The sequence below is a fragment of the Collinsella sp. Sow4_E3 genome (genome assembly GCF_052116285.1).
In the GTDB taxonomy this organism is placed as follows: domain Bacteria; phylum Actinomycetota; class Coriobacteriia; order Coriobacteriales; family Coriobacteriaceae; genus Collinsella.
In genome coordinates this window covers 1-52,811 of record NZ_JBQKLJ010000013.1, presented here as the reverse complement: position 1 = coordinate 52,811, position 52,811 = coordinate 1, and the positions used below count along the sequence as shown (strand labels likewise).

The window sequence follows — 52,811 nt, the reverse complement described above, 5'->3', positions numbered from 1 at the left end:
AGCTTCTTCGTAGCCTGTTTCGTCGAGTAGTGATACAAGCTTTATAAAGTTTCCGGAATCTCCACTACCAGAGTCTCCCCAAGTCCCTGCAAACTCATTGTTAAAGTTTACAAAGAAGCTTGGCGAATAGTCCGGTCGAAAAGGACTGGAGCAGACTAGTCGCTCGTCAGTCCACTTAGCATTTTCCCAAACATCATAACGGCTTAGGTACTCTGGTATATCAATCATCACAAGGATGTCTTTAGTTAAATGAATCTTGTCCAAAGCCATTCAGAAGCCCTCCATTATCTTGCGTTTAATTCCATTTTAACTAATTGTCGCTCTTTGTCAATAGCTGTGACAATATAATTTAATGGAGCGTATCCATCAACTCTTGTATAAACATCTCCCACAGCTACTCGAGGAGGGTCTCCAATGAATGAACCATGGAGTCCGTATTTACTGTAAGTCTCTGTATTAGAGTTCTTCCAAAACCATGTCCACATTTACTTGTCCTCCTTATAACTATCTGAATAAAGCACACGTGGAATAAGTTCCTCAAGGGCTAACAGCTTGTCTATGTGCTCAGTCCCTTCAACCTCTCCTCTAGCAATTTTTGAGATAGCCTCTAAATCAATTTCCAAAGTGTCTTTCTCAATAGGGCACCAGAATTCTGGCGCAATATACTCTTCGGTAGACTCTTCGATAGCTCCTAAAATATACCCATCAACATACCATCCATGAATATATCCGTCAGCATCTATAGGGAAATTCCACTCTCCATAATGGTAGGAATAGGCTGTCGATTCCAGTGCAGAAGCTTTTGGTTTAGCTTTAAATAGCATTTACTCGTCCTCCCAATCTTCTTCATCATAGTCCCAATCACAGTCGCATCCACAGCACATGCAACAGCCACATGGATAGGTGTCCTCATAAGGCTCTTCATAAGGGTCTTCCCAACCCCAGTCGAGATGTGCCATAGCAGCCTGTTTGACAGCTTCGTCAATCTGCTCTTCTGTAGCATCTTCTGGAACAGTTACCTTCATCTCTACATCAGCGCCTCCATTAAAGCATACCCAAGCTTCTACTTTATAGCTCATCGATCATCCTCCTTCATACTATTAATTAAGTCCTGTAACTCTCCTTCGGCTTCGTTCACTTCATCTGATAAAAGTGAGATATACTCTGCAACAGTTTCTGAGAGTAAGTTGCGAGGTATTTTTAATACTCTATCATCAGAGTAATCTCCTGACAGGGTTAGTGAAGCTTCTGGAAAGTTACCTACACTACTTACATAAAGCTCTGAGTACCTTCTAGCATCTGAAAGCTTTTCATCAGCTGTGGAAAGCTTATCGTAAGCTGCACAATAGGCTGCATGGAACTCTCTTAACTTGGCATCCATTAAAATTCCTCCCCTAAGCCGATTGACTCTTCGAAAGCTTTTGTAATGTCGTCGATAGCCTTCTTATAGTCTTGGATAGTTTTGATGGAATGTCCGTTATTAGATAGTACCCAGTCTCTTTGGATACCTACCAGAGCCTTCGACAAGTTTTGGTAATAGCCCACAAGAGACCGTGACTCAAATTTTTCGCCAGTCTTCTTATCAGTTAGCACGGAAATCTCTCCAGAGTCTGTTCGACGAGCCTTTTCCACGATTACTTGGTTGCCATCTGAGCTAATTCGATAATCTTCTACACGCATATCTAACATCTATTCTTCCTCCTGTTCACGAACTACTCCAACTATTACAGTATCACATTCATGGAACGTCTTAGCATGCTCTAAAGCTTCTTCATAGCTTGGGAAAACGTGGTCTAAGATATCCAGAGGGTCTCCTCCAATAACATAAACGCCATACTCTTTTTCAACATTTTCTAACATCTATTATTCCTCCTTCAATGTAATATATAAGAAGCTGGCATCGTAGTCGTGTTCTGTTTCAATCTCTTCAACGAGCCGTTCCCCATAATACTCCACAAGATACTCGATGGAGTACAGCTTCATAAAGGTAGACCCAGCTACATTAGAAACACCGTCAATGTACAGTGAAGTATTTGGGTAGATAACTTCTGCAAGCTCTTTGACTTTCATCACTCTTCCTCCTCATCTGGTAAAGCCATTAAAGACTCTCCAAAAAGCATGCGATAAGCATATTCATCATGCTCTGCCCACTGCTCTGGGAATTGGTCAGCAAACGTGTTAGCCCAGTTTCTAACAGCTTCTCCTAACGTGAAGTCAATCTTTCGGTTAGCTTCTTCAACGGATTCCCAAGTAAGCATTGGCTCGTATTCGTAGTAATTAGGAAGCACTGCCTGAGCCTCTACACATTCATGTTTCAAGTTTTCCAAAAGTTTCATATTAATTCTCCTCCTTAATAATTTCAACAATCTCTTCGACACCTTGTATAGTGGAGGCTATCCAAGCAGCTTCTTCTTGGCTGTTTGCACAGAGCCAGAAAACGTCATGGGCGCCTTTCCAAGTGATATAGTATACTTTATACATAGCTAACCTCCATAACTTTGATAAACCTATCATACCACGTAGTCAGCCTCTTGTCAAGCTTTTATATAAACAAAAAGACAGCCTCTGGCAAGACTGTCCTTCTCTTCTTGGATTTGTTTTCGTAAGGAGTTGGTTAAATTAAATGGGAAAGGTATTTCTGTGAGTCCAAAGGCCTTGGATAGGGGAGTATCCTCAGCCTCTAGAAACACGGACTGTGACAAGACAGTCAACAAACTATTCACGGCTAGTGACAGGTTTCGAAGGACTTCGGCAGGGTTTCCTAGTCCGTTCTTTTTCGACTCATTCACTCTTCGGAAAGCTACTCTCTAAGTCTAAGCCAATATTCTGGAAGATTTCTCCGAAGCGTATCTCCCATAAACCCTTGCAGAAGCTTGTTCCTCAGCCTTCCAAAATAACTGAGGCAAGCCGCCCTACCAACAGCTTCTACTTACATGCTACTGTATGGTTCGTGCACTTGATCCATCTCGTAGACTCGTCCATCCCAAAGCCCAAAAAGATGACTGGAGCAGCCGTTCAACCTCTGTGAGCTGTTGGGCTTGCTCTTTTTGAAGAACCTCGTCAGGAGCTTCCAGTGGGCTAATTGCTAGTTACTCTTCTTCCACCCCATAGTCTTCCAACATACGGTCAACTAGGTTTCTTGCCAAAGGCTCTACCATATCGGGGTCGTCTTTGAAGTTGTCGCCAACTGTCCACTTAGCTAATGGAGTAGCTTCTCCATCAAGCTTTGCTTGGGCTACGTACATGTCGCCTTTGAAGTCAGGCTTCTCAACTCCATGTTCAACAGTTACTTGCAAGTCTGTAACCTCTTTGCCAGTATCCGCAAGAAGCTCAGCGATACGTTTTTCAACAGTTTCTAACATGTTTATTTCCCTCCTTTGTAAAGGCGTATCCAACTAATTTAGACTTGTGGAAGGTTGCTGCCCGAGTCTCATTAGTAGATACTCCATCATAAGTGAAATTGATTACTTCTTTGTCGTCGGAAAAGTCTCTGACATTCTCAAACTTTAATGTGCCAACGTCATCTACCCAAATGATTAATGATCGCTTCATTCAGATTCCTCCAATCTTAGGCGAATACATCCAGTACACCATCTTTAGCAGGTAGTACAACAACTGAGTCAGATACTTCTACTTTAATAGTTCTACCATCCTCTTCCTCAACAACTCGAATGATAATAGCATTGCCATCTCCATAAGGCTGTACGATAACGTACTCGTCCTCTTTAAGATCAATTTCTAGCTCTTCTAGAATAGGTTTAGCAGCATCGGCTGTTTCATTGATCTCTTTGTTAGTATCGTACTTCATTAGCTTCCTCCAATCTTTGCAAACAGATAGCCCATCTGAATGAGCTTATCGTTTCCTGAATCATCTATAATGATACCATGCTTTGGCTTAGTTGTCAAGCGGACTACTTCGTAAGTCTTTCCCTTAGTCACTGTGTTAGCACAGGTAGTTCCTTGGTACAAAACTTTGTCGCCCACGTACAGTCTGCTATAATCCATTGATAATCATCTCCGGAAGCTGTGCAATAACTGTTCCAAACTTCATCACAGCCCAGTTAGCAAGGTCGTTCTCAACTGTTTCGCTCATGTCTTCGAAGTCAATGAAGTCGTGTAAGTTATACTCTTTATGGAACTCTACGCAGAGCCCTTGATATACTATGTGTGCATACACTACAATGTCTTTGTGGAAGTTGTCAGCAGCCTCTGCCACAACATCGTAAGCAGCTTCTCTGGCAGCCTCCGTAAGAGCTGCGGTAAACAACTCTTTTGTAGGGAGGCCTCCAATATACTTTGTCGATTCTATGTGCACGTCATCTAAGTAGAACTCGGACAACGTCTGGTAAACATTATTTCCATGGAGGTAGCCGGCTATATAACTAAACTTGCTCATAGTCTTCATCCTCTCCATGATTGTAGGTTACGTCCATGACTAACTCTACTGAGTCAAGGTCATTGCCAAATTTTGCTCGATAATATTTTTCAATAGCATCCTCAAATAAATCTAGCACCTTTTGGAAAGGCTCATCGTCAGCTTCGTCAATAGTAACGGAAGCCAAATGGACGATTGTCCATAGCACCCACAGAGCCCCTGCCAAAGCTGCCAGAAAGGCTACTAAGATGATTAGTAAGATCACTCCAACAACTGCCATCTAGTTTCCTCCGTTCAGACCAATTTTACCTACAGCTACTTGAGCTTCTTCTTCTGAAAGTCCATTCTCTACAAGACGTTCAATAGCTTTTTCACGGAACTTATCGGTAGACTCTTCGATAGCTGCTAGGTCAGCTTCTGGTAAGAAGTGTTTCCAGCGTGTTACCAAGACATCTGAAAGGTTTAGCAAATGCTTGCGAACGTCTTTGAACTCTACCGAGTCTTCGGCATGTTCCAATACAGACTCAATCACACGCATGTTGTCGTGGATTCGGATAGCCGTCGCAGTGTCGTCATAGTTAACGAAGTCTCCCTGTGCTAGTTGCCCTAGTAGATTGTAGATAGCCATGAAATCAACTAATGCTAGTTGCTCTTCTGTAGTCATTTTAATAGTATCCATAGTTCCTCCTAATAAGACTAGGAGAGGCTTGCGCCCCTCTTAGAATGGAATATCCTCGTCAGAAATGTCGATTGTGCCAGTTTCTTGCTGACCGTTTTCGAAGCCTTTCAAACGAGTAGTGTCAAAGCCGATTAAACGTAAGTCGTTCAATTGTTTTTCAGTATTGCTTTCGAATAGAGAGCCGTCGAATACTTCATCTGGAATAGATACTCCAGCAGTTTCTTCGAATACTTTCTTCTCGTTAGGCTCTAACTCATCCTCATCCAAAGCTGCAAAAGAGTATTGGTTAGAAGCGATGCAAGTAATTTCAAAAGCACGACTACCAAATTTCTTAGCGTTCGTAGGCTTTGTCAAAGCTGCTGTTAAGGCATCAATGTTAGCATTATTCTTACCTAAGTTAGTCTCCAACAACAACGGTTGTCCGGCTTCGTAAAGGTTCTCTTTCTTGCCTTGTACAAAGTCCGCTAATGGAATTACTCCAAATAGGATAGTTGGTTTAGGTTGTAGAATCATGGAGTTTCGATAAGCTTCTTTGTCGTCAGCCGCTACAGTTCCGTTAGCTTTAGCTGCTGCAAAGTCTTCTCGCATGATCTCGAACGCTTCATTGTAAAGGTCACGTTCTGAACGTCCCTCTGCTGCGTAAGAAAGCGTTGGTAAGATTTTTTGGAACACACTAACAACTTTATAGACGTGCAGGTTGTCTACAATGTCCTCTGGAATACGCACACGGATGCTCTGTCCTTTTTTCAAATAAGTCAATCGACTTGGTTCACGATCTACTTTTGTTTCCTGTTCAACAACTCGCTGAATAGCATCTAATCCTTTTGACATAATTTATTCCTCCTAATCTTTATTACATTTATAAGTATACCATAATATATGAAGTAAGTCAAGCGATTGGAGTTATTTTTGTTAGTTTATTAAGAATTGTTTAAGATTAATAGATTTACTCCATTTATAGCTTGACAGATTTATTGTAAATTTGTATAATGGTTTTAAGGGGTTTGACCTTAGTGAAGTGAAACGGAACGTTAAGAAGTTAGTGAACGAAGTGAACAGGGCTTCGACAGAAGTCCTTGGATTTAAGGACGAGTCTGTTCAAAGCTCTTTAAAGCTAAAACATCAGCTTCGGGAAACCCTCAGCTAGGCTTCGCCTAACCTATTGACAGACTCCATTATGTATGATAAGATTATTCCATTAGATGAATGGAGGTATATTAAATGGCTTGGGCAAGAACATTAGACGACAAGTTATATAAGGATTCAGAAGGTAACAAAGTTAGGACAGACGACTATGAGTCTCTTCCAATAGAGCTGTGGAATACAACTACTTTCATGACTTATCTCGAATACCTTAATATGATTCATTTCAAGCAGAATCCATCAACTCTTAATGTGAAACTCACTAGAATTCGCATAAAGTCTGATATGGAGGCTTACGGAAACGAGGTTCTTAAGAAGTGGATGGAGTTAGCTATTAAAGATTGGGGAGGCTCTGCAAGGTTTCCGACAGCTTCTTATATGCAGCTTCGGCAATTCAAGTGGAATAGGTTTATTGAGAAGGCTGTTTCAGAGGTTGGTCGAAAAGACTTCCATGACCCTAATGAGCTCTCTGCCGAAGAGTTGGAAGATCTATTCGCTTGACATTTTAGTGATTGTATGATATACTATTGATATAACTTTATGGAGGATGATTAAATGACTTTACCAGAACTTTTAACAGCTAAGATTCCAAACGCTCATATTACAATCTTGGCACGAATCTTTTACAACATGCCTAACCTAACTCGTCAAGAGAGCCGTAAGCGTACACGCTTTATAAAATGGCTTAACAAGCAGCAGGAAGCTTATGCAGAAGAGCAGATGGAGCTTATCGAAGAGTTTGGAGAACGAGATGATGAGGGCAATCTAATTAAGAATGTCAACGAGTCTGGTGGAACTTCTTGGAACATTCCAAAAGCTGTGCAAGACGAGTATACCGAAGCCTTGAAAGAGCTCCAGAAAGAAGAGATAACCTTCGGAGAGCTATCTACCCAAGACTTGGTAAACGCCATTGCAAACATCTCCTATAACTATCAAGAACCTCTTTCCGGAGCTGAGGCAGAAGTCTTTGACACGTTCCTTGAAAACTTCGACGAGCTGTTTGATAGCTTTGACGAAGCTTTTGAAAAGATGAATACCGCTGCTTCCGAAGAGTAACAAAAAGGCCTCCCACAGTTTTGTGAGAGGTCTTTTACTATGCTATTTAACGTCTTGTTCAAGAACCCATGACTGGATTCCATCTAACAGGTAAGCACGTTTTGACTTAGACTGTTTGACGGATTTAACCTGCTTGATCTTATACTTCTTACCCTTTACAAAGCTGGCAATAGGTTCTCCTGTTTGATAGCGAGAGGCAAAGCTTTGGACAGTAACTGTGTCCCCGACTTTCTTAGCAGCATATCCAGTGGATCCCCCAGAGACTTTCTGCAAGTCTTGTGCCAAGAACCAGCTGTTAACTCCATCCAATAGGAAGGCGTATTTGGAGACTGATTGGTTAACTACTTTAGAGTCTTTAACGGTGTAAGTCTGACCTTTGACAAAGCTTGGGATAGACTGACCAGTCTGATATTTAGTAGCCTTTGCCAAGACTTTTACTTTGTCTCCATTATTAAACTTAGTAGTATTTGTAATCTTGTTACCTCCACTGTTTCCACCAGTATTTGGCTTGCTTCCGGAGTTGCTGTTGTTGTTTCCTCCGCCCATGTAGTGTTTGATACGAGCTACGAAGTAGTCTACCAACTTGTTGCGGTTAGCTGTTGTATCAGCTGCTCCTCTACCTACATGCAACGCCCATGAACGGTGTGGGCAATCAGTCGGTACAAAGGCTCTGTGAAGCTTAACAGTTGTTCGAGATGGAGTTAATCCCCAGTCTTTCATGTCTTTAGCAGCTTGTTGGAATACTGCTTCTTCGTTTGCGATGAAGTCTTTGTCAGAAACTTTCAGAGACTCACAAACTTCGTATCCGACATAGTCCATGTTACCGTTGTAGTTAGCTACGTGCCAAGCTCCATTGTAAGTATCTTCTACACGAGCCATTGTGTTACGGTTACCATAGTAGTGAGCAAAGCCTGCTTGAAGCTGTGTAGTAGACTTATTGGCAAGCCATTCTACATAAGCTTCCGGAGTCATTGAGCCACCATCATTGTGGATAACGATACCCAAAGGCTTCCATCCTCTGGCACGTCGTCCTGCTACGCCTCGACAAACGCTCTTATTAATGTATTTCATATGTTAATTCCTCCTCTGTGGGATATACCCACAAAATGACTTAGGTGTCCTGTTCTAATGCTACGAAGGTCATTCCAATATTTAGCCAAGAGCCTGCTGGAATGTTTACTGTAGAGTTAGTACCATACCTTGCACCAGTTATCAGACCACCTTTAGTAACAGTAACAAGATACTTGTTCATCCATGAACCTTGGGCGATAAAGTTCAAATCCTCTGCCGGGCGATACCCTACTGGGAGTTGACCCATGGTAAATATGGCATCATTACCCGACAATACTACCTCTGAATTGTTTTTGAAAGCTCCTTTAGTAGTTACCACCCCAAATCTTCTGATAGCCTGTGGGAAGTTTGCCGAAGCGCTATTGGTATTATATTCCACAAATCCACTCATTGGAGTGATAGCTGCTTTAGACGTTGTGTACAGTCCATCGTAAGACGATCGATCAACCTTTTGCAACAGCAGTGCATCGGCTTCTGCCTTAGTATAGAAGTCAGCTGCATTAAAATCTTCAATGGCTGTATTCAGTTTTGCAACAGCATCGTCAACTGCTGCCAGAGCATCTGCCTTAGCTGTTCCGACGGCTGTTTGAGCTGCTGCTACCTTAGCATCCAAGTCAGCCTTTGCAGAAGTTATTTGAGTGGCTAGTGCATCAGCCTGTGTCTGTAGCCCTGCATAATCAGCTTCCCGAGAAGCTTTCCACTCATTGAAAGTAGCTTCCAAGGCATTAATAGTCTCTTGTAGAGTATTTACCCCAGCTGCTGCCTGTGTATCGTCAATGTCTACCCGACGGCTTACATGGACTCTGAAAGCCTCTGTGGTGCCCTCGATTTCATCGCCCTTCTTAATGACGAAGTAAGCTGTTTCGAACCAGCCTTCAACAGCTGCATCGGTAGGCGTGAAGGTGTATTCAATCTGTCCGTTAGCGGCGTTGACAATCTTTGCACCTCCACCACTAAATCTTCCCTCAGCATTGGCTCCTTCAAAGTTTACCGTGAAGCCAGTCAAGTCGTTCGGGATACCATACGTTGTAAGACTGACTCCGATAGTTGTAAACTCCTTTTCCCCAGTTCGTATATAAACCTTTACGTCTTGGTTGGTAGCCTTTCGAGAAGTATCTAAATTTATTCTTTGCATAAGGCTTCCTCCTATAACATCGCTTTTAGTTCGTCCATATGATTGTCCAAGATTGCTTGAACGTCTTCACGTAAGCTAGATGGAACACTGTTGATAGTCCGTCCGCCCAAGCCTTTTACAATAGCTAGGGCGTAGAGACGTGCTAGTGGAGAGTATTTATCCATTTTACATTCCTCCCATAAGTAGTTCTGAAAGTTGTAGAACAGTTTCTTGAAGCATAACAACTTGCTGATCTAGTGGAGACTCAGGAATGCCTTGGAGGTTGTCCATAAAAGCTGTCATAAGCTCAGGGTTATCATTAAATTCTTCCATTAGAATCTCGTCAAAAAGCTTGCTAAGTTCTGGAGTTAATTCATGTCCAGATTCCTTGAAAAGATTGGCAAAGCGTTTCTGTTTATCAGTCATTCATATTCCTCCTATACATCTCGTCCTGCATATACTGTTGCAATATTTAACCAATGACCTGTATTTATTTGTTCATAGTTTGAACTTGTACCATATCTAGCTACTCCGATGGTTCCATCTGTTAGGACAGATAATAAGTATCTATTCATTTGAGAACCCTGAACAATTGTATTGACATTCTGAATAGGCCTTGCCCATATTGGTGCTGTACCCATTTTCCTTATATCTCCGCTTGCTGGGATAACTACTGTATTTCTAAATGAACCGGCTAACTGAACTAACCGGCCCTTCCTAGTTGCAGAAGGGTAGTTACCCGAACTAGGGTCGCTGCTATAAGGCTCAAATCCAGCTGCTGCTGGTATTCCTGCTCGAGGCATACTATATAAGTCGTTGTAAGAAAACGAACCGCCTTTGCCATCTTTGGTTTGAAGTGTTAGTGCGTAAGGAGACAACTGCATGTTGTATTCTAATTGTCCAGAACTATCCAATTGATAAGAGGAAAGGGCTTGGTGGTCAATAATTAGCTTACCTGAAATGTTTTTGACTCCTGTAGACTTAACATAGGTTTCCCACTCATTGGTATATAAACCGTTACTTAGAGTAAGAGTTCCTCGTTGCCAAGTTGTGGAACCATCTGTTATAGGTCGATCATACGGAGATTGAATTGTCAATCCAGAGAGTGTTCCAGAAGTTATGCTAGAGGCACTCAAGTTGATTACACTAATCTTTCCAGCATCCAATGTACCAGTTGTAATCTTGCTGGCTGACAGAGAGCCTATCTTAGCATCTGTGACAGCTAGGTTAGCAATCTTGGCAGTGGATACTTGGAGGTCTCCTATCTTAGCTGTTGTAATAGATGCATCAGCAATCTTGGCACCGTTGACTGCTAGGTTGGCTATCTTAGCGTTTGACACAGCTAGGTCAGCTATGTTGGCAGTCTTGATAACAGCGTTGTCGATGGTCGTTGTACCAGTAATGTGGACGTATTTACCGTCTATCAGAACTCCTTCCGAAGAAACATTGATCTGTGCAATGACTCCATTCTTATTAACTTTTAAATTGATTTGGTCAGCTAATTGGGTAATCTGGGAAGCGGTGGCCATGTCCTCTGGTGCTAGTGTCCAGTCAGTTGCTTTATTTCCTTTTTCCACTTTAAAATCTTTGATGAAGAAATATGCCCAAGCAATATTTTGAAACTCCACAAAGTTATAAACTTCCGCAGTGTAATTAGTAACGTTGACAGTCAGGGATACTCTTCGCCAATTATTATCAGCAGTAACTGCAAACATAGTAGGATTCAAATCACAAATATCAAGAATGAAATACGATGTTACGCTTTGTGACCCTCTTAAATCAAAAGAAACTGTCCAGTATCCGTTTGACGTAATCACGTTATTAATTCTAACAGTACCGTTTCTGTCTTGTGCTCCTGTTAATTTAAAACCGTTAGGCGCTGCTGCTGTTCTTTCAAATTTAACGTCCGGATCTGTTACTGTAACAGAATTGTCTTGTCTGTAATAATTCCGTCCGCCAATCTCTAACCCATTTAAATCTGACTCCACTTGACTAACCGTACTAGTCAATCCATTAGCAGTCTGTTCAACTTGTGTAGCTTTAGTAAAAGCATTATTGGCAGTAGTTTTAACTTCCGATACAGTTGTCTTAAGTCCATCCACAGTAGCTTCTACTTGAGTAGCTTTTTGCATCGCTCCATCAGCAGTTGTCTTGACTTCTCCAACAGTTACTTTCAAACCATCTGCTGTAGCTTCTACTTGAGTAGCTTTGGACATAGCTCCGTCAGCGGTTTTCTTGACTTCTCCAACAGTTGCTTTCAAACCATCCACAGTCGTTTCAACAGTAGTAGCTTTTGAAAGAGCTGAGTCGGCAGTTGTTTTAACCTGTCCTACGGTTACGGTAAGTCCATTAACATTCGTTTCAACTTCTGTAAGCTTCTGAGTAGTCTCTCCTTGAACTGTCTCAATGTCTGAGATGGTAGTTTTCATACCGTTAACATCATTCGTGACAGTCGTTACTTTGCTATCAACTTGACCAACTTTAGAGATCGCTGTAGCAGAGTCTGTCAGAGCTTTGGTAGCATCAGCCTGTGCATTTGTAACGTCTGTCTGGAGTCCTTCAACATCTACTTGAATAGCATCTGCTTGAGCTTTTGCATTGGCTGCATCAGTAACTGCTTGATTAGCTTTGTCCAGCGCTGCTTGACCAGCTGCTGCGGCATCTTGGGCAGCTTCTTTAGCATCATCGGCAGCAGCTTGAGCATCTTTACCTGCTTGAGCAGCTTCGTTAGCAGCAGCTTGCGCTTCTTCGGCATCCTTTGCAGAGTAGCGGTCTTGCCATTCTCCTGTAGTTTCATTCCATATTCTAATTGTTGAATACGTCTTACCAGTCTCTGGGTCAACTGCATCAAGGAACCAGATATCTCCTTCTTTAGGATTTGGGTTAGGCGTATCCCCAACGCTTACAGAAGGCACGTCTCCAAGCTGTTCAATGATTCCTTCTTGGCCTTGTTGCAATACTGTGATGTCCTCAGTTACTTGGACAACTACTTGATTGATTTGGTCTTGCTGATTTTGAATCTGATTAATCATATCCCGAAGAGCTAAGACATCTTCCGAGTCAGCCGTGGAAATCTCTTTGAAGTTAGTAAAGGTTACTTGGTCGTCTTCTGGATTGTTGTGAGAAGTTACCAACTCGACTACCCGAGCTTCCAAACCTAACTCCATATCCCCAACTTTTTCCTTAAGCCATACAGTGTCTCCTAGATGGATTTGTTCAGTCCCTTCAAAGCCCAAAGCATTCTCAAGGAGTAGTACGTTAACTGTGTACGTATACGTGGGAGCAATGTAGTCCAACAGCTTATTACAAGCTTCAAGATAAGTTAGTTCGGGGTCTGTTGAAGACGACTTCATGATAAGGACTTTTGCATAGTCTCCTTGGTCATAGTCGTTGTGAGCTGCTTCATGAATGATAATATCCATTGGATTGTCTTTCCGGAATCCATTAATTTTGTTAATAGGAGAGTATCCTGCAAGCGTTCTAACAACGTCTTGTTCCATCCAGTAAGGAAGGATGGCTGTATGGATATTGTCGAAGTCTACTGTACGCTCAATGTTGATTAGATCACGGTCATATACAAAGTATTTACCAGTGTTACTTCCAAAGCGTTTATAGACATGGAGCACTCTTGTGATACGTTGTCCATCAAACTTAACACTAAAGCGATACTCGATGTCGTACAGCTCTCGGATTTTTTCCAGAGTGCTTCGGACATCTGTGTACTCTTTTACGTCAACTAACTCGTAGCCGATGTTGATTGTATCAGACCCGATAATATACTCCCAAGGAGTTGTTCGTAAAGCTCCTGCAATAGCATCTCGTAAGTTACCTGCTGTGAAAGGTACCACGTGAGACTTTAACAAAGCATCCACAGAGGAGTCTTCACACACCACTCGTTTGAGAGGCTGCTCTTGTGACCAGTCCTCCCATACGTTGATGATAGTAAGCTCTCTAAGAACGTTATCTTTATCTGGGTACAAGACTGTTCCGAATCCTTCCAACCATTCACTATCTTCGCTTTGGAGGGGTACTGCAAACTCAAGAGTAGTCTGCATTGTTTCTAAGTTGTCGGTAAATTTGTCATCAAAATAAGGAGTAGCATTTGGAATATTATTTACGTAGTTTCCACGATATACTCCCTGTGGACTTAAGACTGTAATCATTGAGTTTCCTCCTAAAGTTTATTTGTAGCGATTGGTGTACTCATACTCCACCTTACCCTTTACTCCAGATATTCCCAAAGTATTCTTGCCAGGCTTCAACGAGAACCAGTCTGTGGAAGGCTGTACATAAGATGGGGCGATTGTTCCATTAAGCCATACTTGGCCTTTGGTAAAGTCTACGATAAGCTCATCGTCCTTCTTGAATGAGCGAGTTATCTGAGGGCTGTTGGCAGGCTTTTGCAAGATTTCCCAGCACTTAGTGTGATGGACTGCCCATCGGTTAATCTGAGGTCTGTTGTCAATGTTTGCATACAAGACTCCATAAGCTGCAAACTTCCTATTCCAAGTCTCTTGAGGAAGTGAACGGAAGCCTGTCGAGCGGACGTTCCTCAGCATCGAAGTGCCATACTGTAAGTCAGAGCCAATCATTGGAGAACGTTTCTTAGACTTGAACTGGCCTGCTTGAAGTCTCCAACGGTTATCCTTACGTTCGATAGTAATCTTACCAGTAAAGTTGTACCACTCTTTACCTCCCCATCCAGGGCTGATACGGACTTCATCTTGAGTAGATGAGCCCATAGTTGCAATGTGGAATCGAATCTTCTTCTGCTTAGCTACATAGCCGAAAGCTACGTTGGCAAAAGGTATCATCTGGTCGTCGTACAGGATTATATACATATGATGGTCAGTCCAGTATTGAGGATTTCCTTGAGTTGAAAAAGCTATCTCCAAGGCGAAGTCATTCAAAGCTTTCGGGTTAACTCTTGTAATGCCTCCACCATACCATTTGTACCCGACAGTTTTTCGATCTACTTTAGGGAACTTATTATTCTTGAGTTTCAATGTACCAACCGTAGTTTCAAGGGTTGTGTTTCTGATAAAGTCTTGATATAATAAGAAACTAGGAGTCGTATTATTATCCATCTGTTTCAAGGAGTTCATGTTATCATAGAACTCTGAGAATTGCCAAGGCATTGGGTCGAAATTTGTACCAGTTCCAGTTCCTTCCGACGAGTCATAACCAAGAGTTACGTTCTCTGACTCTCCCATACCTACAATGTTAACCATTGGAGAATCTTCTTCAAAGGTTATTTTCATAACTGGATGAGTCTCTGCTGTCCCCTCATTGAAGATTTGAAAGAAGGTTCCTTCGTCGGTGTCCATAGTTACTTTACCAGTTACTTCCTCGCCATAAGAAGTTACTTCGATACACCGGAAGTTCAATGTGAAGTCTCCAACATTAAGGCTTTGGTTTATCTCAGAAGCTCCTTCAAATACGACTTTCCAAGAACGGTCTTTCGAGTCAGCAAATCGGATAGTTGTTTCTCCAATGTCCAAGAAGTTTGCCAAGTCTTCGATTAGATATGGAATATCATCTTCTTGGTTAGCTTTGATAAAGCAGTTCATAGAGATAACACGGTCTCCATAAGTTTTACCATAGTTGAAGTTACGTTTGCCTCTGTCATAGGCTGTCAGAAGGTTGTTAACAGCTGGTAGCACAGAGCGGTTGATGTCTCTTACAAATAGGTAGTAAGGTTGTTTCAATCCATTATAACGGAATGTTCGAGGCTTCGTGTCATAGACTGGGTCAAAGAGAAACTTAGGTGTGACTGTTGCCGACAGGTTTAGGTCAGCTAGTGAAGTAGCTGCTGGCACGACCACTGACAGATAAACCCATCCATTGTCAAACGTATAGTCGTCCAAAGGTTTCTCAGAAGATATTGTCCAAGTGAAAGTTCCTTGGCTTCCAGTAGACTTTCTAGCAAGCTGTGTATCTTCACTTTCTAAGTATACTTCCACATTATGATTGGCAGTTACTGAGAAGAGATACTCACGAGTCCTTTCACGGACTTTGGCAATCTTGTCTGCCTCGATGTAACAGTCTTGGAAGAACTCCGGAAACTCTCTTGCAATAGCTCCCATCACGTCGAATCCAAGAGTGATCTGAATACCATTCTCAGGAATCTGCTGAGACTGTACATAAGTTGTTCCAGAAGCTGGGGTAATCTCTGTCATGGAGTCTACGTTATAGGGAATCCATCCTAGAGCATCGCCAATCCCCCAGCCCAACGAAGGGGCTAAGGGATAAGTCGTATGAGGAGTATATACAGGAACGTATGTTGAGTTCATCGATTCATCTTTCCTTTCGGTCGATTCGTAAGCTTGGCATCGAACTGCTGTTGCTCAGTCATCTTTTTAGAGGTTGCTCGGACGATTTCCGTAGTGTCTAGGTAAACAGGTACGATGATCTCTGGAATATCTCCCCCACCTGCTGCTCCAGAAGCTTTCAGCTCGTCTGCAATAGCTCTTGCGAATGGTCTCATGTAAGTCCCATTCTGGATTGGGATGATGGCTTCTCGACCTCTTTCATTGTGTGTAACCCCCTGTGAAATGCCTCTTTGTCCCAATTGGTTGCCTGTTCCAAAGGCTGTCATGTTAGGGTTATAGGTAGCTGAACCAGAACCTATTCCATATCCTCCAGCTCCACTGACAAGTCCACCGGAAGCTTTGCGAGTGCCTGCTCCAGAGACTAGACCTCCACGTGCTTTACCCCACTTAGAAACCTTTTCAACAATAGTCCTAGTGGCGTTTACAGCTAGGTTGATAACTCCTCCAGCAGGAATTATACTAATTAGATTTTGGATAGCTGTCATAACAGTGTCGAACCCAGACTTTTTAGCCTTTACAGTAATCTCTTTACCATCTACCGAGTTAGCTTTAGTCTCGATACCTTCGATAGCCTCAACCGTGTCGTCCCTCATCGTTTGAGCATTCGTGACTGTCTCTGTCATCTGGTTACGTGCATCTTGGATAAGTTTCACTTTAGTCTTCCCTGTAGCTCTAATAGCTTCACTCGACATGCTTTTGATGGCAGCAACAGATTGGACATACTGTTGCTGAGCTGCTTGTACAGTAGAGTCTCTCTGAGCATCGGCATCTTTAATAGCCTTATCCTTCTGTTCTTGTGTGATTCTTCCTGATGAGTATGCTTGGGCTTTGAGAGCTAGGATAACTGCAGCTTTTTGAGCCGTTGTAGTATCAACTACTTGTTGAGCATTTTGGCGGGTCAAGCTGTCAATCTGTGCCAAGGCTGATTCACGTTCTGAGACAGACATGCTTCCAAGGTTAGAATACAGCTCCAGAATCTTAGCATTGTTGTCAGAGATAGATTGCTCTTGGTTGGCATTGTGGGTAGCTTGAGCTGCTAGAGCAGCTGCTTTATGCTCATTATCAATCGTATCACTGTTGTTGATGAACGTTGTCAAGGCATTTAACTTGTTCGTATTGCTTTCTTGAATGGTAGCCAACTGTGTTCCGAGAGCTGTCTGTAAGTCAGGTAATCCAGTTTGAACGGCTGCTGCTATAGCCTTCGATGGATTGTAGTTAGGGTCAGCCTGCCATTTAGCAGTCTCTACAGCAACCTGTGCACTAGTAGATTGTAGGGTTGATACAACTGTACCAGTAGCTACCGTAAGCTCATCTAACTTATCTGCGGAGATAAAGCTGAAAGAAGCTGCTTGAGCGTCTAGGTCTTTAAACACTTGGTTAACTAATTCAATCTGCTCCTGCGCCTTGCTTCCAAACATGGCTGAAATAGGGTCTTGAGTTTGGACTTCCATGAGGTTGTCTTTCATATTTACCAAAGCTTCTGTAAATCTACTAGCCTCTGTCGAAGTTGGGCGCAAAGCTTCTGCCCACTCATCCCACGGCATTTTAACTGTTCCAAACCATTTCTCATAGTCTTTGATTCTGTCAAATTGTTTAGTAACTCCATCAATGGCATCATTAACTAAGTCCAAACCCTTGTTAGCAAGTTCTACACCTTTAAGCCCAATAGTACCAGTAATGCCTTTACCAATCTTTAGCTTAAGGGCATCCCAGCTATCTCCTAACTGATCGAGCTGTCCTTCCATAGTCTTACGCATCTCCCCAGCTTGTTTAGCTGCTGTACCTGTGGAGTTAACCAGTGATTGAACTAGGTCGTCTGTCTCTTGATTAGTCTTTTGCAAGACCATTGACATACCAGCTGCACCAGTCTTACCAAATAAGATTGTTGATAGATCTAGGATTTCAGCTTTGGACATGTTCTGAGCTGCGTTCTGTAAATCTGCGATAACGTCTGGGATCGGCCGTGCCTTACCTTCGGCATCTTCTAACTTGATTCCTAATTCATCTAAAGCAGCCGCTGCCTTATCAGTTGGGGAAGTTAAGTTAGTGAAGGCTGTCCGGAGAGCTGTACCAGCTTTTGAACCTCGGATGCCTTGGTCAGCCATGATACCGGTATACGCTGCTAACTGCTCCATAGAAGCTCCACCTAGCTGAGCAGAAGCTCCAGCATATTGGAAGGTATATCCTAAGTCTGTCATATCAGCTGCGGTCTTGTTAGCAGTCTCTGCCAAAACATCGGCAATGTGTTCCGAGTCGCCAGCTGCTAGGTTCCATGTATTCAAAGCTGCGGCAACGATTTGAGCAGTTGTATCAACAGCTGACCCAGAAGCTTCGGCTGCGTATACGATACCCTCCATCGCATCGGCTGTCTCAGTAGCTGTAAAACCTAACTTGGCAAAGTCTACCATGGCCTCTACAACTTCTTGAGCACCTTTGGAAGTCTTACCTCCAATTTCGATAGCCTTGTCCCCAAGCATGTCCATATCTGCTTGAGTACCTCCAGCAACTATCTGAACCTGTTTCAGAGTTCCTTCAAAGGTAGCATAGCTTTTAACTGCATCAATAGCATACTTACCAGCTATCTTAACAGCCTGTGACCCAAGCGAGATAGCAGCAGTCATTGGAGTTAGTCCAGCAGTAAAGGTACCTAAGCCTGTGTTAGCCGATACCCAAGCTTTACCCATCCCTAGAATACCTTTCTGAGACTTCTCAACAGTACCAGTAGTTCCAGATAAGACTTTAGCAGACTGAGAAAGCTTGCTAGTAACTCCATCTTGAACCTTTCCCATAGACTGCATGGCTTTGACGTATTGGTTATTATCTACGGAAACCTTTATTCGCATTTCCTTATCTGCCATTATAGTTCCTCCTAATCAAACATATTAAATACATTGTCTAATTCTTGTTTGGCAAAAGCTCTACGGTCTTCCTCGTCCATATCTCTCAGTAAGTCTTCCGTAGTTATCTCGGATTCTGGAATATAGTCTAGGTCTCTGTAAAGTTTAAAACCAACATATTCGTCGTAGCTTATTGGCTTACCTTTAGCAGGCTGTTTGAACAAGGTAAAGAACAGTCCAGCCTCTCTTGCATGACGTTGGTAAGCTCCTCTCATCAATCCATTAAACTCATTAGGAGTGCTTGTCCAGAAATCGTTGACTGAAATTTCTAAGTCTGAACATAATATCATGAAGTATCTTACGTCTAAAAGCGGAGAATCGACGTCCTCCGATGTTTCTGGGAGACTTTTCTTCATCTGGGTTAGGCTCTTTCTCAAAGAGTTGTTTAATTATAATACTAGATTGATAACTCTGATTGACTTTTTCGAAGTATTCTGTTAAAGTAAATTCATACTCATCCAGAGACTTCTGTAGAAGATCAGATACTTCCAGTACATCTTTACCCTCATATTCGGGAATGTTTTGTAGCATCGCCCAGAATAAGTAGAGAGACTGGTTAAAGGGCGTTTGCTCTGCTACGAAGTCTATGTAAGCTTTCCCGAAGGCTAACTCAAGAAAGTGGATTGATTTATAAGTCATTCGCAAGTCTATATTCTTGCCTTGAAATTTTATTAGCATGTCTAGTCCTCCATGATAAAAGGGGCTAGGGATTAATTCCCCAACCCCTTGATTGTTATTGCCAAGCTAATTTAACAGATGTCGCAGTAACGTCGCTTGACATTAGGTTGCTTGGTGGCGTTACTGCTATGCTTCCTTTACCACAACATCTACTGTTGTAGAGATTGCTGTGTTGACTGTCGAACGAACGTTGATAGATGCTGTACCAGCTTTTACACCAGTTACTTTACCACTCTGATCTACAGTTGCGATAGATGGTACTAATGAAGTGTACGTAACAGACTTATCGGAAGTATTTTCCGGAGTGAATACCGGAGTCAGTGTAGCTGTTCCTCCAACTGTAATACCTTCGGGTGGTACCCCATTTACTGTCAAGCCTGTTGGCAAGACTGTTGGAGCTACTTGCTGCTCTTCCAAAGCACCTTTACCATTGAATGTCAAGCTGTAAGTTACAGCATCGTCATATGGTAAGTCGATCGGGAAGTCTGTCAGAATAGCTTGTCCAACATATGTCAAGCCCGATGGGAAATGAACTCGTACACGAACACAGTCTCCATTTACCCAAGCTGCATTCAACGCTTGGAAACCTGCATTGTCCTCTACGAACAATCCGTCACAATCGATTGACCAAGACTTCTGACCTTGCTCGTTGTCAGCCCATCCGAAACCTTCTTTGTTAGTGGTGTCCAAAGTATCTGCGGAGCGGTTTAATGTTCCGCCTCGTTGGGCTGCTACTTTAGTCCATTCGCCAGCTTCATCTTGAACTTCAATCAGAACGGCTGTGCCTCGTACGAAGCGTGATTTACATACTTCTGCCATGTGTATTCTCCTTTTCTTATCGTGGATTTACTAAAGAGTCTGCGACTTCAAAGTCTAAGAACAAGTATCCTCGATTGTTTTTAAATGTTCCATTAGAAGCTTCGGTATAACGCACGTGGTCAAGATTTGCATTGACTACGCAAAAGCCATCTTCCAGTTCTAATGGAGAGTTAACAAGCCTATCTACCAAAAAGTCTCCCAGAGCTTTAGTCTCTATAGAGCTTGAGTAGTCACTCCATAAGTGAAGCGTTAAGTTGTGCATCTTTCCGTAAGTATCTTTTGAGGTGACTTTACCAGATGTCAACTCTTCGCCAATCTTTACAAAGGGTAGTTCGGGCATTGTTTTAGTTCCATCCCAGACGTTTATACCTTCTGCTCTGAGAGCTTTTACGATAGCTCGTTGAAGACTTACGGAGGAACTTCTTGCACGGAATAATGGTCTACTCATAAGAATCCTCCTAGATGTTAATTTTCATAAGCTTATCCAACATCCTGTCCGTATACTCTTCCAAAGCCGGTATAAAGTTTGGGTAGTTACGTTCAACGATTGGAGCATAGCCTCTGTGTCCTTTAGGGTTTCCAGAGACGTTTGATTTAACTATTCCATATGAGATACGCCCTCCTCTAGAGACTTTTGTCTCAGCCTCTAAATTGCTAATCAAAGTAGACGTATCAATGTTGTCATGAGCGTGGATGTTATACTTAACAGCTTGTCTCATCTGGTGGGTATTTGTGTCCATAGCTCTCTCAGTCTCATCCAACCAGTCGTCGATAAGTTTGTCGAAGTTAATCTTCTTTATGATGTCTATTCGTACCCTTCCCATATAGTACCATCCTCCTTAGTACGTCTATAGTCTCGGTACTCAACTAGGTAAGAGACTGTTTGGTTAACTCCAGTGGTATTATTCTCATAGATGTTATACACCTTGCCAGTGGAGTGGAATCTTACCGCATCAATTACTAAGTCTTTCAACTCGTATATCTTATGCTGTACCCGATACCTTGGAAGCCATTGGACATCTTGGTTCATAAGTAGCTTCTGGTCTGTGGCCATGCTTCCGACAGCGGCAGGAATCCCTCTAGCAACTATGGTAGGCGTTGGGATAAGCGTTCCGAAGTCGTCGTCAGTATCAGTAAAGTCATTGTACTGGATGAGGTCAATGATTTCATTAATCTTCATATCACATCATCCTAAACTTTCTACCCTTGTATGTGCCGTTGTTATCAGCCCATGCGTGGAGAGTTGACATCCAGTTTAAATAGATGTCGTCTTTGTAGTCGTAACGAGTGATGTCAGTAGACTCTGTTTTAAGTCCTTCCGAGTTCAGACTGGACAACCTTGCGGCAGTTAGTTCATCGGCTATGTAATCAAGCTCCATTGGGAATTTGGTTACCTCGACGTTGATAACTTGGCAGATATGCTGTCTGGCACGTTTCTTAAGGACTTTCAGCAAGTTGTCTCGAATAGACGAGTTGAAGTAGCCTAGCATAAGCTTGATTTCGGATATATCAATAGCTTCTACATCTGGAGGAAGGTCGGCTTGTTGATAGGCGTTGAAAGCATCTAATAAAGCTTTTTGCTCTTCCATAATGACCTCCTATAAAAAAGAGGCTAGGGATTCTTTCCCTAACCCCTTGTTAGTCTTACTCCGCTGCTGGAGATACTGTTACAGCAATTTTAGCAGTTACTCCAGAACCGTCTTTAGCAGTTGCGGTAATGTCAGTTGTACCCTCAGCTACTGGATGAACTTTTCCCCCAACATATGTTGCAGCTGCTGGGTTAGTTGATTCAATAGTCAACTCTTTATTCGTAGCATTAGCTGGTGCAACAGCGAATGACACTGCTCGGTCAGCATCTCCTACTTTAATTGACATAGTTTGCTGAGAAGGTGTGATACCAGTTACTTTCTGAGCTGCTGTAGTGACTTTAAAAGTAGCCTTATCAGACTCTGTACCGTTCTCTACTCTAGATACTCCAAAAGTATATTCGGTAGCTGGGTCTAAGCCGTCTACTGTATAAGTCTTTTCCGCAACGTCAGAAGCAATCTTCTCTGAACCTTTGTAAATGTTGTAAGTAATTGCCACGATTAGTTTCCCCCTTCCCTATTCCCAAGACAACGTCACACTAGTGGCAGTGACGTCGCTTGAGCTAAGATTTTGGGGAGCATTAGGGTGTAACAGTTCCTTTGATGTAAACTACTTTCGTAGTATCTTGAACGTATGTTACGTAGTGTTGGTCAGCGGAGATAGTCGTTTGACGTTTGAAACCTTCACGGATTGTTTCTACGTTGTAGCCACGTTTCATAATAAGTTTCAATGCACCACGTTTGATAACGAATGCTTCGTCGTTAGCAAGTTTGTTAGAGATTACGATACGCATACCGAACAACTCTCCCAATTCTCCTGTGATGATCTTACGTCCTTGGTCAATGTGAACGAAGTCTCCAGATTTCAAGATGTTAGCACGACTCTTAGGAGAGATGAACAAGAATGTTTCATCGTCGAACTCTTCTCCAAAAGCTACTTGAGCATTCAATACCCATCCGTAACCAGCTGGGTCAATCTTAACATCAGTCGATGGAGTCAAAGCTTTAATCTTATCCACAAAGTCGTTGTCGATTTTGCTTGCGATTGCTAAAGCTAACTGACGTACAGTTTCGTTGACAGGTTGTGTATAAGCTGATAGAACAGCCTCGTCCGTCAATGTAACACCTTTAACAACTTTTTTAACAGTTGCTGTAGAAGATGTTGCAGTCAATTTAACTGGGTCGAACGCTACACCTTCCGCTACGTCGTCAGCTTCTCCGATGAAGTTCCATTGAGGTACTGTCAAAGTATCGCCTGGCTGATTGACTAAAGTATTGTCAATATCTGCCAAAGGTGCTAAGATAAGGTTGTCGATCATTTTCTTCTCTAGGAAGTCTCCAATGACCTCGGGGTTGATTAAATCTGCAATTTTAGTTACTTCTGCTACCATGTGTATTCTCCTTTTCGTATGGACTTATCTAATTAAGAGTTACGTCGCAAAGCTTCGTACTTAGCTGGGTTGCTTGCTTTAAGCTGCATAGCTTCTTGGGGAGATAAGTCGAATAATGATTTAGCTTCTCGCTGCCCTCCAACCCCTACAATATCTTGGTTGCTAGGTGCTGTCTGAGCTGCAAGGCCTTTTACTTTTTCCTCCACACGTTGTGACAAGAGGTTATTGATTTCTACGTCTAAAGAGTTGACGTTGTGTTTCGTAGCTTCTGGAGAATCTCCAATCACGTAGTCTGCAAAGCTTGCCGGAAGTCCTGTAGCTGCTAATGCGGCTGAAGCCACACTTTGCATTGCTAAGCGGTCTTTCTCTGCTTGGATTTCTTTGAGCTGTGACTGCATCTGCCGAAGTTGAATCTGCTCTTGTGTTTCTGGAGGGTTTAATTCTTGTAACCGTTCTTGAACGATCCCTTCCAAGTGCTTACTCTTCCAAGACTCAATAGCTTTGGATGCAAACTGGTCTAACCGAGGACTAATGATAGATTTGCCTGCTTCCGTTTCTAAGAAACTTCCTACTGTATCTTTGTTTAAGAATTGACTTTCTACGCTTTTACGCAGTTCTGGATTGGATTCGATAGCTCCTAAAACAGTTTCAACAGATAACCCTTCTGTGCCTTCTGCTGTCCCATTGCCTTGTTCTTTCATAATTTCGTCTGCCATGATTGTATTTCTCCTTCCGCCCTCGTAGGTACAACGCCCTACCGTGCTTTAGATATAGTATTTTGTAAAGTCCTTGGCTTAGGTGTCCTTTAACATTTAACCTACGAGATTACAGGGACAATGATGCAGACACAATGAGGATGCACAGGGAGAAGAGGTAATGTTTCTAGGGTATAGAGACCCTCGTTTCTGATACCTCCGTGAGCTAAGCTTTTGCAATGCTCACAAACTCCACTAACGGTTAACTCTGGTCTATTGCTCCATTTCCATAATGTTATCTCGTACTGTTTGGAAGCTTCCACAACAGCAAGATTTATAATTACTGAGGCTTGAGCCTCTACATGTCGTCTGAGGAAGTAGAGAAGGTTGTCTCTAAGCTGTTCTAAGTGAGCGAGCTTGCCTTGACTCTCTCCTAAAACGACTGTTCCTGTAGCTACGCCCTCCAATTCATAGAGTATCGGAAGTAAGATGCTAAAGAAGTAGTCGTAAGCTTCTTCGATAAGCTCTTGAATTGCGTTCGTTATATCTACAGAGGCTATCCCCTCTCCCAATGAGGGGTGTCCCACGACCTTTTCAGCAACCTCCGTGAAAGCTTTTGTAAGCTCTTCTTTGAAGGCTGTACCATAGACTGAGGTGTAGTATTCTAGTAAGCTCTTGGAGTCTTGGATAAGCATATAGTCTGGAGACTCTTTCATAGCTTCTATGATAATCTTATCAACAACAGCCTCAAGTTGGGGAGAGTACCTCCCGATAATATCTGCAAAGTCTTTCTGAGTATCTATCATGACATCTGTCAGAAAGGCTTCCAGAAGTTCTTGGCGTTTCTTCTTCCCCATCTTTCTAGCCATCTATAAGTCCTCCTAGTCTCTTGGTTTCTTGTTACGTGATTTCTCCTGCTCTTTAGCAGCTACTGCATCATCTGTGGTAATCGTATTGGCATCAGTTCTATTGTCTAGCTTCTTGACGTTTTGACCTGCTGTAGCGACTTGTCCAAGGTTAGTCTGTTTAAGCATTGACATCTCTGCTTGAATCTTCATACGTTCCTTACGCTGTTCGTTAGCTTTCTTAACCTCAGACTCTGGGTCAGTAATGAATGGGAACTGTGCAATGATCGTTTCATCTGGTAGAATGTCACGAAGTTTAACAGCCATATCAGCTAACTCTGAGAATGATTGTGGAAGGTTACGTACAAAGACTGGTTCCACTTTCTCTGGTTTAAGATCTTTAGCACCTTTCAAATTAGTCAAGTAGTGGCAGATGATTTCATAGCGTTGGCGAAATACTTTGCGAAGCTTAGACTCACGAACTGCTGACTTGTTCTCCAATGGTTGTGTAGCAGCTTTCATAGCTGTTCCAGTAGCTGCATTGAAGTCTTTAGATGTCAAGTCTGGAGTTTGAGAAAGACTAAAGATGTTACGTTCGGCTCTATCCTTGATGTTTTCAATGTGAGTATCGTTAATGTTCTTAACTAACCACTCAGCCTTCCCACCCTCTTCGGTAACCATGACACGATTGTTTTTCATCTTATCCAACTCAGAGTTACCGTTTTCGTCTTCTCCAATGTCAAATCCAGCTAACCACAAGTAGGCATCATTCAAATAGTTAATGTCATTTACAGAGTCTGATACAGCTAAGTTGTAAGCATCAATTAATGGAATCTGAGCTTCAAAGTCTCCTAGACGTTCCTCGTTAGCGATGACTTCAAATACATTAAACTTTCCAAGAAGATTCGGAAAAGTTTCTGGGATTGGCTTACTTTTAGTTCCATCGGCAAGAGTCTCTGTTTCAAATTTAATAATCTTATCTTTGGTATAGACTTCATAAGTCCGGTACACAGCTCCTGTAGCGCTTTGGTACACAGTGTTATAATAGATAGCTGCTAGAGGTTCACTGTCCAAGTCCATCGAGTAGCACATAACCATATTCATTGGAGAAATTGCTTTGATACGATAGTCTCCGTTACGGTCTAGGTAATGGATTTCAAAAGCATGGCCAAAGATTCCAGAAAGCTTAACCAACTCATTGTCAACGTCATGGAAATCATTCTTATTAAGAATTGGAAGCATCGCATCAATAGTTGTCTCGTCGCCTTTTAAAGTAATTGGTTCCCCAGCTAAGTAAGAAGCTGCTGTATCTACTAACAGTTTAGGGAAGTTGTGCACGACTTTATTATTAGGCTTTGTCTTATCGTCAAACGTTCTGTTTAGGATAGCGTGGTGCACACCTTTGTAATAATCATACAAAAGCTGGTAGCTACCTACTCTCCCATAATGGAGTTCAGCAGCATTAATTAATTCATCAGTTGTAAAGTCTCTGGATATATAGTGCTTACGATTATCAGCGACTGTATAAATGTCTCCAGCAGACAATTGGTTATTTGGAATAGCCATGTGATAGTCCTCCTTAATTATCTTCAAAGGTACAGCCCCACGCTTTTGTGGAACTGTCCTACAGCCCGAAGGCAGCCTTGCTGATAGACCTTACTTTGTTTCTTGGGATCATGTCTGATACAGCATATCGAAGAGCATCCATACAGTGGTCGAAGCCGTTGGATCGAGGTTTGTTAAGGTACTCGTCCTTAAGATGTTTGTTAGGTTGCCACTCATAATTCTCCAGCTCTGAGATAGTCCTTACACAGCGTGGGTCAACAACGATTGTGTAGCCTTGCAGATATTGGATACCATGCAAGATGCTGTCCTTCCCTTTTCGTGAAGGTTTAATACGTCGTGCCCCAAGCCTCCGAAGCTCTTCAATAGACTTTGGCTCAGCGCTATCTGCAAAGATTTCATTGTGGACTATCTTACGCTTCTTAATCTCTTCGAAGATGTCCTTGTTTAATAAACCTGTTTGATACATTTCATCATAGATGTAAAGACACCTAGAAGATTCATCAATCATAATGGAAAGTAGTACGGTAGGGTCATTGGTAAATCCGAAGTCAAGCCCCCATTTAGGTTTCCAGTGGTCTCTCAAAAGCTTCCGTAAGTCTAGCCGCTGTCTTGTCCAGTTTGTATAAATACGTTTACCCAAGCTGGCGAACTTGCCAAGAGCGTAGATTTCGTAGTATACTGGGTTAGTATTCTTCATGTCCTCTAACTGCTTGATGTATGATCTAGGAAGGAATCGATTGTCTTTGTAAGTTGTACTAATAACTTTGCAATTCTCTGGACGTTTCTTAGCTGGGTTATGAAACATGTGGTAGACCCAGTTATCTTTTGAAGCAGGGTTATACATAATAAATACTTGGTTGTTTCCGGCAGACTTGTTACGCAGCCGTAGTTGAAGCTGTGAGTAGTCGTCCAAAGTGAACTCAGTAGCTTCCTCCATAACTATGTCAGAGATACCGGAAATAGATTTGATACGCTCTGGGTCTTCCATCCCTTTAAATATGTACTCTGTTCCATTAGGTAGTTTAATAGTCATGTACGAAGCCTTTACATCACATAGGTCGTAGATGCCAAACTCCTGTAGACATGTCTTGTATTCTTGGAAGATGGAGTCCCGAATCGTATTATCAACTTTACGTGTTACTAGAAACTTACGCTTACTTGCTAAGCCTTTTAGAATCGTATTCTGAACCACAAACTTAGACTTACCAGAACCTGCTCCTCCGTAGAAAACCATTGTACGATACTTACCATTAGGCTTATTGTATAAGTATGGAAGGTAAGCCTCGTTAAAGATTCTCGGAGGGACTGTAAGTTTTAATGGAATTGTTTTATTATCGTTTGCCATAGTGTCCTCCTAAAGTAGATAAAAGCCCCACAGAGGTTTTCCGTAGGGCTTCTTGATTATTTGTTGATAGCATTGTTAACAGACTTGCCAGTCTCGTAGAAGCCTACAGACGAAAGCCCTGCAATAAGTCCTGCAACTGCTCCGATAACTGGTTCGACATCAAATACAACCATACCTCCGGCTACTCCAACGATAACGCCTAAGACGATAGCTGCCAAAGGAATGTACCGAGCTGGAATATACTCTTGAGATTTAATCATATTCATTAAGCCTGTCATGATTGCCCCGATGCCGACTGCAACGGTCATGATGATTTCAGTGTTGTTCAAATTTACCACCTCCTTTAAAGGTTTCTAACTCTTCTTTCAGAGAGGCGTTTTCTTCCTCAAGTTCGTCGACACGTTCCTCTAGCTGAGAAATCTGTAGCAAATAGCCGTCTTCCTTCTCTTGCATGGATCGCTTCAAGTCAGCCATCTCAAATTTTAACTGGCTAAACTTTTCCTCTAAGTCGAAAACAGTTTGTCGAACAGAGTTGTACTCAGCTTTAAGCTCGTTGTGGTCAGCTGCCTTAGTCTCGTACATCTCTTTCCAGCTAGTGTAAATCTCGTCACGATTCTCTATCTCAGTCTTTCTGACTAGCCCTTTGAAGTCTAAGTTTTTGCCTACCCAAGCAGTTACAAAGGCTAATACACCAGTGATTAGTACATCCCAGTGCTGGAAGTTCATTTAAAGTCCTCCCGAATGAGAACTCCATAGGCTGTCCAAGCACATCCAATAGCCAGAATAGCAATCGTATTAGGGGTAGACAGATAGGTTACTCCCATAACAGACCAAAGAACTGCTAAAGAGGTTACTCCTGCTATACGAAGTCTGTTTCTGTTAAGGATGATACCAAGAAGTTTGATAAATCCAGCTGTTACAAAGAAAGCTGATATAAGTCGTAGATCAAAAAGACTGGAGATGCGGTCGTATAAAGCCTCGTGATTAAGTGTGTCTATATTTAAGTATAGCCTTACGCCATACAGAATGCTGACTACAGATAGTCCTATGCCGTGCCATTTCAAATAGAGTATTGAAATGACTTTCCGAAGGGGAGTCGGAAGCTTTTCCATAAGGATTTCTCCCTTCCTTTAGTAGTTTTCCAGAAAACCATAGTCTAGTTCTTCGTCGGTTTCTTCGAAGTCTGCTTCCAAAGCATCGTCCTCAACTGCTTCGGCCTGCTTAATTTCTTCTTCGTCGTCTTCCGGCTCAGATATATCAACTATGATGTTTAATTCATTATTGACTTGTACGTCTGGAGTTAGCAAGTCATGGAATTTAGCTAGTTGTTGTAAGGCGGTCAGCTGGTCTTTTGTAGAAATCCTTGCTTGAATCTTATCCCCTTTAGCTGTTACGATTTCATCATAGCCATCTCGCTTAGCAATCTTTGTAAGATGCTCCAAGACTTCTGTAGCAGTCATGATGTCAGCGTTGGACTGCTCTGTAATAAGCCATTGAATGTAGGCTTTTACATCGTCTCGTTTTAATAAGCGGTGTCCAGAAGATTCATTGTAACCAACTGATCTACAGCTTTCAGCAATGTTTACCGTAGATACATAATGCTGCGCAAAGCGTTTCATCTTTGGCTTAAGGGTTGTTAAATCTACTCCATCATAGTAGTCTGGAGTCTGTGAGGAAGTCATGTACTGCTGCTGTCGCTCTCCGACTTCTTTTCCTTGAATTTTAAGAGCCATCTGTCTCCTCCTTCCAACAGATTAATAAGTCCTCATTCGATAGCCCCTTTAGAAGCTTGGGACGTCCCATGTAAGAATTATTAGAATATTTTAATATAATGGAGTCAATCACTTGACAAGCTTTTTAAATAATGGTATAATGCTTTTAGAGAAAAGGTTTTAGCGCTGTCGGTCGCTGATACCGACGGTACTCCAAGAAGCTGCCTTGCAAAAGCCTTTAGAAAGCTTATCCGAAACTTGGAAAAGGAAAGGAAGGCTTTGCAATGGAGTTTAAATTAATTACAAAAAGCTATTGACAAGTCTCTAAAGACGTGGTAAGATAGATTCATAGAGCTAAGGAAGCTACAATACGCCTATGAGTCGTTGACAACCGTCTGAGGAGACTTTTATTATCTTCTGGGATGATTAGGCGTAAGTGACGTAGAACAGCTCTCAGACTATTTTAGGAGGCTTATTATGCTGTATGAGAATTTTCAGAGAGCTGCAAATAAAGGTAAAGCCGTCCAAGAGGGTATTCGGCTCATAAAGTACCTATTGAGAAATAAAGGAACTGATAAAGAAAACTTTTTATGGGCTGAGCAAATTATATCATCCTATAAACTGCGATTTGGGGAGCCTCCAGAATCCCTCTCCGAGTGGGTATCTCTATTAGCTTTGGCAAACGATACGGTAGGCTCTATTGGAGGAGATAACAAATACGCTAAGTGCAGTAGTTTTGAGTATAGCTTTTATAGCTTTCGTAAGCACCGTAGAATGAAGACACCCTCTGAGAAGTATGCCCATGAGTTTCCGATGGGGCTTCTTGACCATCTAGCTGTGGAAGTTTCCTTAGAAGATGGATGGATTGATGCCATTTACTTGACAACTGAGATACTTCCATGGTATGATAAAGAAAGATTGTCACTATTCGTTGAAAGGTACATTCGAGAGTCTAGTGTTAGAGAAATTGAGAAGTCTTTAGGAGTACCTAAATCAACAGTAGCTAGAAAGATTTCTAGGCTAGACAAACAACTTAGTAAAACATTAGGAGGGTATTTATGACAGAATTTAAAGTAGGCGACAAAGTAAGGTATTTCCAGGACTTATCGGGAAGGTATGTAATTTCATCTCCAACAGTTCCTATAGGAACTATCGGCGAGGTTAGAACAGTGAATCCAAACAGAAGGGTAGAAGACCCCAATGTCATGGTTGGATTGGAGCAGGGAGAAGTTATCTGGTTTTATGCAGACGAACTGCAATTAGTTGACGAAGAGACTGATCTACCATTCGTTCCACAATTTACTCACAAAACTGTCCTAGATACTTCACTAGACATTAACTTGGATGTGTACCTAGCTGCTTTATCAAACATGACCACAGCTCGTAAGCAGATGGCGGATTTGTCATTGGACAGATACCTTCCGGAAGCTGTGCGAGATGCTTTGGAGGAACGATTGGATAATAAGATTCAAGAGTCTGGCAAACAGGCTGAGGAAGCTATCAAACGGATGTCCAAGATACTGGAGGTGGAGTAGATGACTGAGTGGAGAGAGCTGAAAGGGTTCACTAAGTATGATGAAGACGGTCATCTCAAGTATACAGGTATCGACGAACAACTTACAGAGCTTGCTAAATCCTATGAAATTCTAAGAGTGTTCTATGGAGCGTTTAGTTCATCTGATTGGAATGTTATGAGTGGCGGCGATACAACGGCTCTGGTAGAGCTGAGGGAGGATTCCAAATGACAATCTTTGCGCACGATGTTCAACGGCGACCAAAGGACTTCGAAGTGGCATTATAGGAGAATCTCATCGACTTAAGCATTGCCATGCTTCGTAGTACTCATACGAGGGAGTTCCACTGGCGATCACAAATGTTTGGCACAACTACTGGATTTATTATGAATATTATGAGGAGTGATTTATAATGATTACATTAAACTTTGGAGACAGCTTGGAGTTCATTAATACACTGGAGGATAACAGCATTGACGCAATTATTACAGATCCCCCATACAACATCAGTAGAGATAACAACTTCCAGTCCATGGGCAGAGGAGGGATTGACTTTGGCGAGTGGGACAAGGAGTTTGACTTAAGCTCATGGATCGAACTGGCTACTCCAAAACTTAAAAAGGGAGGAAATATCCTAATATTTAATGCTTGGAAAAACCTAGGAGAGATCGCTGCTACTTTGGAGTCACTAGGGTTTGAGGTTAAAGATATGATTCGCTGGGAAAAATCTAACCCGATGCCTCGTAATAGAGATCGGAGGTTTATTGTAGATTATGAGGTAGCCGTATGGGCAGTTAAGAAGGGGGCAAAGTGGACATTCAACCGGATCAGTGATACCTATGATCGACCTCTGATTAAATCAGGCTTAACTCCAAGTAGCGAAAAGGTAGGCAAGGGTCACCCTACACAGAAGCCAGTAGCTGTAATGCAGTGGATAGTGGAACATTTAACTAATGAGGGAGACGTTGTACTAGATCCTTTTATGGGGAGCGGCTCTACAGGAGTAGCCTGTGCTAATTTAGGGAGAGGATTCATAGGATCTGAACTAGATCCGGAGTACTTTGAAATTAGCAAAGGGAGACTACTATCAGAAGGAGCCTGAATCAGAAGAGGAATACGCCTACGTGGAAGGGTGGGATGAGTTTTGAGTGACAAATTTAATTGTTGGATAAGCCTCTTAGTAGCTTTTCTACTATTCCTAATAGGGTTATTCCTACTATTCGTGGTAGGCGTTTCAGCAACGGCTTTATTTCTAGGTTTGTGGACATTCCTAATTCTATGGATGATCTTGTGGGCTATTCTAGAAATGTGTTGTTAGATAGGGAGGTGCCAAAATGAAAGAATTCCGAAAAGCTATTAAGAAACTATTTTTACAATATGGAGGACTGGTAACTTGTTAAAAATCTATACTAAGCGTACTTTCTGCGCCGCTTGCCGCCAGACGAAACTGTTTTTGAACAAGCAAGGAACGAAGTTTGAGGAGATTGTTGTTGACGAAACTGACGAAGAGTTGTTGCAACACCTTCGTGACAGTGGTTTTAGTCAATTTCCTGTAGTGATTAATGGAAAAGTAACTTGGACAGGCTTTCGACCTGACTTATTGAAGGAGGTTGTATAATGTTTAATGTAGGAGAACTTATTAAATACCTAATTTAACGACGTATTGAGCGGCTTGGGATAGATGCTTTATATGCTGACGAAGTTGAATTAGGTAAAATCATGGCTGTTCAGGAAGCTTTGGAAGACATTATCACAGATGTCGTGGAGCCTGTCGAAGATTTAAGTCTCGAATTTGAAGACGATCAAACTTACGATAACTTTGGACAGCAAATTGTAACCGACTTACCTCACATTACAACAACTACTGGACGAGACATGGCAGAATTTTTCCGTGAACGCCACATTCCATTCAATTAAGGAGACTATTAAATGACTAAAATTATTTTATCTCACGAAGACTATGAACGAGTATTACGAGAAGGCTTAGATTTGGATGCTTATTTACAAGGGCGCTTCGATGAAGCTGCCTCAGATGTCAAATATCTTAATGAAGAAGTCGATGTGACTATTCCAATCAGCCTTGATGGAGAACGCCTTGGGGAGGCTTTGGTACAGGCTAATTTACAAGAGGAGGCAGATGCTGCTAAATCCCACGCTTTATACGCTCAGTACACCGCTGACCGAGCACTTAATAGTACGACTGAATTAGCTGCTAGAATCGAGGCGCTGGAGCATCCAGAACCACTGAAAGAGACTGGAAGTGTTGCTTACCCAGCTAAGTCATTGACCTGCGAATCAGGCCGTACCTATGCCGTTCGAGATGCTATGGTATTCCCTGATAGAGGGGATGTGGCAATTATCTTTGAAGTAGAAGATAGCCCGAATGACACACTTCCTGTTAATGTATTCTGGGAAAAATCTAAATGCTGCGAGTGGATGGCAGACGCAGAATTTGAAAATGCCTTTAAAATCAACTAACAAACTTGCGAAGAGCTCTTGACAGGGCTCTTTTTTTGTGTTATGATAACTCTATAAAAGTTTTTAGGAGGCTGTATGATGAATTTACTACTACTACTTATCTGTTGGATCATCTTTCTGGCTCCATTCATAGCAGTTTTATGCTATCTTGGCAAGTTTAAAGAATTCTGGCAATTCCTTGGCTTAGTCTTTGGAATGCTGCTATTGATAGGAGCTTCTTTCGTAGCTTTTATTGTACTTTGTTTAATGTGATTGGAGGGGATTTTTATGAAAAAGCTTAAAATACTGTACCACCAGCTTATGAAAAAGTTCCACTACTATGTGACAAGAGACATGAGGGCTGGGGAAAAGCATTGGAAAGCTCGTAAAAAACTATTGGAGGAGATTAAATGAAGTTTGAAGTAGGAGATGTTTTAGTAGATGCTGGGAGAGATCCAGAAGAACCACGGATGAGCGCCGAGGTAATTAAAGCCTCAGAGGAATTTAAGCAATATACTATTAGAGTAGCTAATGGTAAAGTATTCAATTACCCTAGCGCAAGTGCTGAGTGGATATGGCGAAAAGCTCCTATAGGAACTGTGGCATGGCTTATCCATGAGCTGTCCAAGCATGATCCTACTGACAGTGTTAGTATTTGCCAATGGAACACTAATGGATGGAAAGTTGACGTAAAAGATGTAGAAATAATTAGTAAATTTGAGGAAGGGGAAGTGACTCTATGGTAAATAGACCAATGAAATACTCCAAAGGAGACTTACTGTTAGATTATGAAGGAGACCTTTACAAAGTCCTATCAGTAGATTCGGAAACTAATTGCTACGACATTGGAGGTTTACTCGACCCATGGAGTGATAGATTAGATGCAGACGTCTTGGAACAGTCATTCACAAAGCTTCCTGCCGGAACTATTGGAGAGCTTGTCCACAAGCTACTGGATTATCCTATGGACACTCCTATCAGCATCTATCGGGCATCTGGCTCAGCAGACCTTTACCTAGACTCCATCAACGACATTGAGATAGACTATGAAGATACTGGAGGAATTATCTTATGCTAGACTATTCCATTGACATCAAAAAGTATAACCCAAGCACTCCAACAGAATATCAGCCAGACCTTCGGGTAGACCACTGCAATAGTCGCCTAGTGATTTCAGAGAAGCTGTTGCCAAGGCTTCTGAGGGCTGTGGCTGAGTATGTTAAAGATGACTCCATACTAGTCATGAAAGGAGACGTTGAGGCATACTTTACTCAAAGTTTTACGAAGCATGCTTCCACCCTAAATGAATTGGCCGACCGCTTGGAGACTTTACAAGAGGCTGAGGAAGTGGAGTTCGATTTATCTGAGGCTCGTGATAGCCGTTATTTACTTACTAAGAAGGTAACCTTTGAAGACTGCCTAGAGGCTACCAGAGAGCGGATGGAGGAGCAGTGGCAGGCATCTGCTCTGGAAGCTGTCCAAAAGGCTGCGGACATATTGGCTAAGGATGCTTTAGACAGTCTACTACTTGAGAAGTCTCGTGAGGAGATTCCGGAGCTATTGGAAGGAATTCAAAAGGTTTCCGAAGCTGCCAAGAAGTCTGCCAAAGACTCCACTGAGCTGTTCAGCAATGAGACTCTGGGAAAGCCTCAGTCGGAAGTCGTTGACGATAGCTACTGGAAGGAGTTACATCAGCAGGAAGCTGAGCTTATGAAGAGGTTTGCTGGAAAGGATTTGGAATCAACTGCTAAACGCTTTGAAGAAGCTCGTGAAGAACATGGCACTCCAACATGGAGAGTAGGGGCATTGATGCAGGAGAGCCCAGCTAAAAAGCAGCGGAAGAGTTTAGTAAGAGCTATCATAAACCTGCTGGACACTAAATATAAATAAGCTAATAGAGTCGCTTTCCAAAGCTGTGGGAAGGCGGCTTTGATAAGTATAGGAGGAAAGTTATTTGAAGCCGATTAGATTTGAAGGAGTTTATGACCCAACTATTTGGAAGCCTGTTGAAGGGGCTGAGGGATATTTTGTCAATATGGAGGGAAAGATTAAGGGGAGACGTGGGAGAGTCTTGAAAGGTTTTCTTGCAGGAAGTTATCCCTCAGTTTCTGTGGGTAGAGGAAAAAGCTCTCTGCGTATTCACAGGGCTGTAGCCAAAGCTTTTATTGGAGATATTCCAGAAGTCTGGGTTGTTAATCATATTGACGAAGTTAAAACAAACGCCAATGTAATGAATTTAGAAATCTGCACAGCAAGCCATAATGCACGTCACTCATTAGCCTCCCGAAAGCCTCGGAAGAACCTTGGTAAAGCTATTGAATACCTGTCAGAATGGAAGCCTATCCCCAGCATCCCTACAGCTATGGCACATCCATCTGGAAGAGTTGCTTCTTTAGATGCGCAGGGCAAGTTAAGGGAACGTTTGGGCTATGTGCAAGCCACTGGGTACCGTCGAGTGAGGGTAAATGGTAAGTCGTATTACACGCATAGGCTTATTGCAGAGACTTTTTGTCCAAACCCCAACAACTTTCCAATAGTAAATCACATAGACGAGAATAAACTTAACAACTGTGCCAGCAACCTCGAATGGTGTACCTATCAGCATAATGTCCTCCATGGAACGGCTAGACAACTAGCTACAGAAAAACTTTCCAAGCCAGTTGTTGCAAAGGACTCAGAAGGAAACATAGTGTACACCTTCAAAAGTGCCGCAGAGGCTATTCGTATGGGGTTCCATCCGGGGCATATCAGTAGCTGCTGTAACGGCCGCCAAAAGACTCACAAAGGTCTCTACTGGAGCTTTGCCTAAGCCTCCATAATAATTGATTGAGCCACCTTTTGACAGCTTGTCGAAGGGCGGCTTATTTTGTTATGTATGGAGTTATAAATAAACTAACCAAACAGCTTATCGTGCGTGTGATCGTAACAGTTGTCGGAAGTCTTATTAGGAAAACTGCAAAAATAAAATTGGCCAGCCGTTTTCGGAGTCTGTCGGAAAGCTATCGGACAGCCCTATATAGAAGATCCAGAAAAAATAAATCGGACAGCCTCACACGGAAACTTGCAGAATTTCTAAGAGGCTGATAGTGCGCGCGCCTTCGGTCAGCTGTGGCAAGACCCCCTCCCTTGGTGGGGTCAACGGTGTATGGTACGCCTTGGGAAGCCTGTCAGATAGCTTATCGTGTCAGCTGTTCGTGAGTCTGTCGTGTGTCTCGTCGGTCGGTCGTCGGTCAACGTGTGTCGAGACTGTCGAACAGTTGAGTCAATGTGTCATGTCAACTTTGTATAATACACATTATGTAAACTAGGTCAATAGATACGCGAACAGCTGTTCGATAGCCTACAGAAGCCACTCCATAAGGACAGTAACAGCTGGTCGGCAGTTGGTTGTCGGCTCTATATAGGTTTTACGTTTATGTTTGACTTATTGACTGTACTCTGACAGCTGCGGCAAGGTGCCTGGCAGCCTATCGAACACCATGCAACATACTCCATTATAAGCTATTATCAGACGATCAGAAAGACTCTCGAACAGTTACCGGAACAGCTACTCGGATAGTTGTGCACCACGTTCCAGAATAACCGTTTGAGTAACGCCTATAATAGTTGTTATAATAGCCTTTGAATATATGCCTTGTATATTCTCATATACGCCCTCCAAATGATAGGATAATAGTAGCTTACCTTGCTATAGTTAAACGTCTGAGAGGGCTTCTCGTGAGCTATTTAAGAGGATATAAAAAGAAGCTACTCCAATCAATGGTGCAACTTCTCTTCTGACTATTTAGTTATACGTTAGGATAAGCTGTTGACAGGCTTTCTAATAGCTTCTGGATAAGCTGTTGACAGTTACTTACCTAAGCTTTGGGAAGCCTTGGGAAGCTTTTGCAAAGGCTGTTGAAAGCATGCTTGGTAATAGATAATGGAATAGCTTTTATAATAGCTTATTATAATCTGTTACTCTCATAACAGATACCCTTTTAAAAAAGTTAAGTCCCACGCCCTCTTAAGAATAACATCCAACACGTATAAACAAGTGGAATAAAAGCCTATCTGCCGGCTTTGAAAGCATTTAATTTAACAAACAATAACAGATCACTTCTTAATCTTTTCTTAATAATTAAAAAAGCCACTCCACAATCGGAGTAGCCTTTCTAAGCCTATTTGATTATTTGTTGACAGCCTCCAAACCGATTCCCTCGTCAACTTTGAATGTCTGAATAGTTTTCTTATCGTTGTCGATAGGGTAGACGTATAGCTTTTTCGTGTCACTTTCAACTATAACAAAGTCTGCCTTGATAGTTGCGTACGAGTCTAGCTTTTTATTAAGGTCTGCAATCATGTTACGGTTGCTTTCGATAGTATCTTCTGCTTCTGCGAGAAGCTCATTGTTGACTTTGTTAGCTTCCGAAGCTTCTTGATAGCCTTTCTCATAAGCTTTTGTACCTATGAGAAAAGTTATATTCAAAACTGTAATAATTGTTAGCATTGTAATTGTAAAGTTTTTTAGTTTCATTTTGTATGCCTCCCATGTTTATCTATAGGTGTGAAAAAGTAGCGTTATAATCGTCTAATTCCAGCATTGCAATTCTTTCATAGTGTGAATAAAGTCCTGTTTTCCACTCGTGATTATAGTCTGATACGTTTTCAGGTTTTCTAATTTCGTCTAATTCCAAAACTTTTTCATCTAACATATTATAGATGGTTGCTGAAACATAGTCGTGAGTTCCCTCTTTCATGTCTACATATAATTTATAGTGATTCATACTCAAAAACTTCCTCCCTTTATCTTATGATCCTAGTTTAATACCTTTATTGCTTAATGTCCATAGATTTAGCTAAACTTTTTTAAATTATTTCTAATTGATCTGATAGACAGTCCGACGGCTTAAAAACTTTATAAGGCGTTTCTTTTTCTTCTTTTAAAGAACCATATAAAATGGAACCGTCAACAGCATAGATCAAAGTATTTCTACCGTTCTTATAAAAGTAATCTATTTTGATAGGCTCATAATATTCATGTGTAAGCCAGCGATATCCTAGTTTTGAAAGCTCAAGCATAAGCTTGTCATACGCTTTTTGAGATCTTACGTTAAAAGCTTTTTCCAGAGCTTGGTATTCTTCCATGGTTGCGTACATTTTTATCATCCTTTCAATTTCTTTTCTATAGTGTAGCATAGCTTTTTTACAATTTCAATAGTTTATTTAAAAATTTCTGCTTCTTTTATAATTTCGTCTAATTGTTTCATTGATCGACTTGTGCAAAAGCTTCCACCAATTAATGCAACAGCTATGAAAATAAACGATTCTAACATTTCATGACCTCCTCTCTTATCTACTTTCTAAGTCTTTTTGCAACTCGATTTCAGTGATACCTAATTCTGACTGCAATAGTTCAATGCTTACTTGAATATTTTTTCTACTTTCATCGTCGATGTTAAAAAAGTTATCAGCTTTCAGATCGTTAATGATGGCAATTATTTTTTGTTTATTTTTCATAGTCACTAGCCCTTTCTATAAATCTTTATCAAGTGTTATCAAGTCATCATCTGAATCATCTCCAAAAAAGCTCGGTGTTTCTATCAGCTCACTAGGCTTTGCCAGTCCTTTCCTTATTTCTTCTTTTCTAATCATATCAGAAAGCTTTCTTACCACGTCTTCATAGAGAAGCGGGTCAACTTCTTTGACAGCCTCCAAAAGTAACGCTAGGTTATTTATGGATAGCTTTCCTCTTCGATACGTTTTCAGCAAGCCTTTGCCTGTGACTTTATTATAAGCTTTCTCAAACTGTTTTTCAAGTCTTTTTTGAAATTGTTTGTCCTTTCGTCTTTCTAAGTAGTCGGAAAGTTTTTGGCAAGCTTTTTTAAGAGTAGTCCAGACAGCTATACCAAAAACTGCCCATAAGATAGGTAGCAAGTCACTCACTTCCTTTCTTAAAACTGTGGTGTATGTTTCTAAAATCTAGTTCTACACTTAACATAAGAGCAGAAGCTTTCAAAAGATTATCCTCTAGCATTTGCATAGTTTCATGATAGCTTTTTGAATCGTTTGGCAAGCCTTGTAATGCCTCTTGAGAAGTCTTTGCTAGGACTAGGGAACGTTTTAAGCTGTTGATAGTTGTGAAGCCTCGTTTGAAAGACTTATTTACGAGGCTATTTTCTTTCTTCTCTTTTTCTGCTTCATACATGCTTTTATATTCGTTTTTAACCATTAGTCGACAACCTCCAAAGAGCCTTCGACAAAGTCAATTTCATTATCTTTCATAAACTCGGTTAGGCTTTCGATAGCCGTTTCTTTGTCGTATACGTCAATACATTCTTCGAAGTCTCTATCGTCAAATCTGAAATAGCCTTCGATATATTCGCTTGTTGCTGAACCATATAAAGATATTCCTTGAATATCTCCGTCACTGTCCTTATATTCTAGGAAAGCAAGCTCGAAGCGTTCAGACAGTTTTTCTTGAAATTTGTAAAGGTTGTCGAATTTCATCGAAAAGTATTTTGTATAGCCTGCTCGCACGTCTATGCCAATATGGACAGCAAAGAAAACCAGAGTTTCTTCTGTGCAATCATTCTCATAGATAATAAAGTTTAAATCTCTTTCAAGGTAGCCACAATAATTGTAAGTATTGTCGGCACCATATTCATACCATGAAACGCCTCCCCAATCGTTGTCTAATTCGTTGAAATAGTCTTTAAATTCGTCAACGGTTAACCATTCGCCTGCATATTCCATCTCTTCAAAAAAGCTTAGTAAAGAGATTCGCCCAAAGTGATCTTTGCTTAAAGTTGGTGCTGTTTTTCCTGTAAAGTTGATTGGGCTTTGCATTGCTTCAAGTTCCTTTTTAACAGTTTCCCAATCGCTCAGCCCAAAGCTTTCTTCTATAGTTTCAAGAATTTCTCCGACTGTGATATAATGTTTTTGTTCGTTCATTTTTATAACCTCTTTCAATTTTTTATTTTTTATCTAGTTTGTAGTAATTTGCAATTTTGTATTTTCCTTTTTAATACCTTTCAAATATTCATATAATTCATTTGTTAGTTCTATTGAGTTTGTATCTATAAAAACAGTTAGAAAACCGTCTTCCATATCATTCATTTCATTATCTGCCACAATAGTAATATCATTATTGCCGATATTAATTTCTATATTTAACAGTGTGCCATTTTCTTCATACTCGCTCAAAAATTCTTTAATCATATTTTTATTCATTTTTATAACCTCTTTCAATTTTTTATTTTGTAGGTACAGTGTAACAGCTCTTTAAACAGCTGTCAACAATTTTATTTTAATCATCTAACCAAGCAACAAAAGCAAGGGCGCTTGCCACGACACATACAGGCGCTAAAATCAGCCATGAAACAACCATTATAAAACCTCCTTTCCTGATCTCGTCATAAGCTTATCAAAATATCAAGCGACTGTCAACACTTTTATCTTATCTTTTGAAATATACTTTTCAAGACTAGCTACAAGACTATAAACAGCAGTTAGGCTTCCACAAGTGGCGTAAAAATTGTCGTTTGTATAAATGTTATAAGTCATGTTTTTCAACTTCCTTTCTCTTAACTTGATACCAATATACCATGACGTTTTTTAAATTGCAATAGCTTTGCTAAAAGTTTTTTATTTTATTTTTCGAAAGCTGTCCAAAAAGTCGCCTTATATAGTAGAAAACTTTCAGCGAGACTTCTTCCTGATCTTGTTCAAAAGTCGTCTAAAAGAAGCTTAAAAGCTGTGGAAAAGCCTTGATAATGTTGTGTATAGGCTATGACGTTTTAAGTGAAAACTGTTAAAAAATCCCGGGGTGCATCCTGTGGACAGCTGCTGGAAACCTCGTACGCCTGTCATGATGTTTTAAGTGATTTTTCTTAAAAATCCCGGGGGACTGTTATAAAATTCTGGGGAAATCCATTAGTTAAATGTTATTTTAGGATGGATATGAGTTATTTGAATAGTTTTGTGCTACTTGATGTAGTCTTATTGGCAGCTGTGGCAAAAGCTTGGCCAAGACGTGGTAAGTTTTTATTATGGAGGCTGATTGAAAGGCTGTCAGATGATTTTTAACGGATGATTGTCCAATCTTTGATCTGAAACGTGCTTAGAATGCTCCTCTGACGACGTTAAAAAGCTGTTATAGTGCTATTTTAATAGTTTGTTGAAATAATTTGAAAAATTAAAGGAAAAATTTTTAAAAATTTACTCCATTCCTAGAAAAATAATTTTAAAAATATCCCTTAACTTAGAAAAATATTTTGAAAAATCTGCCTCCAAATTTCTTGGCAAAAATAAAAGACAGCTACCCTTCGGCAACTGTCAAAAAATTATTCTGTAATTGTTACATTTCCATCCAAAAATTCTGTGTAAAATTCTCCTGTCATACTAATACATTCTTCGGGAATATTTGTTAGAGTTTTTAGATCCGACTTTATCCCAAATACTCCAATAGATGGCTGGACTCCTTGTAAGCCTTCCGTACCTTCTGGCACAACTGTAAACTCACTTTCGTAAAATTTTGCCTCATAGTGATCGAGGTCGAACTCCAGAAAAGAGAAAGAAGCTTGTGGAAATTTTACAGTAAATACTTTACGACTTTCTGCTAGGCTGTTACTTACCTTTACAATCTTTCCAACGTAACCACAACGACTTGTATATAGCTTGGTAGATACCTCCAAATTATCCTTGGACTTAATCTTTACAAAATCTCCTACTTTAGGCTCCTTTGTCCCCTGCTGAGCGGCCTTTAACGCTGCTTGAGTCTCTTCTAGGGCTTTAATCATTTCATCCGACTGCTTCATAAAATTACTCAAAGCAACATCTAGGGAAGCTTCTGGATGTTCTACGTACTCGGCCTCTCCATCAGATATGCTAAAAAATCGTGACACCTCATCCGGAAGTTTTACCTCAACTAGGTTGTAACTATCCCAAGGAACTGGGAAAACTTTTCCGACATACTGGTCAATATCTGGGTACCCTCCATTATTCAACAAACGTACATATCTTTGCATAATATCTCCTCCTCTTTCAATAAACCAATCTTACCACGTATCTTGTACAATGTCAACAGCTTTCGTGAATTATTTTCTAAAAGCTCTCCGACCAGCTCCTGTGACAGCGCCGATCCTTCCAAAGGAATACGTGCTGAATGAGCTATTTCAATATGCGAGTCCACAAGCTCTCCGAGAAGCTGTAGCTCGTCTGTTTCAAAAATTCTTAGCTCCATAGCTCTACTATAGCATCTGGAAATTCTTTAGCAGCATCACAGGCTACATGAATGTCTCGGAAAAACATTAAAGATTCGTTAGCCCAGTTCTTTGTAAAGGCTGCCTGATTGTTATTTAGCTTCGTAAGAGTCCATCCCCCGAGGGTTACAATGAAGAGTTCTTCGGTAGGCTCTGGCAACCTACTGTCATCTAAAAGCTCTGGAACAGTTGTATGGAGCCGTTCAGCGATCCTAGCCATCTTTGCAAGGGTTGGTGGAGTATTATTCCGAAAGCCTGTTGAAGAGGTTCCGTCTCCACAGACTTCTACCCAAGACATCTGATGGAGCTGTCGAAGAGCATCCACGTTCTTCCAAAAGGTTCTTGTAATGTTTTCTACATAGGTGTCTTTAGTCATGTCTTCACTCCATCCCCATAGTTTCTAAATAGCTGTTCAGTTGGTCAATGACATTGTAATTAATTTGAATCTGGTCATTGTATCGTGCCACACGTACCCTATAACTTTCTCTCTGAGTACGATTTTCTTCAAATTCAATTCGGTCATTAAGCTGCTCAATCCGTTCATTCAAAGATGCGTTAGCCATGTACAAAGAAGTGATAAGTGGCTTAACTCTTTTTGGAGCTAATTTAACCATTGCGTATGTTTCTGGATTCATTCCAATTCCTCCTTAAACCTCATTAACAATATCTACTCGGACAGCTTTCCCACGTTCTCTCCAACAAGTCTTTCCAACAGCTTCCTCAGGGCTGTGGGCTATCACTACATAACTTCGTGGAGTGCTTTCAAAGTCTAGGTAATAGATTACTTCATACCGCTTCATCATATTCAACATCCTCTCTACTAACTTATGAATTAATCATATCATGACTTTTGGAATCTGTCAACAGTTTTTGCAAAATAAAAAGACAGGAGTTACCCTGCCTCTTTGCCATACTTTTTAACTGCTTTGGTAAACTTCTTACGTGCATCTTTCAGTCGTCTGCCTAGAGTGCTTTTAGAAAGTCCGTTATATCCTTCCAACTTTCTGAGGGATATGCCTTCCAAAACATTCTTCCGGAAGACGTATTCTTCATCAGATCGAAGGTTGCTTCTGTCAATAACTTCTTCAAGCCAAATCCAGTAGTCTTGGTCAACCATGTAGTCTCCATAGACTTTGGAGTTCTCTATCATAGGACTAAATTCCGATTCTAGGAAATAGTCTTCGGTGGCTATCCGCTTCTCTTTTCGATAAGAGTAGAAACTATACTCAAAGCTGCTACACTTAGCATACTTATTGTCTCCAGAAAGACCCCCAGTGGTGTCGTCCTGCATGTAGAAGGTGCTTAAGGCGTGAGCTAAGGTATCTGGAACATCTTCCCCCCAAAGCTTATGAAACAGCTCGTAGGCCTCTTCTACAAACAGCCCTCTGACTTCTGCTGGAAGTTTACTACGTCTTAGGACAACTGTCACAAAGCGTTTGAGATGCAAGGCACACTGCCCTGCTGTCTCAGCTTCTGTAATAGCTCTGTAAAAACCTATCTCATTATACAATGGCATCTAATCAACCTTCCCAAACCTCGCTTTATACTCTTCAATAGCTGCTCTGGCAACTGCTGGCATAGCTTGGAAATCAGCTTCTCCATTATTTAGAATAGTCACGTCCGGCTGAATGAGATCAACCTCAGAATCCCCTTCATTATCTAATTTCAAAGTCTCTCCCAAAGCTTCTGCACGAGCTTGGCGGATCAGTGGGTCAGCATCTACCTTGACTACTAAGAAGCCTTCTTGACTAGCCCAGAGAGCTTCGTTAAAGTAACGTGTGTCAGTGATAATCATTGCTACTGGCTTTCCGAAGCCTTCTGTATTTTCAAAATAATCTCTAATGGCCTCTACTGGACGAATCCAAAAGTTTATATCAATCTCACGAAAAGCATTTCCAAGGGTTACGTAAGCATCCCGAGGCCTCTCGTTGTTGACTAAATGACCGAAGAATTGCTGATAGATTTCTTTTAAGTAGTCTGCAAACGCTACTCGAATAACTTCATAACCCTGTTTGGATAATTCTTGCTCCAAGACGTTTGCAAAAGTGTCTTTGCCAGCCCGGGCAGTTCCTGCTAATGCTATTTTAATCAATTAATCTTCCTCCTTGCTTGTGATGGAAATTCTCCTGTCTTCATAGCTGTGCAATAGGTTTTCCAAGCAAATCGGATAGCTCTAAAAGGAAATGCTAGTAGGCTATCAATCAGCTCCTGCACGAATGTTGCAACAGGTGCTACTAGGATATAGAATAGATACTGCACAAGCTCCATAACAACTTTAAAGATAAAAGCTATTGTTACTTGGACTCTAAACATCATCTCCGACAGCCTCCATAGCTTCCTGCTGCTTCTCATCAAACTCTTTAGCAGCATTGATCTCAGCTTTTGGAATGAGCATAGAAGTCTTTCCAATATGAGTAAGAGCAATTCCAATAGCATCGGTTTCATCTGTGGTCATATCTGATACATCAACGTCTGTGTAGATTTGGATAGCCTCTGCTACGTCTGCTTTAGAGGACTTCCCAGAGCCTGCGACAACCTTCTTAACAGTCGTCGGGCCATACTCATAGTAGCGTGGGTACCCTTCTAATTCCAAGACTAGCTCGAAGGCTGCGAAGAACTTCATATTAATAAATTGAGTAGCCATCCGACAGATTGTCGTCTCCTTAATTACAAAGTCTGGCTTAAACTCATTGAGAAGTCCTGTCATCTCTTCGGCAAATATTCGGAGGCGTTTGCCAGTCTTATCCTTGGAGTTTGTAATAATGTTTGTGGTAAAGACTAACGTAAGGTTACCGTTAGCCTCTTGGTCTAATACTGCTACACCTGTTGAAACAGATGAGATGTCAAAAGCCATGAAACGCATCAATCTTCCTCCTTATGAACCATGATAGAAGCGATGTTGTGGTTGTTTAAATACAGTAGCCCCTCGGTTGTTCCAATGATTACTGCTCCATTTGTATGAAGGTCAGTTAACATCTCCTCAACCTTCGTCTCCGGAAAACCTTCTGAGGCTTCGAAGCTATATGTTTCATAGAAAATGTCGTCCCCAGACTCATTGGAGATAGGGGTTAGATAGGTAATTGTGAAAGTTGTGTAATATGTGATCTTCATAATCTTCCTCCTAGAAATACTCCCAAGTGTACCCTCCATGGCTTTTTCGCTTACCTTTAGCACAAGAGGTTATATGACTTGGGTTAAATCCCCAATCTTTTGCATCAATTATACTGTTAAATAAGATTGGAGTTCCTTCTTTAATAGGTGTAGCGATAACCTTTTTGGAAACGGAAGCTATTCTTCTAAGCTCCCGAGTCCCATAATTAGAGTTCTGCTTGGCGGTTACCCATTCAAGGTTACTGACATGATTATTAAATTTATCCTCGTCAATGTGATTTACTTGGGGATTATTTTCGGGGTTAGGAATAAAAGCTTCTGCCACTAATCGATGAACCAGCTTTCTCTTGCCCGAAATACATACCTGATAATATCCCCTAGCTAATTTATTAGGCTTTAGCAACTTCTTAGAAAGTTTACTATATACATTTCCATGATCGCTTATGGAGTAGTCTGGGAATCCTTGAATCTCTTTCCATTGTTCCATTACACAATATCCTTTCGAATCCGTTCAATCTCTTTGATAGCCTCTTTTTCAAACTTAGTGGAAGCTTCTAACTTAAGTTCCTCTAATTCCCTATAGGTAAGGCTTAAAGCGCAAGCTGTCTTGTAGTCGTTGAATTGGAAATCAGCCAATGAAAGCTTTGGAAATACTCCTTCGTGAGCCATTTCAACAGCTGTGAAGAAACGATTCCGAACCTCTTTCTTCTTCTCTTCTGGAGTCTCCACCCCAAATACTCGGAAATCTGGGTACTTGGCATAGTCTTCCTCAGTCATGTTCCAGCCTTTGTGAGAGGCGTTTACATAGACGATGAGATACTGGTCAAGGTCTTTTAGCATAGCATAGTTAGTAACCTGCCATACGTGTTTGGAGTTAGCTTCCTTCATAGACCAATGACCAGTCGCTGCATAAGTTGTTTGCTTAGACTTAACCTCAAGTCCTACCCGATACTCTTTTCCAGTCTCTGGGTCAGTGTAAATCATAATGCCGTCCAAAGAGCCTCCGGTAATGAAGTTTATCTTACCACTCTTGAACTCTTGGAACGTCGTGGAAAACTCTTCAAACATCGGGTAACCTTCTGGAGTCCTTTCAAATCGGAAGTGGCAAGGCTCTCCAACAAGTCGTTCATAATGCTTCTCCATCATTAAGACATACAACTGCACCATGTCTCCGATAGCTGTACCGATGTTTTGCCAACGATTCTGCCAAGGGCTTACCAAACGCTTGTCTGCATTATTGGTAAACTCTAAGGCATCAATCGCTCGGAGAGTCTGCTCACGAAGACATTTTCCAGTGCCACTTGAACGGAAGAATGGAACGCCTTTCGGAAAGTCTTCAAAGGGGTTGTTGTCAAGAACGTTGATATACTGAGAATAGAGTTGCTTAGTTATTTGTAAGTCTGTGTTAAATCCGGTGGCACAAAAGCGATCAAGCTCCTGTGCAAAGTCTATTGCCATCTTCTGTGCCAAAGTCTGTCCGGAAGCCTTGTTAACTGCTGCTAAACCTTTTGCCATTAAATGTAAACCTCCATGATTAAAATTGTCCAAATTCTATGATAGTTGCTTTCCCAATCAGCTCTTCAAAATGCTGTGAGCGTGGGGTTGTGCCACCGCTTTTGATAACTTCCTTAGCAGCCTCTTTGGACACAGCTTTAATATGATATGTTCGGAATCCACTTACAGGGACTGTTACAATGAAGTCGTCTAGAATAATCTCTCCCGAACGCTGTTCAAGGCTGTGCAAAACGTTTTCTGATTGACTTACCCACTCTAAGTTGGAAACGTCGTTATTCTGCTTGTTGCCATCTTTGTGATTGACTACATCACAGCCTTCCGGTCGGGGTAAGAAAGTCTCTGCCACAGCTCTGTGAATCCTAACATTAATCGTCTGATCTCCGTGAGGGATTCGTACATGTAAGTAGCCAGTATCTTGAGGAGTCAAACACTTATTCGTTTTAATATTTCGAATGACTCCTCGGGTGCTTATGAAATACTTGTCTGACTGGATTCCATTGTATATTAATGGAGCCTCATGAATCGTTTCTACATTAGTCAATAAAGCGACCTCCTCTACCTGTCCCATTATATCACATTTCATCGTCTTTGTCAAGTCTGTCTCTTGCATGGGAGATCGCTAGGGTATGAATACATCCTCCAAAAAACCAGATTAATGCAGCTATTCCTATAACAAAGCCAAGACCTATTGCCACTACTTGGTAATTTGCTAGAACGAAGATGGTTAGTAATAGTAGCAAAATGATGCAAATTGCTATGGTTAGTGCCCCTAAAAACTGTCCAGTAGCTATCAGATAGTCTTTCAAATTAGGCTTCATTGTAGATGTCCTCCAACTCTTTGCGAATCTCGTTAAGTCTCTCTTCCTTACCGTCGTTGTAGTATCCCCAATCAGCCATTACATAAATCATACTGGATTGGAGTTTGGCTACCCTTGCCAACTGGTCTTTCGATAGCTTCTTGAAGTCTTTCAAAGCATATCCAGAAGGCTTACCAGCATCTCGAAAGTCCCTCATCATCGAGTCGTGCTTACCCATTAGCTTGCGCTCCTCGTCGATAAGTTCGAAAGTTTTGATAAGCTTTTCGAATTCCTGCTCGACATCGTGTTTAGCTACTAGAGCATAAAGGGAGTGGTCTAAGAAACGACCGTCTTTACACGTCTTAGATAGCTCTCGCTTAGTTGCTTCCATGATGTAGTCGTTAACCTTCGTAAAGTTCTTGGCGATCTCTTGCTTAATCTCTTCGTTCATTTAATCTTCCTCCTATTTAATATATCTAAAGGATGTACCTTTATATTTGATGCCATATTTTAGCGCCTTAGAAATCCCCGACTGTTTATATTGAGGGTGCTCCTGCATGAAAGGTCTCTGGCCACTGAAATTCATAGTTGAACCATCTTCGAAGGTAACTTCAATAGGTTTTAGATGCCCCTTAGCACACCTCTCAATGCGTGTTCCATGATGTTTATTAGCTAATGGAGTTACCTCTTCGAGATTCTCTAAACAATTATTCTGTGAATCCTCGTCAATATGGTTGAGCTCCTTAGTTAAATCTCTTTCTCCAAGGAACGCCTCATATACAAGATGGTGGATATAGTGAATATATTGCTTACCATCTTTCCATAAACCTACTTTTAGATATCCTTTAGGATGATTTAACGACGACTTAATTATATTACCCTTTTTAAGATACCAAACTTTTCCATTAAATACTTTACGATTCAAACTCCTAACAATCCCTGTATTACTTACCTCATACATACCTTCAAATCCTTTAATTGGCCTCCATTTAACGACCATTAAAAAACTCCTCTCTGTCTACCAACTTGCCCCAGACTTTTCCGATAGCAATGTCAGTCTTGCTCGGAACAATTAATTTAACAGTGTTAATCATGACATCCTCAATGGCTGCTACTTCCTCGGGAGTAACGTCTTTTGGAACTTTGAATAAGACCTCATCGTGGATTTGGGCAAGCAGATTAAAGCAACGCTTCTTGCCACGTCTTTCGGACAGCTCCTGCAACTTCGGAACCATTGCAACGATTACTTGCTTAGTTTGGCAAGCAGCTCCTCCTTGGACTTTGAAATTAGTTGTCTGGCGGAGTGCTCTGTTAACCATTGAACGAGTCTTCTTATCTTCTGGAGTTAAGTCATTCCAAGCCTTCTTAAGGACGCTGAAATCCTCTTGCACAAACCGTCTGCGAGTCCCCCAAAGAGTTTCTACATAGCGGTTCTTCTTAACCTCTTCTTGGTTATCTTTTATCCATCGATCAACCTCCGGATAGGCTTTGAAGAAGTCGTCAATCATCTTCTGTCCTTCATCCTTGGATACTCCCAAAGACTCTGCCAAAGACCATGCCGACATTCCATACATGATAGCTAATACAACGACTTTGGTACGTTTACGCCAGATGGAGCCATCTCCACACTCTTCGATAGGTTTATTAAAGATTGCCGAAGCCATTTCAGAGTATAGATCACGAGCCTGTTGATAGACTTCAATAAGAGCCTTACACTTAGACATATGAGTCATGAGCCTTGGCTCCTGCTGTGAGAAGTCTGCCGACATGATTAACGAATCTTCTCCAATACCGAACATGTTACGAGCCTTGTAAGGTTGCTGTTGGAGGTTTGGGTTAGCTGCGGCATAGCGTAGAGTTACTGTACCAACCTGTTTGAAGTCTCCGTGCAGCTTTCCGTCGGGCTCTATGAAGTCTTTAATCTTATCTACAAAGGCTGATAAATGCTTGCTCTCATCCTTCCAATCAAGAATCAACTGGACTTCTTCGTGATGCTTGGCAATGGCTTTCAGAGCATCTGAGTCGGCTGGCAGAGAGTCTCCGACAGTTTCTCCATTAACTACCCGAGGATTGATTAAAAGCTTCTTGCCTTCAACTAAAGCAAACTTACGGTTGTTGCTAATGTAATGGTCGTCAAAGCCTACATGACCACTGAGGATAGACTTCTTATCACGTGTCACATACTTGCTCCAATCATTGTCAAAGTACAACATCTTAGACAACTGCTGTGGAGAGCCAATGTTAACGTCCCCGAAAGTCTCCTGAATAGCCTCTTGGAGTTCGTCCAAGTGCTTGTAGCCTTCCTCACGCTGTTTGGCTACTTCTCTCTCATCAATTACAAAGCCTTCTGACTCCATGATGAAAGTAGCTTTGATACATGGATGTTCAATACGCTCATAATACTTCTTAATTTTTGCAAAGCTAGACTTATTAAGAATGTTCATCTGCCATTCAAAGAGCAAGAAGCCTACGTAAGTATCCTTTGCACCATACCATCTAGCGGCATCCAATGGAACGTAGCCAAACTTTGCATCTTTTCCGAACAGCTCCCCGAAGGTATCAGACGGAATCTTCAAGAAGTATTCTGCAAGGTTCTTCAACTGATATCCGACTCCGCTTGGAAATGCAGGTGTCCGAACGTCGCTTAAGTTCTCATTCAATAGCTTCATAATAACCATTGTATCGTGTGGCATATGAGTTGCTTCGATGTCTAAGGCAGCCTTTACCAAGCCTAAGTCAAAAGTGGCGTTATGCCAGATGGAGTTCTTAGGGCTGTGGAACAGCTTTTCGATGAGATGGTAGGACAGCCCTTTGCTGACGTTCCGAGGATCTTCGACAAACTCTCCAGTAGCCGTCTCCTTGTAATGGAGGATTGGTAAGTATCCATTGACAAGCTTTCCATTGAATCGGTAGGTTAGTGAGAAGCCTGCTATCTGCTCTCGATACTTGTATTTACCACCGTTATCTCCGACTGTTTCAAAGTCCATTGCAAAGTAGTCGTCGTCAGCATTCAGACAGTTATCAACCCACTGTTCGGCATCTTCTTGAGAGATCAGTGGATACTTTTCCCACTCTTTAGTAGCCATTTCCTCAATCTTTTCCTTACGTTCAGCCTCTTGGATAGCTTTGTAAAGGCGTAGTGCCTCAGCTTTGGTAAAGGCTTTGGACTCTTTGCCAGCTTCTCGGCCAATCTTTCCTTCCTTAAACCATTCCTCCACCTTTTGGAGTCTTGCCAAGTCTGTAGGAGAGTTCTTACGGCTGTAGATAAGCTCCCACGACTCTTCCATAGTTGGTATTTCCTTTGCCTTAGAGGCTTTCTTAATCTTTTCCTTAGCTTTATTATCTTCGGTAACTGATGTCACATTCACTGAGATCTTCATACAGTTTGTCCCCTTTCGTTTACCTTCTTATAATAGCACATAAAAAGAGCCCTGTCAAGAGCTCTTCCAAAGATTATTTATTAGATTTATAAAATGTCATACGGAATAGGTCGATGAAGTCTCCGATGTCAAGGTCTTCCTCAAAGTCATCTATAGTAGTGATCGCTTGGAATCCACCGTCACCTTCAATGAAAACTCCTGTTGTTCGATGGTGGAATGATTCAACAGCTTCCTTAATCATTTCAAAAGCTTCCTGCCAGCTAATCTCAATGTAGTCTGGAATCAGGTAGTAGGTAGTTCCAACAGTTACTTCGGTAATACCTACTAACCTGTCATTGGACTTCCATTTAAGAACCTTTTGACTGTCTGCTTGAGGCTCTGTTTGAGTACTTACATAAAGCTCGCTTCCATAGTCTGTTTCGAAGCGTGTTCCCACAGGCGTGTCAGGCAGCTGTTCAATAATGTCTACTAAAGATAATGCTTTATTCATATAATCACTCTCCACGTCCGAATTGTTTTTTGAGTCGTTTAACTTCCTTGTCATACTCGTTGGCAAGGTCTTCTCGCTTTTCCTCATAACTACTTACCTGCAACCATCCCCCAGTAGGATCATCCCAATCGCCACCATAACAGTAGTAGTTCATGATATTGCTTTTTCCGTCTATGAAGTTACTCTCAGAGTCAGCAAACTCATCACTGTAACAAAGGTCGTCCAAATACGCTGCTCGGTTCTCTGGAGTATCTTCTGCTACCCAGCTCTCCCGAAGCTCTTCACCATCGCCCTTACCATACGTCACATATACTTCAAACAGTTTCTTAACCATACTTAACAATCTCCCCTCCAAAATCTTCTTGTAGCATTAAAGCATCTCTGTAATTCCATGGCTCAAGGTAGTCTGAAAGTGTTAGTACATAGCTTCTCATATAGCCGTACTCATCTTCCCGATCAGGCATCCACCGATAAGTCATTGAAGTACGTTCTGAATCTACTTCGAATGATTTTGCAAACTTCGTGCCAAACCTTACAGCAACCTTTGGAGCATGTACTACGTAGCCGTCCATAAGTGCTCGAAGGATATGAAAACGAGTCTCTCCTCCAAACATATTATGATACTTCTTAGGATCTTCCCCGAAGTCATATTTTTCTCCAGTAGATCCTTCTACCCAATGCCCCCAACCAACATTACAAATACGTCGTGCAGCATCCTCTTTATCATTCATAGTCCAGATGCCTCCCCTTTGGAAGCTCTCCAAATAGTCTGCAATAGCTTCTGGGATAACTACCTTTCCTCCTACAGTGCTCCATAATCTTCTTGAACTATATTCTCTCATTACTCTTCCTCCTCCACTTTCTCAACGTGACAAATATCAATCTCTGATAAAAAAAACGTGCTCATTAATTTCTATATCTTCTAGTGCATTGTCAATTGCAGACTGTATAGAATTAGTTACTACTACACAGTAATCAGTGAATTGTGACCCAATTAAACG

77 protein-coding genes (1 of these 77 running past the window's edge) are annotated in these 52,811 nt (G+C 41.5%); 14 read left to right on the top strand and 63 right to left on the bottom strand.

Annotated features, from left to right (window positions below; all coding sequences use genetic code 11):
- From ACTQ48_RS08340 to ACTQ48_RS08270, 15 genes are all read right to left on the bottom strand, one after another.
- On the bottom strand, window positions 1-270 hold the 5' end (the start) of the coding sequence (locus ACTQ48_RS08340; protein WP_441541103.1) for a toprim domain-containing protein. 678 nt of this gene lie to the left of the window's left edge; only the first 270 of its 948 coding nucleotides appear in the window; its start codon is at window positions 268-270; its stop codon lies off the left edge, out of view.
- Between the two features lie 215 nt (window positions 271-485).
- A complete protein-coding gene (locus ACTQ48_RS08335) occupies window positions 486-824 on the bottom strand; it encodes a hypothetical protein (RefSeq protein ID WP_441541101.1) in 339 nt (112 codons plus the stop codon).
- Window positions 825-1,079, bottom strand: a complete 255-nt coding sequence (locus tag ACTQ48_RS08330) for a hypothetical protein (protein WP_417936847.1) — start codon at window positions 1,077-1,079, stop codon at window positions 825-827. It lies immediately after the preceding gene.
- Window positions 1,076-1,381, bottom strand: a complete 306-nt coding sequence (locus ACTQ48_RS08325; protein ID WP_441541099.1) for a hypothetical protein — start codon at window positions 1,379-1,381, stop codon at window positions 1,076-1,078. Before ACTQ48_RS08325 ends, ACTQ48_RS08330 begins: the two co-directional genes overlap by 4 nt.
- On the bottom strand, window positions 1,381-1,689 hold the full coding sequence (locus ACTQ48_RS08320) for a hypothetical protein (protein ID WP_432490341.1): 309 nt from the start codon (window positions 1,687-1,689) through the stop codon (window positions 1,381-1,383). The genes ACTQ48_RS08325 and ACTQ48_RS08320 overlap by 1 nt, the downstream gene beginning before the upstream one ends.
- Complete coding sequence (locus ACTQ48_RS08315; protein WP_431455408.1) at window positions 1,690-1,860, bottom strand: hypothetical protein; 171 nt, start codon at window positions 1,858-1,860, stop codon at window positions 1,690-1,692. It abuts the gene before it with no gap.
- A 3-nt stretch (window positions 1,861-1,863) separates the two neighbouring features.
- Window positions 1,864-2,070, bottom strand: coding sequence for a hypothetical protein (locus ACTQ48_RS08310; RefSeq protein ID WP_441541097.1), 207 nt, complete (start codon window positions 2,068-2,070; stop codon window positions 1,864-1,866).
- Window positions 2,070-2,336 (bottom strand): hypothetical protein, encoded by a 267-nt coding sequence (locus tag ACTQ48_RS08305; protein WP_441541095.1) that lies wholly within the window; start codon window positions 2,334-2,336, stop codon window positions 2,070-2,072. The genes ACTQ48_RS08310 and ACTQ48_RS08305 overlap by 1 nt, the downstream gene beginning before the upstream one ends.
- Before the next feature lies 1 nt (window position 2,337).
- Entirely contained in the window at window positions 2,338-2,481 is a 144-nt protein-coding gene (locus tag ACTQ48_RS08300) for a hypothetical protein (protein WP_441541093.1), read from the bottom strand.
- Window positions 2,482-3,089: 608 nt separating this feature from the next.
- Window positions 3,090-3,362: a hypothetical protein gene (locus ACTQ48_RS08295; protein ID WP_432490388.1), complete on the bottom strand. Its 273-nt coding sequence runs from the start codon at window positions 3,360-3,362 to the stop codon at window positions 3,090-3,092.
- 206 nt (window positions 3,363-3,568) lie between these two features.
- Window positions 3,569-3,808 carry a hypothetical protein gene (locus ACTQ48_RS08290; RefSeq protein ID WP_441541091.1) on the bottom strand — a complete coding sequence of 80 codons (240 nt, stop codon included), beginning with the start codon at window positions 3,806-3,808 and terminating at the stop codon, window positions 3,569-3,571.
- A 186-nt stretch (window positions 3,809-3,994) separates the two neighbouring features.
- Window positions 3,995-4,396: a hypothetical protein gene (locus tag ACTQ48_RS08285; RefSeq protein ID WP_441541089.1), complete on the bottom strand. Its 402-nt coding sequence runs from the start codon at window positions 4,394-4,396 to the stop codon at window positions 3,995-3,997.
- Window positions 4,383-4,655, bottom strand: a complete 273-nt coding sequence (locus ACTQ48_RS08280; RefSeq protein ID WP_441541087.1) for a hypothetical protein — start codon at window positions 4,653-4,655, stop codon at window positions 4,383-4,385. The genes ACTQ48_RS08285 and ACTQ48_RS08280 overlap by 14 nt, the downstream gene beginning before the upstream one ends.
- Window positions 4,656-5,054 (bottom strand): hypothetical protein, encoded by a 399-nt coding sequence (locus ACTQ48_RS08275; protein WP_441541085.1) that lies wholly within the window; start codon window positions 5,052-5,054, stop codon window positions 4,656-4,658.
- A gap of 39 nt (window positions 5,055-5,093) precedes the next feature.
- Window positions 5,094-5,885: a hypothetical protein gene (locus ACTQ48_RS08270; RefSeq protein WP_441541083.1), complete on the bottom strand. Its 792-nt coding sequence runs from the start codon at window positions 5,883-5,885 to the stop codon at window positions 5,094-5,096.
- 390 nt (window positions 5,886-6,275) lie between these two features.
- Here ACTQ48_RS08270 and ACTQ48_RS08265 point away from each other — a divergent pair, with 390 nt between their 5' ends.
- Together ACTQ48_RS08265 and ACTQ48_RS08260 are read left to right on the top strand one after the other, a co-directional pair.
- Complete coding sequence (locus ACTQ48_RS08265; RefSeq protein WP_441541081.1) at window positions 6,276-6,698, top strand: hypothetical protein; 423 nt, start codon at window positions 6,276-6,278, stop codon at window positions 6,696-6,698.
- 54 nt (window positions 6,699-6,752) lie between these two features.
- Entirely contained in the window at window positions 6,753-7,253 is a 501-nt protein-coding gene (locus tag ACTQ48_RS08260) for a hypothetical protein (RefSeq protein ID WP_441541079.1), read from the top strand.
- A 42-nt stretch (window positions 7,254-7,295) separates the two neighbouring features.
- On the opposite strand, the gene ACTQ48_RS08255 is transcribed toward ACTQ48_RS08260, so the two are convergent.
- From ACTQ48_RS08255 to ACTQ48_RS08145, 23 genes are all read right to left on the bottom strand, one after another.
- On the bottom strand, window positions 7,296-8,324 hold the full coding sequence (locus ACTQ48_RS08255) for an N-acetylmuramoyl-L-alanine amidase (RefSeq protein WP_441541077.1): 1,029 nt from the start codon (window positions 8,322-8,324) through the stop codon (window positions 7,296-7,298).
- Between the two features lie 40 nt (window positions 8,325-8,364).
- Window positions 8,365-9,459: a BppU family phage baseplate upper protein gene (locus ACTQ48_RS08250; protein WP_441541075.1), complete on the bottom strand. Its 1,095-nt coding sequence runs from the start codon at window positions 9,457-9,459 to the stop codon at window positions 8,365-8,367.
- 11 nt (window positions 9,460-9,470) lie between these two features.
- Window positions 9,471-9,623 carry a CD1375 family protein gene (locus tag ACTQ48_RS08245; RefSeq protein WP_441541073.1) on the bottom strand — a complete coding sequence of 51 codons (153 nt, stop codon included), beginning with the start codon at window positions 9,621-9,623 and terminating at the stop codon, window positions 9,471-9,473.
- A gap of 1 nt (window position 9,624) precedes the next feature.
- Window positions 9,625-9,864, bottom strand: a complete 240-nt coding sequence (locus ACTQ48_RS08240) for a hypothetical protein (RefSeq protein WP_441541071.1) — start codon at window positions 9,862-9,864, stop codon at window positions 9,625-9,627.
- 11 nt (window positions 9,865-9,875) lie between these two features.
- Complete coding sequence (locus tag ACTQ48_RS08235; protein ID WP_441570566.1) at window positions 9,876-13,601, bottom strand: phage tail spike protein; 3,726 nt, start codon at window positions 13,599-13,601, stop codon at window positions 9,876-9,878.
- An 18-nt stretch (window positions 13,602-13,619) separates the two neighbouring features.
- Window positions 13,620-15,731, bottom strand: a complete 2,112-nt coding sequence (locus ACTQ48_RS08230; protein ID WP_441563690.1) for a distal tail protein Dit — start codon at window positions 15,729-15,731, stop codon at window positions 13,620-13,622.
- Window positions 15,728-18,628, bottom strand: a complete 2,901-nt coding sequence (locus tag ACTQ48_RS08225; RefSeq protein ID WP_441085747.1) for a phage tail tape measure protein — start codon at window positions 18,626-18,628, stop codon at window positions 15,728-15,730. Before ACTQ48_RS08225 ends, ACTQ48_RS08230 begins: the two co-directional genes overlap by 4 nt.
- An 11-nt stretch (window positions 18,629-18,639) precedes the next feature.
- Window positions 18,640-19,023 (bottom strand): hypothetical protein, encoded by a 384-nt coding sequence (locus ACTQ48_RS08220; RefSeq protein WP_441541065.1) that lies wholly within the window; start codon window positions 19,021-19,023, stop codon window positions 18,640-18,642.
- 448 nt (window positions 19,024-19,471) lie between these two features.
- Window positions 19,472-20,164, bottom strand: coding sequence for a phage major tail protein, TP901-1 family (locus ACTQ48_RS08215; RefSeq protein WP_441563688.1), 693 nt, complete (start codon window positions 20,162-20,164; stop codon window positions 19,472-19,474).
- Between the two features lie 16 nt (window positions 20,165-20,180).
- On the bottom strand, window positions 20,181-20,612 hold the full coding sequence (gene gp17, locus ACTQ48_RS08210) for a tail completion protein gp17 (protein ID WP_441541063.1): 432 nt from the start codon (window positions 20,610-20,612) through the stop codon (window positions 20,181-20,183).
- Between the two features lie 10 nt (window positions 20,613-20,622).
- Complete coding sequence (locus tag ACTQ48_RS08205) at window positions 20,623-20,988, bottom strand: hypothetical protein (protein WP_441541061.1); 366 nt, start codon at window positions 20,986-20,988, stop codon at window positions 20,623-20,625.
- The gene (locus ACTQ48_RS08200) at window positions 20,970-21,344 is read right to left on the bottom strand and encodes a hypothetical protein (RefSeq protein WP_441541059.1); all 375 of its coding nucleotides are present in this window, start codon (window positions 21,342-21,344) and stop codon (window positions 20,970-20,972) included. Before ACTQ48_RS08200 ends, ACTQ48_RS08205 begins: the two co-directional genes overlap by 19 nt.
- A 1-nt stretch (window position 21,345) precedes the next feature.
- Window positions 21,346-21,753 (bottom strand): phage head-tail connector protein, encoded by a 408-nt coding sequence (locus tag ACTQ48_RS08195; protein ID WP_441541057.1) that lies wholly within the window; start codon window positions 21,751-21,753, stop codon window positions 21,346-21,348.
- A gap of 55 nt (window positions 21,754-21,808) precedes the next feature.
- Entirely contained in the window at window positions 21,809-22,249 is a 441-nt protein-coding gene (locus ACTQ48_RS08190; RefSeq protein WP_441563687.1) for an Ig-like domain-containing protein, read from the bottom strand.
- A gap of 82 nt (window positions 22,250-22,331) precedes the next feature.
- Window positions 22,332-23,141 carry a N4-gp56 family major capsid protein gene (locus ACTQ48_RS08185; RefSeq protein WP_441570565.1) on the bottom strand — a complete coding sequence of 270 codons (810 nt, stop codon included), beginning with the start codon at window positions 23,139-23,141 and terminating at the stop codon, window positions 22,332-22,334.
- A 32-nt stretch (window positions 23,142-23,173) separates the two neighbouring features.
- Window positions 23,174-23,857 carry a DUF4355 domain-containing protein gene (locus tag ACTQ48_RS08180; RefSeq protein WP_441541175.1) on the bottom strand — a complete coding sequence of 228 codons (684 nt, stop codon included), beginning with the start codon at window positions 23,855-23,857 and terminating at the stop codon, window positions 23,174-23,176.
- Window positions 23,858-23,958: 101 nt separating this feature from the next.
- Window positions 23,959-24,705: a hypothetical protein gene (locus tag ACTQ48_RS08175; RefSeq protein ID WP_441085769.1), complete on the bottom strand. Its 747-nt coding sequence runs from the start codon at window positions 24,703-24,705 to the stop codon at window positions 23,959-23,961.
- Between the two features lie 12 nt (window positions 24,706-24,717).
- Window positions 24,718-26,247 carry a phage portal protein gene (locus ACTQ48_RS08170; RefSeq protein WP_441541173.1) on the bottom strand — a complete coding sequence of 510 codons (1,530 nt, stop codon included), beginning with the start codon at window positions 26,245-26,247 and terminating at the stop codon, window positions 24,718-24,720.
- 58 nt (window positions 26,248-26,305) lie between these two features.
- A complete protein-coding gene (locus ACTQ48_RS08165; protein WP_441085683.1) occupies window positions 26,306-27,592 on the bottom strand; it encodes a PBSX family phage terminase large subunit in 1,287 nt (428 codons plus the stop codon).
- Between the two features lie 56 nt (window positions 27,593-27,648).
- A complete protein-coding gene (locus ACTQ48_RS08160; RefSeq protein ID WP_432490425.1) occupies window positions 27,649-27,921 on the bottom strand; it encodes a hypothetical protein in 273 nt (90 codons plus the stop codon).
- Entirely contained in the window at window positions 27,908-28,318 is a 411-nt protein-coding gene (locus ACTQ48_RS08155) for a hypothetical protein (protein ID WP_441085682.1), read from the bottom strand. The genes ACTQ48_RS08160 and ACTQ48_RS08155 overlap by 14 nt, the downstream gene beginning before the upstream one ends.
- A complete protein-coding gene (locus ACTQ48_RS08150; RefSeq protein ID WP_441570564.1) occupies window positions 28,315-28,704 on the bottom strand; it encodes a hypothetical protein in 390 nt (129 codons plus the stop codon). Before ACTQ48_RS08150 ends, ACTQ48_RS08155 begins: the two co-directional genes overlap by 4 nt.
- Window positions 28,705-28,722: 18 nt before the next feature.
- The gene (locus ACTQ48_RS08145) at window positions 28,723-29,325 is read right to left on the bottom strand and encodes a terminase small subunit (RefSeq protein ID WP_441541170.1); all 603 of its coding nucleotides are present in this window, start codon (window positions 29,323-29,325) and stop codon (window positions 28,723-28,725) included.
- Window positions 29,326-29,781: 456 nt separating this feature from the next.
- On the opposite strand from ACTQ48_RS08145, the gene ACTQ48_RS08140 reads away from it, so the two are divergent.
- The 12 genes from ACTQ48_RS08140 (at window position 29,782) to ACTQ48_RS08085 (ending at window position 36,084) form a co-directional block, all read left to right on the top strand.
- On the top strand, window positions 29,782-30,366 hold the full coding sequence (locus ACTQ48_RS08140) for a hypothetical protein (protein ID WP_441085680.1): 585 nt from the start codon (window positions 29,782-29,784) through the stop codon (window positions 30,364-30,366).
- A complete protein-coding gene (locus ACTQ48_RS08135; RefSeq protein WP_441541168.1) occupies window positions 30,363-30,839 on the top strand; it encodes a hypothetical protein in 477 nt (158 codons plus the stop codon). The genes ACTQ48_RS08140 and ACTQ48_RS08135 overlap by 4 nt, the downstream gene beginning before the upstream one ends.
- On the top strand, window positions 30,840-31,049 hold the full coding sequence (locus ACTQ48_RS08130; protein ID WP_441085678.1) for a hypothetical protein: 210 nt from the start codon (window positions 30,840-30,842) through the stop codon (window positions 31,047-31,049).
- Between the two features lie 181 nt (window positions 31,050-31,230).
- Window positions 31,231-31,920: a DNA-methyltransferase gene (locus ACTQ48_RS08125; RefSeq protein ID WP_441085677.1), complete on the top strand. Its 690-nt coding sequence runs from the start codon at window positions 31,231-31,233 to the stop codon at window positions 31,918-31,920.
- 291 nt (window positions 31,921-32,211) lie between these two features.
- Entirely contained in the window at window positions 32,212-32,436 is a 225-nt protein-coding gene (locus tag ACTQ48_RS08120; RefSeq protein ID WP_441085676.1) for a glutaredoxin domain-containing protein, read from the top strand.
- A gap of 101 nt (window positions 32,437-32,537) precedes the next feature.
- Window positions 32,538-32,735 carry a hypothetical protein gene (locus ACTQ48_RS08115; protein WP_441569577.1) on the top strand — a complete coding sequence of 66 codons (198 nt, stop codon included), beginning with the start codon at window positions 32,538-32,540 and terminating at the stop codon, window positions 32,733-32,735.
- A gap of 12 nt (window positions 32,736-32,747) precedes the next feature.
- Complete coding sequence (locus tag ACTQ48_RS08110; RefSeq protein ID WP_441085674.1) at window positions 32,748-33,296, top strand: hypothetical protein; 549 nt, start codon at window positions 32,748-32,750, stop codon at window positions 33,294-33,296.
- A gap of 267 nt (window positions 33,297-33,563) precedes the next feature.
- On the top strand, window positions 33,564-33,689 hold the full coding sequence (locus tag ACTQ48_RS08105; protein WP_441085673.1) for a hypothetical protein: 126 nt from the start codon (window positions 33,564-33,566) through the stop codon (window positions 33,687-33,689).
- Entirely contained in the window at window positions 33,686-34,021 is a 336-nt protein-coding gene (locus tag ACTQ48_RS08100; protein WP_441085672.1) for a hypothetical protein, read from the top strand. The genes ACTQ48_RS08105 and ACTQ48_RS08100 overlap by 4 nt, the downstream gene beginning before the upstream one ends.
- A complete protein-coding gene (locus ACTQ48_RS08095) occupies window positions 34,015-34,353 on the top strand; it encodes a hypothetical protein (protein ID WP_432490328.1) in 339 nt (112 codons plus the stop codon). The genes ACTQ48_RS08100 and ACTQ48_RS08095 overlap by 7 nt, the downstream gene beginning before the upstream one ends.
- The gene (locus ACTQ48_RS08090) at window positions 34,347-35,165 is read left to right on the top strand and encodes a hypothetical protein (protein ID WP_441085671.1); all 819 of its coding nucleotides are present in this window, start codon (window positions 34,347-34,349) and stop codon (window positions 35,163-35,165) included. The genes ACTQ48_RS08095 and ACTQ48_RS08090 overlap by 7 nt, the downstream gene beginning before the upstream one ends.
- 64 nt (window positions 35,166-35,229) lie before the next feature.
- A complete protein-coding gene (locus ACTQ48_RS08085) occupies window positions 35,230-36,084 on the top strand; it encodes an HNH endonuclease (protein ID WP_441085670.1) in 855 nt (284 codons plus the stop codon).
- 1,359 nt (window positions 36,085-37,443) lie between these two features.
- Here the strand turns inward: ACTQ48_RS08085 and ACTQ48_RS08080 are convergent.
- The 25 genes from ACTQ48_RS08080 to ACTQ48_RS07960 form a co-directional block, all read right to left on the bottom strand.
- Window positions 37,444-37,791 carry a hypothetical protein gene (locus tag ACTQ48_RS08080; protein WP_441541163.1) on the bottom strand — a complete coding sequence of 116 codons (348 nt, stop codon included), beginning with the start codon at window positions 37,789-37,791 and terminating at the stop codon, window positions 37,444-37,446.
- Between the two features lie 22 nt (window positions 37,792-37,813).
- Window positions 37,814-38,041: a hypothetical protein gene (locus ACTQ48_RS08075; protein ID WP_441563685.1), complete on the bottom strand. Its 228-nt coding sequence runs from the start codon at window positions 38,039-38,041 to the stop codon at window positions 37,814-37,816.
- 82 nt (window positions 38,042-38,123) lie between these two features.
- Complete coding sequence (locus ACTQ48_RS08070) at window positions 38,124-38,414, bottom strand: hypothetical protein (RefSeq protein ID WP_441563684.1); 291 nt, start codon at window positions 38,412-38,414, stop codon at window positions 38,124-38,126.
- Window positions 38,415-38,606: 192 nt separating this feature from the next.
- A complete protein-coding gene (locus ACTQ48_RS08065; RefSeq protein WP_441541161.1) occupies window positions 38,607-38,774 on the bottom strand; it encodes a hypothetical protein in 168 nt (55 codons plus the stop codon).
- A gap of 15 nt (window positions 38,775-38,789) precedes the next feature.
- Window positions 38,790-39,200: a hypothetical protein gene (locus ACTQ48_RS08060; RefSeq protein ID WP_441541159.1), complete on the bottom strand. Its 411-nt coding sequence runs from the start codon at window positions 39,198-39,200 to the stop codon at window positions 38,790-38,792.
- Window positions 39,193-39,486 (bottom strand): hypothetical protein, encoded by a 294-nt coding sequence (locus ACTQ48_RS08055; RefSeq protein ID WP_441541157.1) that lies wholly within the window; start codon window positions 39,484-39,486, stop codon window positions 39,193-39,195. Before ACTQ48_RS08055 ends, ACTQ48_RS08060 begins: the two co-directional genes overlap by 8 nt.
- Window positions 39,486-40,208 carry a hypothetical protein gene (locus ACTQ48_RS08050; protein ID WP_441541155.1) on the bottom strand — a complete coding sequence of 241 codons (723 nt, stop codon included), beginning with the start codon at window positions 40,206-40,208 and terminating at the stop codon, window positions 39,486-39,488. Before ACTQ48_RS08050 ends, ACTQ48_RS08055 begins: the two co-directional genes overlap by 1 nt.
- Before the next feature lie 33 nt (window positions 40,209-40,241).
- A complete protein-coding gene (locus ACTQ48_RS08045; RefSeq protein ID WP_441541153.1) occupies window positions 40,242-40,487 on the bottom strand; it encodes a hypothetical protein in 246 nt (81 codons plus the stop codon).
- Between the two features lie 1,112 nt (window positions 40,488-41,599).
- On the bottom strand, window positions 41,600-42,283 hold the full coding sequence (locus ACTQ48_RS08040) for a hypothetical protein (protein ID WP_441563682.1): 684 nt from the start codon (window positions 42,281-42,283) through the stop codon (window positions 41,600-41,602).
- 205 nt (window positions 42,284-42,488) lie between these two features.
- Entirely contained in the window at window positions 42,489-42,893 is a 405-nt protein-coding gene (locus ACTQ48_RS08035; protein ID WP_441541149.1) for a hypothetical protein, read from the bottom strand.
- Window positions 42,894-42,897: 4 nt separating this feature from the next.
- The gene (locus ACTQ48_RS08030; protein WP_441541147.1) at window positions 42,898-43,152 is read right to left on the bottom strand and encodes a hypothetical protein; all 255 of its coding nucleotides are present in this window, start codon (window positions 43,150-43,152) and stop codon (window positions 42,898-42,900) included.
- Window positions 43,153-43,409: 257 nt separating this feature from the next.
- Window positions 43,410-44,033, bottom strand: a complete 624-nt coding sequence (locus ACTQ48_RS08025) for a hypothetical protein (protein ID WP_441541145.1) — start codon at window positions 44,031-44,033, stop codon at window positions 43,410-43,412.
- The gene (locus tag ACTQ48_RS08020) at window positions 44,034-44,609 is read right to left on the bottom strand and encodes a hypothetical protein (RefSeq protein ID WP_441541143.1); all 576 of its coding nucleotides are present in this window, start codon (window positions 44,607-44,609) and stop codon (window positions 44,034-44,036) included.
- Between the two features lie 213 nt (window positions 44,610-44,822).
- Window positions 44,823-45,371 (bottom strand): crossover junction endodeoxyribonuclease RuvC, encoded by a 549-nt coding sequence (locus ACTQ48_RS08015; RefSeq protein WP_441563679.1) that lies wholly within the window; start codon window positions 45,369-45,371, stop codon window positions 44,823-44,825.
- Window positions 45,372-45,379: 8 nt separating this feature from the next.
- Window positions 45,380-45,628 carry a hypothetical protein gene (locus ACTQ48_RS08010; RefSeq protein WP_441541141.1) on the bottom strand — a complete coding sequence of 83 codons (249 nt, stop codon included), beginning with the start codon at window positions 45,626-45,628 and terminating at the stop codon, window positions 45,380-45,382.
- Between the two features lie 10 nt (window positions 45,629-45,638).
- On the bottom strand, window positions 45,639-46,115 hold the full coding sequence (locus ACTQ48_RS08005; RefSeq protein ID WP_441541139.1) for an NUMOD4 domain-containing protein: 477 nt from the start codon (window positions 46,113-46,115) through the stop codon (window positions 45,639-45,641).
- A complete protein-coding gene (locus tag ACTQ48_RS08000) occupies window positions 46,115-47,143 on the bottom strand; it encodes a hypothetical protein (RefSeq protein ID WP_441541137.1) in 1,029 nt (342 codons plus the stop codon). Before ACTQ48_RS08000 ends, ACTQ48_RS08005 begins: the two co-directional genes overlap by 1 nt.
- 19 nt (window positions 47,144-47,162) lie before the next feature.
- Window positions 47,163-47,711 (bottom strand): HNH endonuclease signature motif containing protein, encoded by a 549-nt coding sequence (locus ACTQ48_RS07995; RefSeq protein ID WP_441541135.1) that lies wholly within the window; start codon window positions 47,709-47,711, stop codon window positions 47,163-47,165.
- Window positions 47,712-47,715: 4 nt separating this feature from the next.
- Window positions 47,716-47,961: a hypothetical protein gene (locus ACTQ48_RS07990; protein ID WP_441541133.1), complete on the bottom strand. Its 246-nt coding sequence runs from the start codon at window positions 47,959-47,961 to the stop codon at window positions 47,716-47,718.
- The gene (locus ACTQ48_RS07985; protein ID WP_441541131.1) at window positions 47,951-48,391 is read right to left on the bottom strand and encodes a hypothetical protein; all 441 of its coding nucleotides are present in this window, start codon (window positions 48,389-48,391) and stop codon (window positions 47,951-47,953) included. Before ACTQ48_RS07985 ends, ACTQ48_RS07990 begins: the two co-directional genes overlap by 11 nt.
- Before the next feature lie 12 nt (window positions 48,392-48,403).
- Complete coding sequence (locus tag ACTQ48_RS07980) at window positions 48,404-48,940, bottom strand: NUMOD4 domain-containing protein (protein WP_441541129.1); 537 nt, start codon at window positions 48,938-48,940, stop codon at window positions 48,404-48,406.
- On the bottom strand, window positions 48,930-51,320 hold the full coding sequence (locus ACTQ48_RS07975; protein ID WP_441541127.1) for a DNA polymerase: 2,391 nt from the start codon (window positions 51,318-51,320) through the stop codon (window positions 48,930-48,932). Before ACTQ48_RS07975 ends, ACTQ48_RS07980 begins: the two co-directional genes overlap by 11 nt.
- Window positions 51,321-51,393: 73 nt before the next feature.
- A complete protein-coding gene (locus tag ACTQ48_RS07970) occupies window positions 51,394-51,810 on the bottom strand; it encodes a hypothetical protein (RefSeq protein WP_441563677.1) in 417 nt (138 codons plus the stop codon).
- Window positions 51,811-51,814: 4 nt separating this feature from the next.
- The gene (locus ACTQ48_RS07965) at window positions 51,815-52,144 is read right to left on the bottom strand and encodes a hypothetical protein (protein WP_441563676.1); all 330 of its coding nucleotides are present in this window, start codon (window positions 52,142-52,144) and stop codon (window positions 51,815-51,817) included.
- Window positions 52,137-52,652, bottom strand: a complete 516-nt coding sequence (locus tag ACTQ48_RS07960; RefSeq protein WP_441541121.1) for a hypothetical protein — start codon at window positions 52,650-52,652, stop codon at window positions 52,137-52,139. The genes ACTQ48_RS07965 and ACTQ48_RS07960 overlap by 8 nt, the downstream gene beginning before the upstream one ends.
- Between the last annotated feature and the right edge of the window lie 159 nt (window positions 52,653-52,811).

Excerpts from the sequence above, each read along its gene's own strand:
- ACTQ48_RS08015 (WP_441563679.1), bottom strand. The coding sequence starts at position 45,371 with ATGGCTTTTGACATCTCATCTGTTTCAACAGGTGTAGCAGTATTAGAC.
- ACTQ48_RS08175 (WP_441085769.1), bottom strand. The coding sequence starts at position 24,705 with ATGGCTAGAAAGATGGGGAAGAAGAAACGCCAAGAACTTCTGGAAGCC.
- ACTQ48_RS08265 (WP_441541081.1), top strand. The coding sequence starts at position 6,276 with ATGGCTTGGGCAAGAACATTAGACGACAAGTTATATAAGGATTCAGAA.
- ACTQ48_RS08055 (WP_441541157.1), bottom strand. The coding sequence starts at position 39,486 with ATGGTTAAAAACGAATATAAAAGCATGTATGAAGCAGAAAAAGAGAAG.
- ACTQ48_RS08025 (WP_441541145.1), bottom strand. The coding sequence starts at position 44,033 with ATGCCATTGTATAATGAGATAGGTTTTTACAGAGCTATTACAGAAGCT.
- ACTQ48_RS08105 (WP_441085673.1), top strand. The coding sequence starts at position 33,564 with ATGAAAAAGCTTAAAATACTGTACCACCAGCTTATGAAAAAGTTCCAC.
- ACTQ48_RS08110 (WP_441085674.1), top strand. The coding sequence starts at position 32,748 with ATGACTAAAATTATTTTATCTCACGAAGACTATGAACGAGTATTACGA.
- ACTQ48_RS07990 (WP_441541133.1), bottom strand. The coding sequence starts at position 47,961 with ATGAAGCCTAATTTGAAAGACTATCTGATAGCTACTGGACAGTTTTTA.
- ACTQ48_RS08125 (WP_441085677.1), top strand. The coding sequence starts at position 31,231 with ATGATTACATTAAACTTTGGAGACAGCTTGGAGTTCATTAATACACTG.
- ACTQ48_RS08050 (WP_441541155.1), bottom strand. The coding sequence starts at position 40,208 with ATGAACGAACAAAAACATTATATCACAGTCGGAGAAATTCTTGAAACT.
- ACTQ48_RS08335 (WP_441541101.1), bottom strand. The coding sequence starts at position 824 with ATGCTATTTAAAGCTAAACCAAAAGCTTCTGCACTGGAATCGACAGCC.
- ACTQ48_RS08280 (WP_441541087.1), bottom strand. The coding sequence starts at position 4,655 with ATGGCAGTTGTTGGAGTGATCTTACTAATCATCTTAGTAGCCTTTCTG.
- ACTQ48_RS08010 (WP_441541141.1), bottom strand. The coding sequence starts at position 45,628 with ATGAAGATCACATATTACACAACTTTCACAATTACCTATCTAACCCCT.
- ACTQ48_RS08005 (WP_441541139.1), bottom strand. The coding sequence starts at position 46,115 with ATGGAACAATGGAAAGAGATTCAAGGATTCCCAGACTACTCCATAAGC.
- ACTQ48_RS08245 (WP_441541073.1), bottom strand. The coding sequence starts at position 9,623 with ATGGATAAATACTCTCCACTAGCACGTCTCTACGCCCTAGCTATTGTA.
- ACTQ48_RS08030 (WP_441541147.1), bottom strand. The coding sequence starts at position 43,152 with ATGAATCCAGAAACATACGCAATGGTTAAATTAGCTCCAAAAAGAGTT.
- ACTQ48_RS08180 (WP_441541175.1), bottom strand. The coding sequence starts at position 23,857 with ATGGCAGACGAAATTATGAAAGAACAAGGCAATGGGACAGCAGAAGGC.
- ACTQ48_RS08100 (WP_441085672.1), top strand. The coding sequence starts at position 33,686 with ATGAAGTTTGAAGTAGGAGATGTTTTAGTAGATGCTGGGAGAGATCCA.
- ACTQ48_RS08215 (WP_441563688.1), bottom strand. The coding sequence starts at position 20,164 with ATGGCAGAAGTATGTAAATCACGCTTCGTACGAGGCACAGCCGTTCTG.
- ACTQ48_RS07960 (WP_441541121.1), bottom strand. The coding sequence starts at position 52,652 with ATGAGAGAATATAGTTCAAGAAGATTATGGAGCACTGTAGGAGGAAAG.
- ACTQ48_RS07980 (WP_441541129.1), bottom strand. The coding sequence starts at position 48,940 with ATGGTCGTTAAATGGAGGCCAATTAAAGGATTTGAAGGTATGTATGAG.
- ACTQ48_RS08230 (WP_441563690.1), bottom strand. The coding sequence starts at position 15,731 with ATGAACTCAACATACGTTCCTGTATATACTCCTCATACGACTTATCCC.
- ACTQ48_RS08295 (WP_432490388.1), bottom strand. The coding sequence starts at position 3,362 with ATGTTAGAAACTGTTGAAAAACGTATCGCTGAGCTTCTTGCGGATACT.
- ACTQ48_RS07995 (WP_441541135.1), bottom strand. The coding sequence starts at position 47,711 with ATGGGACAGGTAGAGGAGGTCGCTTTATTGACTAATGTAGAAACGATT.
- ACTQ48_RS08255 (WP_441541077.1), bottom strand. The coding sequence starts at position 8,324 with ATGAAATACATTAATAAGAGCGTTTGTCGAGGCGTAGCAGGACGACGT.
- ACTQ48_RS08275 (WP_441541085.1), bottom strand. The coding sequence starts at position 5,054 with ATGGATACTATTAAAATGACTACAGAAGAGCAACTAGCATTAGTTGAT.
- ACTQ48_RS08155 (WP_441085682.1), bottom strand. The coding sequence starts at position 28,318 with ATGAACTTCCAGCACTGGGATGTACTAATCACTGGTGTATTAGCCTTT.
- ACTQ48_RS08080 (WP_441541163.1), bottom strand. The coding sequence starts at position 37,791 with ATGAAACTAAAAAACTTTACAATTACAATGCTAACAATTATTACAGTT.
- ACTQ48_RS08310 (WP_441541097.1), bottom strand. The coding sequence starts at position 2,070 with ATGAAAGTCAAAGAGCTTGCAGAAGTTATCTACCCAAATACTTCACTG.
- ACTQ48_RS08325 (WP_441541099.1), bottom strand. The coding sequence starts at position 1,381 with ATGGATGCCAAGTTAAGAGAGTTCCATGCAGCCTATTGTGCAGCTTAC.
- ACTQ48_RS08315 (WP_431455408.1), bottom strand. The coding sequence starts at position 1,860 with ATGTTAGAAAATGTTGAAAAAGAGTATGGCGTTTATGTTATTGGAGGA.
- ACTQ48_RS08045 (WP_441541153.1), bottom strand. The coding sequence starts at position 40,487 with ATGAATAAAAATATGATTAAAGAATTTTTGAGCGAGTATGAAGAAAAT.
- ACTQ48_RS08130 (WP_441085678.1), top strand. The coding sequence starts at position 30,840 with ATGACTGAGTGGAGAGAGCTGAAAGGGTTCACTAAGTATGATGAAGAC.
- ACTQ48_RS08035 (WP_441541149.1), bottom strand. The coding sequence starts at position 42,893 with ATGACTAAAGACACCTATGTAGAAAACATTACAAGAACCTTTTGGAAG.
- ACTQ48_RS08140 (WP_441085680.1), top strand. The coding sequence starts at position 29,782 with ATGCTGTATGAGAATTTTCAGAGAGCTGCAAATAAAGGTAAAGCCGTC.
- ACTQ48_RS08235 (WP_441570566.1), bottom strand. The coding sequence starts at position 13,601 with ATGATTACAGTCTTAAGTCCACAGGGAGTATATCGTGGAAACTACGTA.
- ACTQ48_RS08075 (WP_441563685.1), bottom strand. The coding sequence starts at position 38,041 with ATGAATCACTATAAATTATATGTAGACATGAAAGAGGGAACTCACGAC.
- ACTQ48_RS08305 (WP_441541095.1), bottom strand. The coding sequence starts at position 2,336 with ATGAAACTTTTGGAAAACTTGAAACATGAATGTGTAGAGGCTCAGGCA.
- ACTQ48_RS08040 (WP_441563682.1), bottom strand. The coding sequence starts at position 42,283 with ATGCAAAGATATGTACGTTTGTTGAATAATGGAGGGTACCCAGATATT.
- ACTQ48_RS08225 (WP_441085747.1), bottom strand. The coding sequence starts at position 18,628 with ATGGCAGATAAGGAAATGCGAATAAAGGTTTCCGTAGATAATAACCAA.
- ACTQ48_RS08095 (WP_432490328.1), top strand. The coding sequence starts at position 34,015 with ATGGTAAATAGACCAATGAAATACTCCAAAGGAGACTTACTGTTAGAT.
- ACTQ48_RS08300 (WP_441541093.1), bottom strand. The coding sequence starts at position 2,481 with ATGTATAAAGTATACTATATCACTTGGAAAGGCGCCCATGACGTTTTC.
- ACTQ48_RS07970 (WP_441563677.1), bottom strand. The coding sequence starts at position 51,810 with ATGAATAAAGCATTATCTTTAGTAGACATTATTGAACAGCTGCCTGAC.
- ACTQ48_RS08260 (WP_441541079.1), top strand. The coding sequence starts at position 6,753 with ATGACTTTACCAGAACTTTTAACAGCTAAGATTCCAAACGCTCATATT.
- ACTQ48_RS08135 (WP_441541168.1), top strand. The coding sequence starts at position 30,363 with ATGACAGAATTTAAAGTAGGCGACAAAGTAAGGTATTTCCAGGACTTA.
- ACTQ48_RS08145 (WP_441541170.1), bottom strand. The coding sequence starts at position 29,325 with ATGGCTCTTAAAATTCAAGGAAAAGAAGTCGGAGAGCGACAGCAGCAG.
- ACTQ48_RS08240 (WP_441541071.1), bottom strand. The coding sequence starts at position 9,864 with ATGACTGATAAACAGAAACGCTTTGCCAATCTTTTCAAGGAATCTGGA.
- ACTQ48_RS08220 (WP_441541065.1), bottom strand. The coding sequence starts at position 19,023 with ATGAAGAAAAGTCTCCCAGAAACATCGGAGGACGTCGATTCTCCGCTT.
- ACTQ48_RS08285 (WP_441541089.1), bottom strand. The coding sequence starts at position 4,396 with ATGAGCAAGTTTAGTTATATAGCCGGCTACCTCCATGGAAATAATGTT.
- ACTQ48_RS07965 (WP_441563676.1), bottom strand. The coding sequence starts at position 52,144 with ATGGTTAAGAAACTGTTTGAAGTATATGTGACGTATGGTAAGGGCGAT.
- ACTQ48_RS08330 (WP_417936847.1), bottom strand. The coding sequence starts at position 1,079 with ATGAGCTATAAAGTAGAAGCTTGGGTATGCTTTAATGGAGGCGCTGAT.
- ACTQ48_RS08200 (WP_441541059.1), bottom strand. The coding sequence starts at position 21,344 with ATGAAGATTAATGAAATCATTGACCTCATCCAGTACAATGACTTTACT.
- ACTQ48_RS08320 (WP_432490341.1), bottom strand. The coding sequence starts at position 1,689 with ATGTTAGATATGCGTGTAGAAGATTATCGAATTAGCTCAGATGGCAAC.
- ACTQ48_RS07975 (WP_441541127.1), bottom strand. The coding sequence starts at position 51,320 with ATGAAGATCTCAGTGAATGTGACATCAGTTACCGAAGATAATAAAGCT.
- ACTQ48_RS08185 (WP_441570565.1), bottom strand. The coding sequence starts at position 23,141 with ATGGTAGCAGAAGTAACTAAAATTGCAGATTTAATCAACCCCGAGGTC.
- ACTQ48_RS08205 (WP_441541061.1), bottom strand. The coding sequence starts at position 20,988 with ATGGGAAGGGTACGAATAGACATCATAAAGAAGATTAACTTCGACAAA.
- ACTQ48_RS07985 (WP_441541131.1), bottom strand. The coding sequence starts at position 48,391 with ATGAACGAAGAGATTAAGCAAGAGATCGCCAAGAACTTTACGAAGGTT.
- ACTQ48_RS08090 (WP_441085671.1), top strand. The coding sequence starts at position 34,347 with ATGCTAGACTATTCCATTGACATCAAAAAGTATAACCCAAGCACTCCA.
- ACTQ48_RS08000 (WP_441541137.1), bottom strand. The coding sequence starts at position 47,143 with ATGGCAAAAGGTTTAGCAGCAGTTAACAAGGCTTCCGGACAGACTTTG.
- ACTQ48_RS08290 (WP_441541091.1), bottom strand. The coding sequence starts at position 3,808 with ATGAAGTACGATACTAACAAAGAGATCAATGAAACAGCCGATGCTGCT.
- ACTQ48_RS08150 (WP_441570564.1), bottom strand. The coding sequence starts at position 28,704 with ATGGAAAAGCTTCCGACTCCCCTTCGGAAAGTCATTTCAATACTCTAT.
- gp17 (WP_441541063.1), bottom strand. The coding sequence starts at position 20,612 with ATGAGTAGACCATTATTCCGTGCAAGAAGTTCCTCCGTAAGTCTTCAA.
- ACTQ48_RS08195 (WP_441541057.1), bottom strand. The coding sequence starts at position 21,753 with ATGGAAGAGCAAAAAGCTTTATTAGATGCTTTCAACGCCTATCAACAA.
- ACTQ48_RS08250 (WP_441541075.1), bottom strand. The coding sequence starts at position 9,459 with ATGCAAAGAATAAATTTAGATACTTCTCGAAAGGCTACCAACCAAGAC.
- ACTQ48_RS08170 (WP_441541173.1), bottom strand. The coding sequence starts at position 26,247 with ATGGCTATTCCAAATAACCAATTGTCTGCTGGAGACATTTATACAGTC.
- ACTQ48_RS08270 (WP_441541083.1), bottom strand. The coding sequence starts at position 5,885 with ATGTCAAAAGGATTAGATGCTATTCAGCGAGTTGTTGAACAGGAAACA.
- ACTQ48_RS08165 (WP_441085683.1), bottom strand. The coding sequence starts at position 27,592 with ATGGCAAACGATAATAAAACAATTCCATTAAAACTTACAGTCCCTCCG.
- ACTQ48_RS08070 (WP_441563684.1), bottom strand. The coding sequence starts at position 38,414 with ATGTACGCAACCATGGAAGAATACCAAGCTCTGGAAAAAGCTTTTAAC.
- ACTQ48_RS08065 (WP_441541161.1), bottom strand. The coding sequence starts at position 38,774 with ATGAAAAATAAACAAAAAATAATTGCCATCATTAACGATCTGAAAGCT.
- ACTQ48_RS08115 (WP_441569577.1), top strand. The coding sequence starts at position 32,538 with ATGGCTGTTCAGGAAGCTTTGGAAGACATTATCACAGATGTCGTGGAG.